Origin of the sequence: Micromonospora sp. DT178 (assembly GCF_049841695.1) — a bacterium.
Taxonomy (GTDB): domain Bacteria; phylum Actinomycetota; class Actinomycetes; order Mycobacteriales; family Micromonosporaceae; genus Micromonospora.
In genome coordinates, this window is the sequence record NZ_JBNCKV010000004.1 from 325,085 (window position 1) to 382,480 (window position 57,396).

At 73.9% G+C, this 57,396-nt stretch carries 47 protein-coding genes, 1 tRNA gene and 2 pseudogenes (2 of these 50 only partly in view); 23 read left to right on the forward strand and 27 right to left on the reverse strand.

Going from position 1 to position 57,396, the window contains the following annotated elements:
• Window positions 1–470 (forward strand): annotated as a pseudogene (locus tag ACLQ22_RS10130) (site-specific DNA-methyltransferase) (its annotated part extends 194 nt beyond the left edge of the window); the annotation flags it as partial.
• A gap of 16 nt (window positions 471–486) precedes the next feature.
• Here the strand turns inward: ACLQ22_RS10130 and ACLQ22_RS10135 are convergent.
• Window positions 487–858 carry a hypothetical protein gene (locus tag ACLQ22_RS10135; protein WP_425692040.1) on the reverse strand — a complete coding sequence of 124 codons (372 nt, stop codon included), beginning with the start codon at window positions 856–858 and terminating at the stop codon, window positions 487–489.
• Between the two features lie 122 nt (window positions 859–980).
• Here ACLQ22_RS10135 and ACLQ22_RS10140 point away from each other — a divergent pair, with 122 nt between their 5' ends.
• Window positions 981–1,295, forward strand: a complete 315-nt coding sequence (locus tag ACLQ22_RS10140) for a hypothetical protein (protein ID WP_425692041.1) — start codon at window positions 981–983, stop codon at window positions 1,293–1,295.
• Between the two features lie 168 nt (window positions 1,296–1,463).
• Entirely contained in the window at window positions 1,464–2,624 is a 1,161-nt protein-coding gene (locus ACLQ22_RS10145; protein WP_425692042.1) for an ATP-dependent DNA ligase, read from the forward strand.
• Window positions 2,625–2,892: 268 nt separating this feature from the next.
• Here the strand turns inward: ACLQ22_RS10145 and ACLQ22_RS10150 are convergent, their stop codons facing one another.
• Window positions 2,893–3,243: a hypothetical protein gene (locus tag ACLQ22_RS10150; RefSeq protein WP_425692043.1), complete on the reverse strand. Its 351-nt coding sequence runs from the start codon at window positions 3,241–3,243 to the stop codon at window positions 2,893–2,895.
• Between the two features lie 535 nt (window positions 3,244–3,778).
• A complete protein-coding gene (locus ACLQ22_RS10155) occupies window positions 3,779–4,090 on the reverse strand; it encodes a hypothetical protein (protein ID WP_425692158.1) in 312 nt (103 codons plus the stop codon).
• A 212-nt stretch (window positions 4,091–4,302) separates the two neighbouring features.
• On the opposite strand from ACLQ22_RS10155, the gene ACLQ22_RS10160 reads away from it, so the two are divergent.
• A complete protein-coding gene (locus ACLQ22_RS10160; protein WP_425692151.1) occupies window positions 4,303–5,376 on the forward strand; it encodes a recombinase family protein in 1,074 nt (357 codons plus the stop codon).
• Here ACLQ22_RS10160 and ACLQ22_RS10165 read toward each other — a convergent pair.
• Window positions 5,358–5,441 (reverse strand) — tRNA-Leu (locus ACLQ22_RS10165). The two genes, ACLQ22_RS10160 and ACLQ22_RS10165, sit on opposite strands and share 19 nt — an antisense overlap.
• Window positions 5,442–5,662: 221 nt before the next feature.
• On the opposite strand from ACLQ22_RS10165, the gene ACLQ22_RS10170 reads away from it, so the two are divergent.
• The 7 genes from ACLQ22_RS10170 to ACLQ22_RS10200 all read left to right on the forward strand — a co-directional run bounded on the left by ACLQ22_RS10170 (window position 5,663) and on the right by ACLQ22_RS10200 (window position 19,582).
• Window positions 5,663–8,779, forward strand: a complete 3,117-nt coding sequence (locus tag ACLQ22_RS10170; protein WP_425692044.1) for a tetratricopeptide repeat protein — start codon at window positions 5,663–5,665, stop codon at window positions 8,777–8,779.
• A gap of 156 nt (window positions 8,780–8,935) precedes the next feature.
• Window positions 8,936–11,569, forward strand: a complete 2,634-nt coding sequence (locus ACLQ22_RS10175; RefSeq protein WP_425692045.1) for a fibronectin type III domain-containing protein — start codon at window positions 8,936–8,938, stop codon at window positions 11,567–11,569.
• Window positions 11,570–11,596: 27 nt separating this feature from the next.
• The gene (locus ACLQ22_RS10180) at window positions 11,597–12,592 is read left to right on the forward strand and encodes an AAA family ATPase (protein WP_425692046.1); all 996 of its coding nucleotides are present in this window, start codon (window positions 11,597–11,599) and stop codon (window positions 12,590–12,592) included.
• Window positions 12,593–12,604: 12 nt separating this feature from the next.
• Window positions 12,605–13,774: a DUF58 domain-containing protein gene (locus ACLQ22_RS10185; protein WP_425692047.1), complete on the forward strand. Its 1,170-nt coding sequence runs from the start codon at window positions 12,605–12,607 to the stop codon at window positions 13,772–13,774.
• Between the two features lie 2 nt (window positions 13,775–13,776).
• Window positions 13,777–16,155, forward strand: a complete 2,379-nt coding sequence (locus tag ACLQ22_RS10190; RefSeq protein ID WP_425692152.1) for a DUF3488 and transglutaminase-like domain-containing protein — start codon at window positions 13,777–13,779, stop codon at window positions 16,153–16,155.
• Window positions 16,156–16,332: 177 nt separating this feature from the next.
• The gene (locus tag ACLQ22_RS10195; protein WP_425692048.1) at window positions 16,333–17,400 is read left to right on the forward strand and encodes a DUF2855 family protein; all 1,068 of its coding nucleotides are present in this window, start codon (window positions 16,333–16,335) and stop codon (window positions 17,398–17,400) included.
• Between the two features lie 475 nt (window positions 17,401–17,875).
• Complete coding sequence (locus tag ACLQ22_RS10200) at window positions 17,876–19,582, forward strand: substrate-binding and vWA domain-containing protein (protein ID WP_425692049.1); 1,707 nt, start codon at window positions 17,876–17,878, stop codon at window positions 19,580–19,582.
• Between the two features lie 59 nt (window positions 19,583–19,641).
• Here ACLQ22_RS10200 and ACLQ22_RS10205 read toward each other — a convergent pair.
• Window positions 19,642–19,920 (reverse strand): annotated as a pseudogene (locus ACLQ22_RS10205) (dehydrogenase); the annotation flags it as partial.
• 209 nt (window positions 19,921–20,129) lie between these two features.
• Window positions 20,130–20,558 carry a hypothetical protein gene (locus ACLQ22_RS10210; protein WP_425692050.1) on the reverse strand — a complete coding sequence of 143 codons (429 nt, stop codon included), beginning with the start codon at window positions 20,556–20,558 and terminating at the stop codon, window positions 20,130–20,132.
• 205 nt (window positions 20,559–20,763) lie between these two features.
• Here ACLQ22_RS10210 and ACLQ22_RS10215 point away from each other — a divergent pair, with 205 nt between their 5' ends.
• Window positions 20,764–22,011: a sensor histidine kinase gene (locus ACLQ22_RS10215; protein WP_425692051.1), complete on the forward strand. Its 1,248-nt coding sequence runs from the start codon at window positions 20,764–20,766 to the stop codon at window positions 22,009–22,011.
• Between the two features lie 185 nt (window positions 22,012–22,196).
• Here ACLQ22_RS10215 and ACLQ22_RS10220 read toward each other — a convergent pair whose 3' ends face one another.
• From ACLQ22_RS10220 to ACLQ22_RS10230, 3 genes are all read right to left on the reverse strand, one after another.
• A complete protein-coding gene (locus tag ACLQ22_RS10220; RefSeq protein WP_425692052.1) occupies window positions 22,197–22,898 on the reverse strand; it encodes a response regulator in 702 nt (233 codons plus the stop codon).
• A gap of 177 nt (window positions 22,899–23,075) precedes the next feature.
• The gene (locus tag ACLQ22_RS10225; protein ID WP_425692053.1) at window positions 23,076–23,867 is read right to left on the reverse strand and encodes an SDR family oxidoreductase; all 792 of its coding nucleotides are present in this window, start codon (window positions 23,865–23,867) and stop codon (window positions 23,076–23,078) included.
• The gene (locus ACLQ22_RS10230) at window positions 23,864–24,838 is read right to left on the reverse strand and encodes an LLM class F420-dependent oxidoreductase (protein WP_425692153.1); all 975 of its coding nucleotides are present in this window, start codon (window positions 24,836–24,838) and stop codon (window positions 23,864–23,866) included. The genes ACLQ22_RS10225 and ACLQ22_RS10230 overlap by 4 nt, the downstream gene beginning before the upstream one ends.
• A 126-nt stretch (window positions 24,839–24,964) precedes the next feature.
• Between ACLQ22_RS10230 and ACLQ22_RS10235 the strand changes: the two genes are divergently transcribed.
• Entirely contained in the window at window positions 24,965–25,849 is an 885-nt protein-coding gene (locus ACLQ22_RS10235) for a DUF1028 domain-containing protein (protein ID WP_425692054.1), read from the forward strand.
• A 192-nt stretch (window positions 25,850–26,041) separates the two neighbouring features.
• Here the strand turns inward: ACLQ22_RS10235 and ACLQ22_RS10240 are convergent, their stop codons facing one another.
• The gene (locus ACLQ22_RS10240) at window positions 26,042–26,716 is read right to left on the reverse strand and encodes a maleylpyruvate isomerase N-terminal domain-containing protein (protein WP_425692055.1); all 675 of its coding nucleotides are present in this window, start codon (window positions 26,714–26,716) and stop codon (window positions 26,042–26,044) included.
• A 107-nt stretch (window positions 26,717–26,823) separates the two neighbouring features.
• Here ACLQ22_RS10240 and ACLQ22_RS10245 point away from each other — a divergent pair, with 107 nt between their 5' ends.
• On the forward strand, window positions 26,824–27,276 hold the full coding sequence (locus tag ACLQ22_RS10245) for a YbhB/YbcL family Raf kinase inhibitor-like protein (RefSeq protein ID WP_425692056.1): 453 nt from the start codon (window positions 26,824–26,826) through the stop codon (window positions 27,274–27,276).
• A gap of 5 nt (window positions 27,277–27,281) precedes the next feature.
• Here ACLQ22_RS10245 and ACLQ22_RS10250 read toward each other — a convergent pair whose 3' ends face one another.
• Window positions 27,282–28,169: a phosphatase PAP2 family protein gene (locus tag ACLQ22_RS10250; protein WP_425692057.1), complete on the reverse strand. Its 888-nt coding sequence runs from the start codon at window positions 28,167–28,169 to the stop codon at window positions 27,282–27,284.
• An 84-nt stretch (window positions 28,170–28,253) separates the two neighbouring features.
• Here ACLQ22_RS10250 and ACLQ22_RS10255 point away from each other — a divergent pair, with 84 nt between their 5' ends.
• Window positions 28,254–28,946, forward strand: a complete 693-nt coding sequence (locus tag ACLQ22_RS10255; RefSeq protein ID WP_425692058.1) for a DUF3159 domain-containing protein — start codon at window positions 28,254–28,256, stop codon at window positions 28,944–28,946.
• A 286-nt stretch (window positions 28,947–29,232) separates the two neighbouring features.
• On the opposite strand, the gene ACLQ22_RS10260 is transcribed toward ACLQ22_RS10255, so the two are convergent.
• Window positions 29,233–32,124: a glycoside hydrolase family 48 protein gene (locus ACLQ22_RS10260; protein ID WP_425692154.1), complete on the reverse strand. Its 2,892-nt coding sequence runs from the start codon at window positions 32,122–32,124 to the stop codon at window positions 29,233–29,235.
• A 960-nt stretch (window positions 32,125–33,084) separates the two neighbouring features.
• On the opposite strand from ACLQ22_RS10260, the gene ACLQ22_RS10265 reads away from it, so the two are divergent.
• The gene (locus tag ACLQ22_RS10265) at window positions 33,085–34,554 is read left to right on the forward strand and encodes a GH1 family beta-glucosidase (RefSeq protein ID WP_425692059.1); all 1,470 of its coding nucleotides are present in this window, start codon (window positions 33,085–33,087) and stop codon (window positions 34,552–34,554) included.
• 127 nt (window positions 34,555–34,681) lie between these two features.
• On the opposite strand, the gene ACLQ22_RS10270 is transcribed toward ACLQ22_RS10265, so the two are convergent.
• From ACLQ22_RS10270 to ACLQ22_RS10280, 3 genes are all read right to left on the reverse strand, one after another.
• Entirely contained in the window at window positions 34,682–35,104 is a 423-nt protein-coding gene (locus ACLQ22_RS10270) for a roadblock/LC7 domain-containing protein (protein ID WP_425692060.1), read from the reverse strand.
• Complete coding sequence (locus tag ACLQ22_RS10275) at window positions 35,101–37,518, reverse strand: nitrate- and nitrite sensing domain-containing protein (RefSeq protein WP_425692061.1); 2,418 nt, start codon at window positions 37,516–37,518, stop codon at window positions 35,101–35,103. The genes ACLQ22_RS10270 and ACLQ22_RS10275 overlap by 4 nt, the downstream gene beginning before the upstream one ends.
• Window positions 37,519–37,734: 216 nt before the next feature.
• On the reverse strand, window positions 37,735–39,114 hold the full coding sequence (locus ACLQ22_RS10280; protein ID WP_425692062.1) for an FGGY family carbohydrate kinase: 1,380 nt from the start codon (window positions 39,112–39,114) through the stop codon (window positions 37,735–37,737).
• 255 nt (window positions 39,115–39,369) lie between these two features.
• Here ACLQ22_RS10280 and ACLQ22_RS10285 point away from each other — a divergent pair, with 255 nt between their 5' ends.
• Window positions 39,370–41,310: an anthranilate synthase family protein gene (locus tag ACLQ22_RS10285; RefSeq protein ID WP_425692063.1), complete on the forward strand. Its 1,941-nt coding sequence runs from the start codon at window positions 39,370–39,372 to the stop codon at window positions 41,308–41,310.
• Window positions 41,311–41,419: 109 nt separating this feature from the next.
• On the opposite strand, the gene wrbA is transcribed toward ACLQ22_RS10285, so the two are convergent.
• On the reverse strand, window positions 41,420–42,037 hold the full coding sequence (wrbA, locus tag ACLQ22_RS10290; RefSeq protein ID WP_121400808.1) for an NAD(P)H:quinone oxidoreductase: 618 nt from the start codon (window positions 42,035–42,037) through the stop codon (window positions 41,420–41,422).
• Window positions 42,038–42,154: 117 nt separating this feature from the next.
• On the opposite strand from wrbA, the gene ACLQ22_RS10295 reads away from it, so the two are divergent.
• Window positions 42,155–42,643, forward strand: coding sequence for a GNAT family N-acetyltransferase (locus ACLQ22_RS10295; protein ID WP_425692064.1), 489 nt, complete (start codon window positions 42,155–42,157; stop codon window positions 42,641–42,643).
• A gap of 212 nt (window positions 42,644–42,855) precedes the next feature.
• Here ACLQ22_RS10295 and ACLQ22_RS10300 read toward each other — a convergent pair whose 3' ends face one another.
• From ACLQ22_RS10300 to ACLQ22_RS10310, 3 genes are all read right to left on the reverse strand, one after another.
• On the reverse strand, window positions 42,856–43,224 hold the full coding sequence (locus ACLQ22_RS10300; protein WP_416608995.1) for a DUF3037 domain-containing protein: 369 nt from the start codon (window positions 43,222–43,224) through the stop codon (window positions 42,856–42,858).
• Complete coding sequence (locus ACLQ22_RS10305) at window positions 43,221–43,979, reverse strand: HipA family kinase (protein WP_425692065.1); 759 nt, start codon at window positions 43,977–43,979, stop codon at window positions 43,221–43,223. The genes ACLQ22_RS10300 and ACLQ22_RS10305 overlap by 4 nt, the downstream gene beginning before the upstream one ends.
• A gap of 71 nt (window positions 43,980–44,050) precedes the next feature.
• Window positions 44,051–44,440, reverse strand: coding sequence for a hypothetical protein (locus ACLQ22_RS10310; protein ID WP_425692066.1), 390 nt, complete (start codon window positions 44,438–44,440; stop codon window positions 44,051–44,053).
• Between the two features lie 125 nt (window positions 44,441–44,565).
• Between ACLQ22_RS10310 and ACLQ22_RS10315 the strand changes: the two genes are divergently transcribed.
• Both ACLQ22_RS10315 and ACLQ22_RS10320 read left to right on the forward strand, forming a co-directional pair.
• On the forward strand, window positions 44,566–45,675 hold the full coding sequence (locus ACLQ22_RS10315; RefSeq protein ID WP_425692067.1) for a winged helix DNA-binding domain-containing protein: 1,110 nt from the start codon (window positions 44,566–44,568) through the stop codon (window positions 45,673–45,675).
• Window positions 45,676–45,852: 177 nt separating this feature from the next.
• Window positions 45,853–46,605 (forward strand): YsnF/AvaK domain-containing protein, encoded by a 753-nt coding sequence (locus tag ACLQ22_RS10320; RefSeq protein WP_425692068.1) that lies wholly within the window; start codon window positions 45,853–45,855, stop codon window positions 46,603–46,605.
• Between the two features lie 60 nt (window positions 46,606–46,665).
• Here the strand turns inward: ACLQ22_RS10320 and ACLQ22_RS10325 are convergent, their stop codons facing one another.
• Genes ACLQ22_RS10325 through ACLQ22_RS10340 form a run of 4 tightly spaced genes read right to left on the reverse strand, consistent with a single transcriptional unit; the run spans window position 46,666 to window position 51,050 of the window.
• Window positions 46,666–47,871 (reverse strand): ABC transporter ATP-binding protein, encoded by a 1,206-nt coding sequence (locus ACLQ22_RS10325; protein ID WP_425692069.1) that lies wholly within the window; start codon window positions 47,869–47,871, stop codon window positions 46,666–46,668.
• Between the two features lie 9 nt (window positions 47,872–47,880).
• Complete coding sequence (locus tag ACLQ22_RS10330; RefSeq protein ID WP_334606538.1) at window positions 47,881–48,714, reverse strand: carbohydrate ABC transporter permease; 834 nt, start codon at window positions 48,712–48,714, stop codon at window positions 47,881–47,883.
• Between the two features lies 1 nt (window position 48,715).
• Entirely contained in the window at window positions 48,716–49,714 is a 999-nt protein-coding gene (locus tag ACLQ22_RS10335) for a carbohydrate ABC transporter permease (protein WP_425692070.1), read from the reverse strand.
• Between the two features lie 46 nt (window positions 49,715–49,760).
• Entirely contained in the window at window positions 49,761–51,050 is a 1,290-nt protein-coding gene (locus ACLQ22_RS10340; protein ID WP_425692071.1) for an ABC transporter substrate-binding protein, read from the reverse strand.
• 233 nt (window positions 51,051–51,283) lie between these two features.
• Here ACLQ22_RS10340 and ACLQ22_RS10345 point away from each other — a divergent pair, with 233 nt between their 5' ends.
• Complete coding sequence (locus ACLQ22_RS10345) at window positions 51,284–51,862, forward strand: DsbA family protein (protein ID WP_425692072.1); 579 nt, start codon at window positions 51,284–51,286, stop codon at window positions 51,860–51,862.
• A gap of 43 nt (window positions 51,863–51,905) precedes the next feature.
• Here ACLQ22_RS10345 and ACLQ22_RS10350 read toward each other — a convergent pair whose 3' ends face one another.
• Complete coding sequence (locus ACLQ22_RS10350) at window positions 51,906–52,382, reverse strand: hypothetical protein (RefSeq protein ID WP_425692073.1); 477 nt, start codon at window positions 52,380–52,382, stop codon at window positions 51,906–51,908.
• A 219-nt stretch (window positions 52,383–52,601) separates the two neighbouring features.
• On the opposite strand from ACLQ22_RS10350, the gene ACLQ22_RS10355 reads away from it, so the two are divergent.
• Complete coding sequence (locus tag ACLQ22_RS10355; protein WP_425692074.1) at window positions 52,602–53,033, forward strand: hypothetical protein; 432 nt, start codon at window positions 52,602–52,604, stop codon at window positions 53,031–53,033.
• 47 nt (window positions 53,034–53,080) lie between these two features.
• Entirely contained in the window at window positions 53,081–53,356 is a 276-nt protein-coding gene (locus tag ACLQ22_RS10360) for a hypothetical protein (RefSeq protein WP_358082131.1), read from the forward strand.
• 482 nt (window positions 53,357–53,838) lie between these two features.
• On the opposite strand, the gene ACLQ22_RS10365 is transcribed toward ACLQ22_RS10360, so the two are convergent.
• The 3 genes from ACLQ22_RS10365 to ACLQ22_RS10375 form a co-directional block, all read right to left on the reverse strand.
• On the reverse strand, window positions 53,839–54,546 hold the full coding sequence (locus ACLQ22_RS10365) for an HAD family hydrolase (protein WP_425692075.1): 708 nt from the start codon (window positions 54,544–54,546) through the stop codon (window positions 53,839–53,841).
• Window positions 54,547–54,680: 134 nt separating this feature from the next.
• Window positions 54,681–55,259 carry a TetR/AcrR family transcriptional regulator gene (locus tag ACLQ22_RS10370; RefSeq protein ID WP_425692076.1) on the reverse strand — a complete coding sequence of 193 codons (579 nt, stop codon included), beginning with the start codon at window positions 55,257–55,259 and terminating at the stop codon, window positions 54,681–54,683.
• Between the two features lie 184 nt (window positions 55,260–55,443).
• Window positions 55,444–57,396, reverse strand: the 3' portion of a protein-coding gene (locus ACLQ22_RS10375; protein ID WP_425692077.1) for an MGH1-like glycoside hydrolase domain-containing protein. The gene runs 756 nt beyond the window's last position; 1,953 of the gene's 2,709 nt are visible here — the last part of the coding sequence; its start codon lies off the right edge, out of view — the gene reads right to left on this strand; the stop codon is at window positions 55,444–55,446.

Sequence of the window (57,396 nt, forward strand, 5' to 3'; positions counted from 1 at the left end):
CACCTCGCCGCCGTACGGGCCCACCGTCCACGGCCTCGTCCGCCCCGGCGCGGACGGCGTCGTCAAGTACGACGACCGGTACGGCGAGGACAAGGGCAACCTCGCCTACCGCGACCTGACCGGTCTCGCCGACGGCTTCGCCCAGATCCTGGCCGGCTGCGCCACCCTGCTGCGACCCGACGGCGTCGTCGTGGTCACCGCCAGGCCGTGGCGCAAGCGCGGCGAGCTGGTCGACCTGCCCAGCGCCGTCATCGCCGCCGGCCTGCGCGCAGGCCTCGTTCCGACCGAGCGGTGCGTCGCCCTGCTCGCCGCCGTCCGCGACGGGCAGCTCGTCGCCCGCCCGTCGTTCTTCCAACTCCAGCAGGTCCGCAAGGCCAGGGCCGGCAGGGGGGCCGATGCACCTCATCGCACACGAGGACGTCCTCATCTTCGCCCTGTCGCCGCAGGACGGAACCGGGGTGGTCGCGTGAGCGCACCTACCCACCGCTACCTCTCGCTGGGTGCCGGCGTGCAGAGTTCCACGCTCCTACTGCTCGCCGCCCAGGGCAAGATTCCTGGTTCGACGCTGCGATCTTCGCCGACACCGCCTGGAAGCCGGCCGCGGTCTACCGGCATCTGGACCGCCTGACTGGTGTCGCGCAGCGGACCGGCATCGAGGTCGTGCGCGTCGGTACCGGTGACATCCGGGCCGACGCGCTCGACCCGGACCACCGCTTCGCCTCCATGCCCCTGTTCACCCTCGGCCCGAACGGTGAGCGGGGTATGGCACGGCGGCAATGCACCGGCGAGTACAAGATCAAACCCATCAAAGACGTCAATCAGCTCGCGAATCCTACTGAGGTCGATGTGGCTCGCCATTGAGGGATTCTGGCAGAGCGGCGCCCCACCCCTCCGCACTCGGCACGGTACGGTGCGGACCGCGCCGTCAGGCGCAGCCGTCCGTATCACCCTGTCCTGGCTGCTGCGTGAGAGGTCCGACCATGCCTATCCCTCCAATCCTTTTCTATCTTGCTGCTGGCGCAGTCGGTGGCGTAGGCGTCGTCGGCGGCTTCGCCGGCGCGAGGTTCCTCTACCAGCGTGGCCAGCAAGAGGCCGCCGTCCAACTGCAGGCCCGAGACACCGCTGCGGTCGCCCAAGCCCTGCGAGACGAGATCGACCTGGCCGCGCTGCGCGAGGAGGCACGCGCTGCTGGAGTTGATCCGGACCAAGTCGAGCAGGGCTATTACAACCTGCGAGACGGACTCGTCACGATCGATGAGGCCGAGGCTTATCTGCGCACGCTCGACAACCCGTGACGCCAACACCGGACTTTGCCTATGGTCCTCGTCCACGGGCGCGATCCCTCACCGGCCAGCCCCCGACCTGCCAGCCCTCGGGCATCGGCTTCTGCGGATCTTCGCCCCTACCGGGTCACCCCTCCCCCACGATGCGAAGGTGAGGACCGTTCAGACGCGGCGGGGACGGTGAGCCCGGCGCGGCGCCGGGCTGAAGCGGCCGCCGGGGTGCTGCGGCGGCCGGTCGCGCCGATGCTCGCAGTGTCGGTCAACGCCGTGCCGGACGGCCCGGACCTGGTATACGAGCCGAAGTGGGACGGCTGGAGGGCGATCGCCTTCCGGGAGGCCGACGGCGTGTATCTGCAGTCCCGCGCCGGCCGGAACCTCACCCCCTACTTCCCGGACATCACCCGCGCCGTCCGGGCCCTGCCGCCAGGAGGGGTACTCGACGGGGAGCTGGTGGCGTGGCAACGCGGGCGTACGGACTTCGCGCTGCTTCAGCGGCGGGTCACCGCCGGCCGCGGGACCCTGCAGTTGACGGCTCGGCACCCAGCGCACTACGTGCTGTTCGATCTCCTCGCCGACGCCAGCGGGCAACTGCTACTGGACACCCCGCTCGTCGAGCGGCGAGCCCAGCTGGCGTGCCTGCTCGCCGACGCGCCAGCGCAGCTCACCCTCACCCCGCAGACCGACGACATGGCCGAGGTCGGCCAGTGGCTGACCACGTGGACGGCAGCGGGCATCGAGGGCATCGTGATCAAGCGGCGCGGAGGCCGGTATACGCCCGGCCGCCGCGGCTGGGGCAAGTTCCGCACCCGGGTCACCACCGAGGCGATCGTCGGCGGCGTGACCGGCAGCATCAGCAACCCCGACACGGTGCTCCTCGGCCGTTTCGACCGGCGCGGCCGGCTGCGGTACACCGGCCGCACGCACCCGCTCGGCACGCCGCAGCGCCTAGAGCTGGCGACGCTGCTCTCGCCGCCGATCCTCCCGCACCGGCACGCAGTCGGGCACCCGTGGCCCGATCCGCTACCCGCGTCATGCCGGGCAGTTCGACCGGCCGGAGCCGCTGCGATACGTGCAGGTGCAGCCAACCGTGGTGACGGACATCAAGGTCGACACGTCATTCGAACACCAACGATGGCGACACCGCGTCCAGTACGCCCGACCCAGACCAGACCTGTCGGTGCACGACGTGCCGCTGCTCCTCGGCGAGGAAGAGAACCCGTTCACCATGCCGTAGCGCCCAGGACGCGACCTCCGTGCGGCGGCCTACCGGCTGGGCCTCGCCGTAGCTTCCGGACCAAAAACAACCTCAACCCTGCTCAAGGGCCCTGCACGAACGCCTGAGCCGGGGGATAGCTATCCCGTCTTTGACCAGCACTGGAGTTGTTTCTGGCCCGGAAGCTACCGGCAGGCCTACCTCGGCGTCGCGTACGCCAGCACCTACGAGCCGCGCTGCCCGTACGGACCGCGACGACATCGGCCACTGAGGGCCGGCGGAGCGCATTCAGGGTCGGCAGATTGGGGCGGCGGCGCCGGAGGGCCCCGACCCGACGTACGCGGCGGCCCGACCCGCGGTCCCCGCAGTGGCCGACGGGCCGGGCCGCCGCGCGGCTCACGCCGCGCGCAGGGCGTTTCGCCGCATCCAGCCGATGTTGTCGCTGGCGCAGCTGCAAGTCACCGACACGTACCACTCCAGCTCGCTGGTGTTGTAGTGCTCCATGCAGTAACCGCCACCGACCCGGTCACCGGCGTTCTTGACCTTCAGGGCCGGATCCATCCGGGTCGGCAGCTCGTACACGCCCGCCGACGGCCAGGTGACCACCCACTCGCAGGTGGCCGCGGCCCGGAAGCCGCCCCGCTGCTCCGCGTCGCCCCCGGTCGGGGCGGCGCTGGCGGGGGTGGCGACCGCCAGCAGTCCCGTGAGGACTCCGGCGAACCCGAGCATGGCGATTCCCTTACGCATCCTTCGTATCCCCTCGTCGACGAATTCGTGCCGGTCGATAGCTTATCGTGTCGACGCCGTATGCGCTGGGTGAGATCCGGCGCGGCATGGCTCCGGCTGCGCTGGACCTGGTCCTACGACGACGGCCCCTGGGCGACCGGCTACGCCGGTCCCCGCGCCTCCGAGGCGGTGGCCCGATGACTCGCCGCCTCTTCGCCACCTACGTCACCGGCGCCACCGACGAGTACCGCCTCGATGTTGTCACCGACCCCAAGCCCGACAACCCCCAGGGCCTCGCCGTAGCTTCCGGACCAAAAACAACCTCAGCCCTGCTCAAGGGCCCTGCACGAACGCCTGAGCCGGGGGATAGCTATCCCGTCTTTGACCAGCACTGGAGTTGTTTCTGGCCCGGAAGCTACCGGCAGACCTTACGGGCCAAAGAAGCCAGAGAAGGTGCTGCCGCGCCGCTTCCGGTCCTCGCGCCGTGGCCGGCGCTGCGGTCCGTGTCGGCTTGCCACCGGTCTGGCCCTGACCATGTCCGTACCTGTCGGTGGACCTACCGACTGGGCGAGTCCAGACCCATCTCCACAGCTTTCACCGCAGGCGCTTGCCCGGCTGCGTCGGTGCTCGGCTTCGCCGCCGCCACAGCGTCGCGGGTCGAGACGGGAAACGCCCGGGCGGCCGTCACCGCCGGGTCACTGCTGGCCGCGGTGGTCTCCGCTGGCGTTCGAACTCCTGCCCGCTCGGCGTCTGCCAGAACCTCCGGGCCGAACGGATCGGTGTGGGCCGCCTGGTTCTCGGCGGTCTCCTGACTGCGGTCTCGACGTACCGTGCCGAGGTCGATGCGTCCGTCGAGCTGGTCCTGCACCACCCGACACGCGAACGCCCCTGGGGTCCGGGCCCGGTCAACAAAGCTGGGCACACCGCGAAGAAGCTGCTGCACATCCTCAGCGCGGCGCTCACCGCGGACGCCCACCCTACGGCTACACCCTCCGCGACCTCGGCCCCCACCCCAACCCCGCCAAGGCCGCCGACGGCAAACGCCTCAAGGGCCTCACTCCCGACGACCACACTGCGCCGATCGTCCTGCGGATCTTCGCCGAGTTCCTCGCCGGCATCGGCCTCTTCGCTATCGCCGAAGGACTCACCGCCAACCACATACCGTGCCCGTCCGCACACGACCGCGCCCGCAACCCCCACCGCAGCGGCATCGCCTGGTCCAAGAGCGCCGTCCGCGTCATCCTTACCAACCCCCGTTACACCGGGCGACAGGTATGGAACAAACAACGCACCGACGAGGTACTGCTCGACGTCGACGACGTAGCAATGGGCCACACCGGCATCATGCGCTGGCACGCCCGCGACAAGTGGGTGGTCTCCAAGGAGATCAGCCACGAACCACTCATCGACGACGCGACCTTCGAACAGGCCCAAGCAATCCTTGAAAAGCGCGGACGGGGCACTGGAGGTCAACACGTCAAGCAGCGCACCCGCAACCCGTACGTCTTCCGCGGCCTGATCTACTGCGCAGCCTGCGACCGACGCATGCAGGGCCAGTACAACCACGGCAACGCCTACTACCGCTGCCGCTTCCCCCAGGAGTACGCCCTCGCCAACCAGATCGACCATCCCCGCAACGTGTACCTGCGCGAGGACGCCCTCACCGACCCGCTCGACACCTGGCTGGCCTCCGCCTTCACACCCCACCGCATCGAGCAGACGATCACCGCGATGGCCGACGCCCAACCCCTGGATCATCCGCCCGGTCACGGCAAGGCAGCCCAGGCAATCATCACCGAATGCGACGCCAAGCTGGAGCGCTACCGAGCAGCCCTCGACGCCGGCGCCGACCCGGCGGTGGTCACCAAATGGATCACCCAAACCCAGACCGAACGCGCCCGCGCCGAAGCCGACCTGCACGCGAAGGCGGGCAACAGCCCACGCCGCATGAGCCAAGCAGAGATTACGAGCCTGGTGACGGCGCTCGGCGACATCGCCACCGTGCTCCGCGACGCCGACCCTGCCGACAAGTCCGAGGTCTACCGGCAACTTGGGCTCCGGCTCACCTACCAGCCGGAAACACAAACGGTGCGCGCCGCAGTGAATCTCAGCGCGCACCGTGGGGTAATGGTTCGTGTCCGAGGGGGGACTTGAACCCCCACGCCCTATACGGGCACTAGCACCTCAAGCTAGCGCGTCTGCCATTCCGCCACCCGGACCTGCCCGTCCAGCCTACCGTGTCGACCGAGGTGACCTTCCACCCGCCGGCCGCCCTGGTGGGCCGCACGGGGAGTTACTGTACACGCCCCGGGTGGATCATGCACATCGGCTTCCGGCCGATGGACCGCCGCAGGTCGGAAGGCATCTCGCCCCGGGCGAACCGTGGCAAACGGGAGGGGCTGGGTAGCGTCCGACGGGCCTCACGCGGCAGCATGGCCACGTGTCCCATCCCTCTCCCCTGGCCGCCGTGCAGCACCGGGCCCTCGCCCTGCGCGCCGCGGGCGATCTCTATTCCGCCCGTCGGCTGCTCAACGACGCCGTCGGCTCCGCCCGGCCGCCGTACGGCAAGGACCACCCGGATGTGCTGAGCACCGCGCACCTGTTGGCCCGCCTGCACCGGGAGGCGGGCGACCCGGGTGCCGCCCGCCGGGTGCTGGAGGAGGCGTCCGCCGCCGGCGAGCGCCTCTGGCCACCGTCCGATCCGCTGATGCTGGCGCTCTGCTTCGAGCTGGCCGCGGTGGCGGACGAGTTGGGCAACCGGCACGAGGCCCGCCGCAACTACACCCGCGTCGCCGCCCTCGGGCCCGCCGTGCTCGGCGTCGACCACCCTGCGGTACGCACGGCACGGCAGTATCTCGGCGACGCCGCTCCCGCCCCTCAGCCCGCGCCGCCGGCCGCGCGGCCCGACATGTCCGTGCTCTCCGAGCCGACGATGTCGCTGGCGGTGCTCTCCACCACCTGGCGGCCGCACGAGCCCGCCGCGGTCGGCCCGCCGCAGCCGCCGGCCGCGCACCCGACGCCGCACGTCGCGAGCGGCCCGCCGGCCGCACCGGCGTCCCCGCACACCCCGCCGGTCCCGCCGCCGCCACCCGTTCCCGGCGTACGTGGGGTGGGACGGGCCGCTCCCGTCGCCCCGGCGCCGCACCCTGCGGCGGGCCCGCAGCGGCCCCGCTCGGTCGGCCACGCGCCGCAGATGCCGCCCGCGCCGCCGCAGGCGTACCCGGCCCCGCCGCAGGGTGCCCGGGTTCCGCCCCCACCGGTGGTGCCCGCACCGCCCCGGCAGGCGTGGGCCCCGCCGACGCCACCGCACGTGCCGGCCCCGCCGCAGGCACCGCATGCCCCCGGGCGGGGACAAGCGACCCCGTACGCCCCTCCGCCGCAGCGGATCCCGCCACCACCGACGATCCCGCCGCCGCCGGTCGTGCCCGCGCCACCGGGGCCGGCCCGTGCCGCCGTACCCCCGCCTCCGGCCGTGCCGTCCTCGGCGCAGCCGCCGTACGCCCCGGCGGTGCCCATCCCGCCGCCCCCGGTCGTGCCGTCGGCGCCCACCGCCGCCCCGGCGCACCCTCAGGTGCCGTCGGCGCCCGTGCCGCCGCCCCCGGTAGTCCCGGCGCAACGCCCCGCACCGGCGTCGCCGCGGTCTCCCTGGGCGCCTCCTCCCGGACCGGCCCAACCACCGGCGACGCCGGGTCCCGCCACACCTGCGCCGCGCCCCGCTCCGCCGGCGGCGGCCGGGGTGGCCTCGGTCGTTCCGGCCCCAAGGACGGCGCAGCCGCCGGCGACGGCGGCCCCGGTGTCGTCGCCCCCTGCCGCGACGCCACCCCTCCCGCCGCCCCTGCGCCACGCGGCCGCCGCTCCCGTCGTCGCCGCGCCGGAGCCGCCCGCCCCACCCGTGCCGGCCGCGCCGAAGCCACCCGTTCCTCCGCTGGCCGGCGCCGAGCCGCCCGCGCAGGCGAGGGCCACGGTGCCCCCGACGGGACCCGCCGTTGCGCCGCGACACCGGGCCGCCGACGAGGCGTCCCCGACCGTCGGCGCGTCGGCCGGGACGGCGGCGTCCGAAGCCGTGTCGCCGTCGAGCACCACGACGCCCGGAACGACAGCGGGGCCCGCCGCCGAACCACCCTCCAGCACGGGTACGACGAGCGCCGCGTCGCCCCGACCCGGTACGCCGGATGCCGAGCCTGCCGCGCCGGACATCCCGTCCTCGCCGCTGGCCAAGTCCGTCGGCGAGGCCCCGCGCGCGTCGGCGCCGGAGGCGACCGCCCCGGCGTCGGAAGCGCCGGAGCGCCCGGCCGGGGCTGCACCCGGATGGGCGAAGCCGACCATCCAGGTCAAGCAGATCGAGCCGCTGCTCGCCGAGGAGATCGCTCGCGCCGCCGGCACTACCGCCGCACCGGATGCTCCGGTCAGCCCCGCCCGATCGTCCGAGACGCCGCCGTCCGACACGTCACCGGCAGCGGCGCACGCCGCCCCGGTCAGCGCCCCGCCGGTCAGCGCACCACCGACGCCCCCGGTCAGCGCACCGCCCGCGTACCCGACGGGCAGCCCACCCGTCAGCGCACCGCCCGCGCCCCCCGTCAGCGCACCGCCCGCGTACCCGACGAGCAGCCCACCGGTCAGCGCACCGCCGCGGGGTGTCAGTACGCCGCCGGTTCCCCCCTTGCCGCTAATCCCGCCCCCACCGTCGGTGATGCCACCGCCGGTCAGCGCGCCGCCCGGGGTTCAACCGCCGGTGAGCGCGCCGCCCGGGGGCCAGCCGCCGGTGAGCGCGCCACCGTGGAGCATGTCCGCGCCGCCGTGGAGCAGCACGGCTCCCCCACAGGCGCTCACGGGAGCGACGACCGACGCCGACGCCGACGCCGACCAGCCGGACGTCGAGGAGGAGCTGGAACGGGCCGAGTGGGAACGGGAACGGGAGGAGGTGGAGCAGGCGGAGCCGGAGCGGGAGAAGGTCGACGACCTGCCGCCGGCGTACCTCGACATCGACGAGACGTTCCCGATGAAGGCGCAGCCCGTGCGGGCCCGGCCGACGGCCCCGCAACCCGCGCAGCAACAGGCGCCGGCCTTCCCGCCGCCGCCGGCGTACCCGATGATGCCGGAGCCCGAGGAGGGCGGCCGGAACCGCACGGCGGTCATCGTCGCGGTGGTCGTCGCGGTCCTGGCCGTCGCGGCGCTCGTCGGCGTGGGCGTGCTGGTGCTCAACCGCGACGCGGCGCCGCCGGCGGGACCCGGCTCGCCGTCGGCCGCCGCGCCGTCCGCGTCGGCGGCCGGCCCGCCGCCGGGCGGGCTGAGGCTGAAGGACGACTCGGCGACGATCACCCTGAACTGGACGGACCCGGCGGGTGGCGGGGTGCCGTTCATGGTGGCCGGCGGCCGGACCGGTCAGGCGCTGGGTGTGATGGCCACGGTGGACCCGGGGCAGACCAGCTACACGGTCAACGGGCTGAACTCGCGGGTGGACTACTGCTTTACCGTGCTGGCGGTCTACTCGACGGACTCGTTCGCCACCTCCGGGCAGGTCTGCACGGAACGGGAGGGCGACACGCCGTCGAGCTGACCGTCCACTGCGGCGTGGCGCACACGCACGGTGTCCACAGGAGGACGGTGCGGGTTCCCACGCCCCCGACCCGGCCATATGATGGCACCCGGCTCAGGGGAGGGTCGCCGGACATGGCGCGCCACCTGCCAGGGACGACACGGGAGGCAGCCGGTAGTGGCCACCATCGATGACGCCGGGCACGCCGGCACCGGTCCGCCGCGTCGCCGGCCCCGCCGGATGCGCGGCGGGGTCGTCACCATCGCGACGGTGGCCGCGCTGCTGGCCGCCATGGGGCTCACCATCCACGGCCTCGGCGCGGCGGACAACGCGGTGGCGAGCCACGACGCGAGTTCCTGGCTGTGGAGCGCCGCGCGCAGCGAGCTGGCCCGCGTCAACGGCATCACCGCGCGGGTCGACACCCGGGTCGGGATCCCGGGCGCCCGCCGGCACCCGATGCAGGTCACCCAGACCGACCGGCTGCTGGTCCTGCGGGACCTGAACACCGGTCAGGTCAGCTCGCTGGACCTGGCCACCCTCCAGATCACCGCGACCACCCGGACGACCCCGGGGCTCGGCGTCAACGTGGCCCTGCACGAGGACGCGGCGTTCGTCGTCGACGCCGTGCAGGGCGTCGTCCGGCAGCTCGACCCGCGGTCGCTGACCCCGATCGGCGAGCCGGTGCGCTACCCGCCGGGCATCACCGGCGGGTCCTTCGACGGCGAGGGGCGCCTGTGGATCGCGGTGCCCAGCGAGGGCACCGTCTCGGCGGTGACCGCCGCGCCGCTGCCCTCCGCGCCCGCGTCGGCGGCCCCCGCCGGGGCCGGGCTCAGCCCGAAGAAGGTCGAGACGTACGACGTCGCGGACGCCAGCCACGAGCTGGTGGTCTCCACCCTGGACGACGGTGTAGCGGTGCTCGACCGCACCGCCAGCGCCCTGGTGACCGTGCAGCGCGGCGAGGTGCGGACCACGCCGCTGACGATGACCGCGCCGGGCGCGCTGCCGGCGCGCACCAGCGGGCCGCACGTGCCCGTGACGGTGCCCGGCGAGCGGCGGGTGCACGTGGTCGACGACGCGGGCGCGGTGCGGGCGTTCACCGTGCCGGGCGCGGGCGACAAGATCAGCCCGGCCGTGGCGTGGGCCGGCCGCTACTACTGCGCCGACGAGGCGTCCGGCACCGTCTACGCCTTCGACTCCGGCGGGCAGCTCGTCGACACCATCCGGGGCCGGGGCACCGGGCCGCTGGAGCTGGAGGTGCGGGAGAACCACCTGTTCATCAACGCCCCCGACTCGGCCACCGCGCAGGTGGTGGACGACAAGCACCAGGTCCGCGAGGTCGACAAGTACGCCAACGACGTCCTCGGCGGCGACCCGCCGCCCGCTCCCCCGCCGCCGCCCCCGCCGAAGAAGCCCAAGGTGGGCAAGCCGGGCGCCCCGCGCGGCGTCACCGCCGCCGCCGGCAACGCGCAGGCCCGGGTGAGCTGGCGGCCGGCCCCGGCCAACGGGGCGGAGATCACCCGGTACGTGGTGCAGGGCGCCGACCAGCGCGTGGAGGTGGGCGCCAACCAGCGGGCGGTCGAGATCAAGGGCCTGACCAACGGCGAGACGTACCGGTTCTCGGTGCACGCGGTCAACGCGAAGGGCGACGGTCCCGCGCGTACCAGCAACCCGGTGACGCCCACGGCCGCGGTGCCGGACCCCCCGGCCGGCGTCACCGCCCGGGAGCGCCCGGACGGCACGGTGCTGGTGAAGTGGCCGGCCGCCGACGGGCAGGGCAACACGATCGCGAAGTACGTGGTCACGGCCACGTCGGCGGGCACCAACGCCCCGGCCGGCGAGTCCCGCAGGACCGAGCTGGTGGTGCCGGCGGGCGAACTGGAGTACGGCACGCAGTACGCGTTCACGGTGGTGGCGGTCAACGACCGGGGCGCCGGCTCGGCGGCCTCGCCGGTGAGCAACACCGTCGTGCCGTACGCGCCGCCGGAGCGGCCGTCCGAGCTGCGATCGACCACGGTGGCCGATCGGCCGGGCGCCGTCGCGGTGCAGTGGTCCCCGGCGGCGGCGAACGGCCGGCCGGTGACGAAGTACCTCGTGGACGTGGGCGGGCGCAGCAGCGAGGTGACCGACACCCGGGCCACGGTGGACGGGCTGGGCAACGGCCAGAACGTCACCGTGAAGGTGCGGGCGGTCAACGAGGCCGGGCCCGGCCCGGAGGCCACCACCACGGCCCGCACGGTGGCCGAGCCCCGCGTCACCGTGACCGGTTCCTCGGCCACCGCCACCTCGGCGACGGTGACGTTCACCGTGGACGCCGGTGGCGGCAAGGCGACCTGCTCGCTGAGCACGGCCGGTGAGCCGGCGAAGCCCGGGAGCTGCTCCAGCATCACGATGACGGGCCTGACGCCGGGCACGAAATACACGTTCACCGTGACGGCGCGCAACGCCGCCGGCGACGGCACCGCCACCCGCGCCCAGGCCACGGGCGCCCTCTACGGGATCGCGACCTGCCGCAACGGGCCCGAGGACGACCAGCGGACGTACTGCGACAAGGATGTCGACGGCCGCAACGGCAACGAGATCTTCTCGGTGCCCCGGCAGGACAACGACCGGCAGGTCGGCTGGGCGAAGCCGGGCACCCGGCTCAAGGCGTACTGCAGGAAGTCGGGCGAGAACGTCGACTCCTGGATCTACAACGACCAGAAGCAGAGCACCTGGTGGGTGCAGGTCGACTACAAGGGACGCAACTACATCCCCTGGGCCTGGCTCAACCTGGAGGGCGGCGACGACATCAAGGTCCTGCCCACCTGCTGACCCACCCAGGCAAGGAGCACCACCGCCGTGAACACCCCAGAACCGCTCACCCAGCCGGAGGTGCAGGGCTTCGCCGCCCTCGCCGCCCGGCTGGCCGAGAACGTCAACGCGGTGGTGCTGGGCAAGCCGCAGGTGGTCCGGCTGGCGCTGACCGCCCTCTTCGCCCAGGGGCACGTGCTGCTGGAGGACGTGCCGGGGGTCGGCAAGACCACCCTTGCCCGGGCCATCGCGGCGACGGTGAAGGGGCAGTGGCGGCGCATCCAGTTCACCCCCGACCTGCTCCCCTCCGACGTGTCCGGGGTGACGATCTTCAACCAGGCCACCCGGGGCTTCGAGTTCCACCCGGGGCCGGTGTTCGCCAACATCGTCATCGCCGACGAGATCAACCGGGCGTCGCCGAAGACCCAGTCGGCGCTGCTGGAGGTGATGGAGGAACGCACCGTCACCGTGGACGGGGTCCGGCACCCGGTGCCGCAGCCGTTCCTGGTGGTGGCCACCCAGAACCCGGTGGAGATGGACGGCACGTACCGGCTGCCCGAGGCCCAGCTCGACCGGTTCCTGGTGAAGCTCTCCGTCGGCTATCCCGACGAGGCGGTCGAGGTGGAGGTGCTTCGCGGAGCGACGGTCCGCTCCCCGGAGGCGCTGACCGCGGTCACCGACACGGCCACCGTCGGGGAGATGGTCCGCATGGCCCGCCGGGTGCACATCGCCGAGCCGCTCTACGCGTACGCGGTGCGGCTGGCCGCGGCCACCCGCACCCACCCGCAGGTACGCGTCGGGGTCAGTCCCCGGGGCGTGATCGCGCTGACGAGGGCGGCGTGCGCGTACGCGCTGATCGACGGGCGGGGCTGGATCATGCCGGAGGACCTGAAGACCCTGGCCGAGCCGGTCTTCGCACACCGGCTGCTGCTCACCCCCGACGCGCAGGTGCGCGGGGTCACCGCCGCCGAGGTGCTGCGCCAGGCGATCGCCTCGGTCCCGGTGCCGCTCCCCTCGGGCCAGCCGGCCCCGGTCCAGGGCTGACCGGCGACGCCGGTGTCCGCGTTCACCGCCCGGTGTGTCGGGCTGCTCGTCGCCGCCGTCGTGCTGCTCGGCGTCGGCTTCCGCTTCGCGTACCCGGAGTTGACGCTACTCGGGGCGGCGGCCGGCATCGCCGTGGGCTACGCCGTGCTGAGCGCGGCGTGGCGGCCCCGCCTGGAGGTGACCCGCAGCGCCGACCCGGACCGGGTGGCGCGGGGCGAGCCGGCCACCATGACCCTGACCGTGCGCAACGCGGGGCGGCTGCGGGCGGCGAGCCTGGTGGCCGAGGACCGGTGCGGCGACCGGGCGGTCCCGGTGCCGCTGCTGCGGCTGCGACCGGGCCGCGACACCACGGTCCGCTACGAGGTGCCGACCGCCCGCCGGGGCGTGGTGCCGGTGGGGCCGCTGCGGCTGACCCGGCGCGACCCCCTGGGCCTGGTGTCGCTGGCCCGCCCGTACGGCGGCACGGTGCCGGTCTGGGTGCACCCGCGCGTGCACCCGCTGAACGCGGTGCCCACGGGGGCGGGGCGCAGCCTGGACGGCCGGGTGGACAAGGTGCCGCACGGGTCGATCACCTTCGACTCGCTGCGCGAGTACGTGGTCGGTGACGAGCTGCGCCGGGTGCACTGGCGTACCAGCGCCCGGGTGGGCGAGCTGATGGTGCGGGAGAACGTGGACACCAGCCTGCCGCGGATCGTGCTGCTGCTGGACAACCGGACGGCCGCCCACCCGCAGCGCCTCGACGGGGTGGCCGAGTCGTTCGAGTCGGCGTGCGAGGCCGCCGCCTCGGTGCTGGTCGCCGCGTACCGCGAGGGTCTGCCGGTGGTGCTGCTGCTGGTCGCGCCGGAGCCGGCCGGCCTCGCGGCGGCCGGTGGCGACGCGGCGGCGCACGGGCCGCTGGACCGGCTCGCGGCGGCGGGACTCGCCGACGACGGCGACCTTCAGCCCGCCACCACCCGGCTGCGGCGGGAGCGGCTCGGCGACACGCTGGTCTTCCTCACCGGGCCGGGGGGCCGCGACGACCTGGGGACGGTGGGCGCGCTGCGGGCCGCGTACCCGTCGGTGGTGGTGGGGGTCTTCGGGGCGACGGAGCCGGCGCCGTCGGGCGCGGCCGGCCTGGTGGTGATCGACGCCGCGGACGGGGCGGCGTTCGCCGCCGAGTGGGACGGGGTGCGCAGGTGGTGACGGTGGCCGGCGGCGCCGCGGCGGGGCGGCCGGCCGACGGGGGCGGCACGACGGCGACCACCGGCCCGACCGGGGCCGGCGGTGGTGACGGCCGTGGCCGCGCCGAGGGCGGCGGGATTGCCCGGCTGGGACGGGCGCTGCGGGCGGTCCCGGTGCCGCTGGCACTGATCGCGATGATCGGCCTGGCGGGCGCGGTGCTCGGCCGGGTCTACGCCGGCCCGCTGCTGACCTGGCTGGTGCTCGGGGCGGCGGTGGGCTCGGTGCTGGTCAGCGTGGCCGCCCGCCGGTTGCCCTCGTGGTTGGTCGCACCCGTCTCGGTGCTCGCGATGGCCGGCTGGACGGCCTGGTCGCTGCGCCTCACCGCGACCCGCGCCGAACTGCCCGGCGGTCTGGCCCAGGTGACCGCGGACGCCGCCGCGAACGGCATTCCCCGGCTGCTGACGGCGATGATCCCCGTGGAGCCGACCCCCGACACGGTGCTGGTGCCGCTGGTCGCCGCGTGGCTGGCCGGCCTCGCCGGGGCGGAGGTGGCGATGCGGGCGGGCCGGGTGCTGCTCGGCTACCTGCCGCCGGTGCTGCTCTACGCCGCCGCGCTCTACGTGGTCGGCCCGAACGCCAATCCCGCGATCGGGCCGACGCTGGCCCTCGTGGCCGTGGCGGTGCTCGGCCTGGCGATCCCGGCGGGCGGCGGGGCCACGGCCGGCGTCGACCCGGCCGCCGGCCTGGCGCCGGCGGTCCGCGCCGCCGTCCGGGCCCGGCTCGCCGCCGCCTCCGCCGCCGGCCTCGCGGTGGTGGTCGGGCTGGTCGCGCTGCTCGGTCCGCTGCTCGCCGGCCAGGTCGACGGTCGGCCGGTGGACCCTCGACGGTACGTCGAGCCGCCGCAGGTGGAGACGCTGGACGAGAACCCGCTCATCCGGATCTCCGGCTGGGCGCTGAACCCGGGCCAGCAGCTGCTCGACGTGCGTACGCGACGCTCGGACCCACCGGGTTCCGGGCCGGCCGAGCAGCCGGGGGCCTCCCCCGGGCCGGATGCCGGCCGCCCCGTGCCGATCCGGCTGGCGGTGCTCAGCGACTACGACGGGGTGACCTGGCGGGTCGGCGCGACGTACCGCAACGCGGGGCGGATCCTGCCCGCCACGGCGCCGGCCCCCGACAGCACCGTGGAGACGGTACGGCAGGAGATCACCGTCGCCGGGCTGAGCGGCCGGCTGCTGCCCGCCGTCGCCACCCCGCGCGAGGTCACCGGCGCGCGGGTGGCGTACGACCCGACGACCGGGACGCTGATCCGCCCGGAGGGCCTGACCCCGGGGCTGCGCTACAGCGTGACGTCGGCGCTGGAGACGCCGGACGCCAACCTGCTCGGCACGGCGGACGTGCCGGCCGGCGAGGAGGTGGCCCGGGTGCTGCGGGTCGCCGACGGGGTGCCGGACCCGTTGCGCCGGCTCGCCGCCCAGCTCGCCGAGTCCAACGGCGCCCCGTACGCGCGGGCCGCCGCCGTGGAGCAGTTCCTCGCCGAGCACTACCGCCTCGTCGCGGACGCGCCGAGCGGGCATGCATATCCGAACCTGAACTTCTTCCTCTTCGGACCCCGCAACGCGGGCGGCCAGCGGGGCACCTCCGAGCAGTTCGCGGCGGCGTTCGCCGTGCTGGGCCGGCTGACGGGGCTGCCGACCCGGGTGGTGGTGGGCTTCCGCGCCGCCGGCGACGGCCCGGTCCGGGCCGGCGACGCGTACGCCTGGCCGGAGGTGCTCTTCGAGGGTCTGGGCTGGGTGCCCTTCGACCCGTTGCCCCGGCCCGACGAGGAGCCGCGACCGGTGGAGGAGGACTTCCGCCCCGCACCGGAGGAGCCGCCCCCGTCGGAGGTGCCGGAGCCCACGGTCGAGCCGACCGCGACCCCGCAGCCGGCGGCGGCGCCGGGCCGGCCGGCCGGCTCCGGCGGGCCGTCGACGGCTCTGCTGGTCGGCGGCGGGACGGGCGGCGTGCTGCTGCTGGTCGTGGCCGCGCTGCTCGCCCTGCTGCTGATGCGCCGGGCACTGACCCGGGCGCGGCTGGAACGGGGCGACCCCGGCAAACGGATCGCCGGCGCCTGGCGGGAGGTCACCGACGCGCTGCGGCTGGCCGGTCACCCGGTCGGTGGGGACCTCTCCGCCTCCGAGGTCGCCGCCCACGCCCGTGCCGTCCTCCCCTTCGGGGCGGACGTCGAGGAGTTGGCGGGGCTGCTCAACCAGACGGCGTTCGCTCCTGCCACCGCGACGGCGGAGCAGGCGGCGCGGGCCGCCACGACGGCCGGCGACTACGTCGCCGCGCTGCGCGCCGCCCGCCCCTGGTGGCGGCGCCTCCTCTGGTCCGTGCGCCCCGGCCCCCTCCGCTGGCACCGCTGAGCCCCTCCGCGAGGCTCGGCGATCCGGCCACCCCCACCGGGTCGCGCGGCACGCAGCGCGACCCACGGCCGTCGCTGCCGCCGGCTCCGGGTTGTGGTTCCGTCAACCGGACCGCGAGTGGGATTTTGCACTCGCAGTGCACTTGTCTCGGCCTCCGGGGCTGCCTAGCGTCGCATCATGCCTGCTTCCTGGACCTTCGCCGTGGCCCGTGACGACCTGAGCCGGACCACCCTCGTCGAAGGCACGACGCCCGCCCTCGCCGACGGCGAGGCACTGTTGCGAGTGGACCGCGTCGGCCTCACCGCCAACAACGTCACCTACGCGGTGCTCGGCGACTCGATGCGGTACTGGGAGTTCTTCCCGCCCGGCCCCCGTGGGCTCGGCCCGCAGTGGGGACTCCCGCCGCTGTGGGGCTTCGCCGAGGTGGTCGAGTCAACGGTCGAGGGGGTCGCGGCGGGGCAGCGGGTCTACGGCTACCTCCCGCCGGCGGGTCACTTGGTGGTGCGGCCGGACCGGGTGGACGCCTCCGGGTTCCGCGACGCGAGCGCGCACCGGGCCGACCTGCCCTCGCCGTACAACGTGTACCGGGCGACCACCGGCGACCCGGCGTACCGGGAAGACCAGGAGGACCTGCTGGTCCTGTTCCGGCCGCTGTTCTTCACCTCCTTCATGCTGGCCGACCAGGTCGTCGACAACGACTTCTACGGGGCGCGGTCGCTGGTGCTGTCGTCGGCGTCGAGCAAGACCGCGTACGCCGCCGCCTTCGAGCTGCACGGCCGGGGCCCGCGCCTGGTCGGGCTCACCTCACCCGGCAACCTCGCGTTCACCCGGTCACTTGGGTGCTACGACGACGTCGTCTCCTACGACGACATCCACGCCCTCGACGCCGTACCGACCGCCTATCTCGACCTGTCCGGCGCGCCCGCCACCCGGGCCGCGCTGCGGGAGCACCTCGGCGACCGGCTCGTGCGGGACGTCGCGGTCGGACTCACCACCCAGATCCCGAACGCCGACGCCGCGGGAGAGGTGTTCTTCGCCCCGGTGCAGATGCGCAAGCGCCGCCAGGACTGGGGCCGCGACGGGCTCGACCAGCGGTTCACCGACGCCTGGCAACGGTTCACCGGGGTCGTGGGCGAATGGCTCGACGTCCGGGTCGGATCCGGGCCCGACGCCCTGGAGCGTGCCTGGCCGGAGGTCCTCGCCGGCCGGACGCCACCGCGCGTGGGTCAGATCGTCCGCCTGTGAGCGGCGCTGCGGCGCGAGCCCCGCGGCCGGCTGCTGGCGGACGAACCACTCACCGCCCTCTCGCGCGAGGGATCCACCGCCATCGTCACTTCCGCTCGAACCGCGAGACGGCACGACACGCCGGAGGCGAGTGGCTTTCGGGCTGGCGGGCCGTGACACCATACCTCTGTCGTCCGTCGCCCCGGCGCGGCTCGTCAAGGTTCCGGTGGAGTCACAATGGCCGGGCTGGCAGGGGCAGCGATGCCAACGCCGCCGGGTTCGGGTGATCCGCGCACGGCGGGGCCCTGCCAGCTCATCGGGCGGCCGGGGGTGGGCGGCCGGGGCGCCGTCCACCCGGGCAGGGACGGACATGGCCACCGGGTAGCGGTCAACCCGGCAGGCCATCGCCGACGCCACCGCCGCACACCCCTGGAGGGAACCGATGGTTTCAGGTCGACCGACTGCCCGGCCGTGGCTGCCGTACACCGCGGCCATCGTGGCCGGAGCCGCGGTCATCGCGGCGACCTACCTGATCGTCCGGCCGGCGGCGGACGTCGGATGCACGCCGCTGGAGGTCAGCGCGTCGATCGAGAAGGACGTGCTGCTCGGCGAGCTGGCGGAACGCTACAACAAGAGCGATCGGCGAGTCGGCGACCGGTGCGCCGTGGTGACCGTGCACGGCCTCGCCTCCGGTGCCTCGACGGACGCGCTGGCCGGCGACTGGGCGGCCAAGCAGCCCAACCTGCCACGGCCGCAGGTGTGGTTGCCGACGTCGAGCCTGTGGACCGGGCAGTTGAAGTTGCTGGACGAGGCCGCCGGACGCCCGGCGCAGACCCCGGGCCAGTACCCGTCGATCGCGAACAGCCCGCTGGTGATCGCCATGCCGCAGTCGAAGGGTGAGCACCTCCAGCAACAGGGCCCACTCGGCTGGGGTGAGGTCCTGGGCTCGTCCGGGCGCACGGGCTGGGCCACCTTCGGTCGCCCCGACTGGGGGCGGTTCAGCTTCGGCAAGGTCAACCCGAACCTGTCCACCTCCGGGCTGGCGGCCACGATCGCGAGCTACTACGCGGCCATCAACCGGGCCAGCGACCTGACCGAGAGCGACGTCGCGAATCCGGCGGTGACCCAGTTCGTCCGCCGCATCGAGGCCAACGTGTCCCACTACAGCGACGACATCGTGGACCTGTTGAAGGACCGCGCCGAGGCGGACCTGTCCAGCGCCGACACGGCGGCCCCGACGGACATGAGCGCGGTGGTGACGCAGGAGGAGCTGGTCTACCAGTACAACGAGGGGAAGCTGAGCCCGACCCCGGGCAAGAAGCCGAGGGTCCCGCTGGTAGCGCTGTATCCCAAGGAAGGCACGTTCAACCTCGACCACCCGTACGTGGTGCTCCCCTCGGCCAGCCCGGAGCAGCGTGACGCCGCCGCCGACTTCCTGAAGTTCCTCCAGGAGCCGCCGCAGCAGCAGAGCTTCAGCCGGCACGGCTTCCGCGACCACGAGCGGAACGCGGCCGGCCCGCTGATCGCCGCCGTCGGCGGGCGGGGGGCCGAGAACCTCACCTATTTCGACCCGCCGGATCCCGCCGTGGTCAAGGCGATCCTCACCGGCTGGGGCACGCTGCGGAAGAAGGCCAACATCCTCGTGGCCGTCGACACGTCCGGTTCGATGAACCTGAAGATCGGTGACCAGACCAGGTTCCAGGTGGCGACCAGGGCCGCCGCCAAGGGCTTCGGCCTGCTGAACTCCGAGGACAAGGTCGCGCTCTGGTCGTTCTCGTCCGAGACCCCACAGCGGCCGAAGTCGCCGTACAGCGAGGAGGTCCGGCTGTCACCCTTCAACCAGAAGGCGCTCACCAAGGAGCTCAACAATCTGCACGTCGAGGGCGGCACCGCGCTGTACGCCACCGTACGGGCGGCACACCGGCACATGCTCGATCACTACGACCAGTCCCGGATCAACGCGGTGGTCGTGCTGACCGACGGCACGAACGAGTACACCAAGGACAACAACCTTGACCGGCTGCTGAAGGATGTCGCGTTGGATCCGGATCGACCGATCAAGATCTTCTGCATCGCCTTCGACGAGAAGTCCGACTTCGGGAAGCTGGACCAGATCGCCAAGGCGTCCGCGGGCAAGGCGTTCGACGCCCGCGACCCGGCGAAGATCGACGACGCGTTCGTCAAGCTCGTCAGCAGCTTCTAGCGCCGCGCAACCAGGCCCGGCACGCGGTGCGCGGCGAGGCGGATCCGCGCGGCCGGGTTTCAGGCCCGCAGGCGGCGGACGAGTTTGCGCAGGCCGGACTGCCAGCCGTCCGGGTCCTCCGCCTTGCGGCGGGCGTACCCGGCGACCTCGGGATGCGGCAGGATCAGGAAGCGCTCCTCGGCGAGGCCGGCGACCACCGCGTCCGCCACCTGGTCCGCGGTGAGCACCGCACCGGAGGCGGCCACGACCCGCGCGCCCAGATGACCGGCGGCCAGCCCGTCGGCGAGCATCGGCGTGTCCACGCCCTGCGGGCACAGCGCGCTGATCCTGGCGCGGGCGTGCGCGGCGTCCTCGGTCGGGCAGACGAAGATCCGCGCGACCACCTCGAAGCCGGGGCGCCGCTCGCCGAGTCGCCCCGGTCCCGGCTGCGGCCGGGACCGGGGTTTGGCCCGCGCGGTCAGGCGCACCACGGCTCGGTGACAGTGGCCGGGCCCGCCACCTGTCGCCTCGCCGGATCCGTGCGGGTGCCGCCGTCTGCGCCGGTCGTTCAGGAACGATAGAAGATCGTGCTGTACCTTCCACAGATGTTGGCGCTCAGGGAATTGTCGGTGCACTCGTTGATCTCGACCCGCGTGACATTCGAGGCAAAGTTGTAGGTCCTGGTGACCGTCGAGTTCGTGCCGTTGTCGTTGGCGAGTTCCTCGTAGCGCGTTCCGCCGTCACGGTAGTAGGCCATGAGCCGCGCCTTTGCGTTGCGGTCGTTCGCCACGGTGTCCTTGACCTGCACCTTGACGTACAGTCGGCCGTTGTCGCCCCACCACCAACTACCGTGCACCCAGGCGCCGGAGACATCCGCGCTCGTGCTGCTCATCGACCATTCGGTGGCCGCCTGGGCCGGGGCCGGAGAAACCACGACCGTACCGAACAGAGTGGAAATTCCCAAGAGGGCGGCGACGGCGGAACGACGCTTCTTCAATTCGTACTCCCTTTAGCGGTTGGCTTGCACCGAAGACGTTAATTTGCACGGCGTCCGTCCACATCGTCCCGCTGGTTGATCCCCTACCGCGACCGCTGCGGTATCCGAATCGGCTGCCTACCGCAGCGGTTGTACGGCACCACCCGCGGGACACCGGCCCTCATCGCCACCGCTCGACCTCGCACCGACCACTTAGGATCTACCGGTGCCACACCGCGAGCGGCTCCGGCAACGACTGCACGACGTGCCCGCGACGGTCGTCGACGCGGCGGTCGCCACCGGCATCGTGGCGGTCACGGCCTGGATGGGGCGCGACTACCAACTGCCCGGCTTCCGCGAGTTCGACGGCACGGCGCTGGTCCTGACCTGCCTGGCCAACATCCCGCTCGCGGCACGCCGCCGCGCCCCGGTGACCGTCCTGCTGACCTGCTGCGCCGTGGTGGCGTGGTTCCTCACCCTCGGCTACGTGCCCAGCCTGAACCTGTTCGGGCCGCTGCTCGCGATGTACACCGTGGCCGCGACGCGTCCCACCCGCACCGCCCTGCCGGGGGCCGCGGCCACGGCCGGGGTGGTCTTCTACAGCGGCATGGTGGTCGAGGTCTACACGCCGTGGACGGCGCTCGCCCAGGCGCTGGTGGCGACTCTGGTGGCCTGGCTGTTCGGGGCCGGGGCCCGACGGCTGGCCGACCGCAACCGGCGACTGCTCGCCCTGGCCGAGGAACTGCGCCGGGAGCGGGAGGCCCGGGCCCGCAGCGCGGTCATGGCGGAACGGATACGTATCGCCCGCGAGCTGCACGACGTGGTCGCCCACCACATGTCGGTGATCTCGGTGCAGGCCGGCCTGGCCCGGTACGTCCTCGCCACCGATCCGGCGACGGTGGGCGCGGCGCTGGACACCATCGCCGACAGCAGTCACGAAGCGCTGGAGGAGATGCGCCGGATGCTCGCCCTGCTCCGGGTGTCCGACACCGATCCGCGAAGCGAGGGCGACGGCCGCGACCCCGCACCGGGGCTGGGTCGGCTCGACGAACTCCTTGAACGGATCAGGGCCGCCGGCGTCCAGGTCGCGGTGGTGGTCGTGGGCTCGCCCCGCCCACTGCCACCGGGGGCGGACCTCTGCGCGTACCGGGTGGTGCAGGAGTCGTTGACGAACGTCCTGAAGCACGCGCGCGGGGCCCGGGCGAACGTCACGCTCGACTACGGCCAGCCGGAGCGGCTGACCATCCGGGTCGCCGACGACGGCCCCGGCGCTCCTGACGGGCCAGCGCACGGCCACGGTCTCGCCGGCATGCGCGAGCGGGCACGACTGTACGGCGGAAGCCTGCACGCCGGCACCGCCCCGGGCGGCGGCTTCACCGTCACCCTCAGTCTGCCCGTCGGAGTCGTTCCACCCGACAGGCACGAGCCGGGGGTCACCGGTCGGTGGCCGTCGCCTCCGGCCCGGCCCGCCTAGCCTGCCCGTGTCGAGGTGTCGACGCCGTTTCCAATGGCCCGTGATCTTGCCGGCTGCGTCGGCACGAGCTCCGGGCCGGGGCTGGCATTCGCCGCGGGCGGGTGAAGACGAGGGCCCCGATCCTGAAGGCAACGAGTTCTGCCTGCTGTCACGTCCGGTCCAGGAACTCCAGGACACCCGTGCATCTATGGCGGATTGCTGAACCCCCTCTCACCTGGCCGGACCAGACCGGCCTCGTACGCCAGGACCACCGCCTGCGCCCGGCTGGCCAGGTCGAGCTTGGCCATGGTCCGGTTCAGATGGGTCTTGACGGTCGCCTCCGCGATCACCAGGCGCCCGGCGATCTCCGTGTTGTCGAGGCCCGTGCCGACCAGCCGCAGCACCTCCCGCTCCCGTCCGGTGAGGACGTCGAGCGCCGGCAGCGCACCGGGCCGCGGCGCGGCGGAGGCGGCAAGTGACTCGACGAGGCGGTGGACCACGCGGGGTGTGAAGAGCATGTCCCCGCGCGCCACGGTGGCGACGGCGGCCAGCAGCCGCTCCGGGGGCGTGTCCTTGAGCAGGAAACCGCTGGCCCCGGCCCGCAGCGCGTCGTAGACGTACTCGTCGGTGTCGAACGTGGTCAGCACGAGGACGCGGGGCGGGTCGTCGCCGGCCGCGGCGATGATCTCACGGGTGGCCGCGATCCCGCCGACGCCAGGCATCCGGAGGTCCATCAGGACCACGTGGGGCCGGGTGGCGGCGGCCACGGCCACCGCCTCGGCGCCGTCGGCGGCCTCACCCACCACCCGCATCCCCGGGGCGGCCCGAAGCAGGGCGGCCAGACCGGCGCGAATCAGCACCTGGTCGTCGACGACGAGAACCCCCACCGACCTACTGCTGCGGGACATGAGCCTCCTGGTCCTTGCGGTTCGACGCCAACAGCGGGCAGGTTTGGTCCGAACCGCGGGCGGACGCGGCCCGAGCCCACGCCCACGCGCGCCACGAGCTTCGGTCACACGCGCCGCCGGGAACCGGCCCGGTCGGACCTCTGCTGTCGCCGGTCGACCTCCGCCCGACGACAGCGGCTACGCCCTCAGGCGGCGGACGAGTTTGCGCAGGCCGGACTGCCAGCCGTCCGGGTCCTCCGCCTTGCGGCGGGCGTACCCGGCGACCTCGGGATGCGGCAGGATCAGGAAGCGCTCCTCGGCGAGGCCGGCGACCACCGCGTCCGCCACCTGGTCCGCGGTGAGCACCGCGCCGGAGGCGGCCACGACCCGCGCGCCCAGGTGACCGGCGGCCAGCCCGTCGGCGAGCATCGGCGTGTCCACGCCCTGCGGGCACAGCGCGCTGATCCGGACGCCCTGGTCGCGGTAGGTGACGGAGAGCCACTCGGCGAAGCCGACGGCGGCGTGCTTGGTCGTGGCGTACGGGGCGTCGCCGACCGAGGTCAGCACGCCCGCCGCCGAGCAGGTGTGCAGCAGGTAGCCGCCGCCCCGGGCGAGCATCGCCGGCAGCACCGCGCGGGCCGCGTAGACGTGGGAGAGCACGTTGACCCGCCAGGCGCGGTCCCAGCCGGCGTCGTCGACCTCCATCCCGCCGCCGGAGGTGACGCCCGCGTTGGCGCAGAACAGGTCGATGCGCCCGTACCGCCGCTCGGTGTCGACGACCAGCGCGCGGACCTGCTCCTCGTCGGTCACGTCCAGCCCGACGGCGTGGGCGACCGGGCCGAGGCCGTCGGCCACCGCGCGGGCCGCGTCGGCGTCCAGGTCGGCCACCACCACGGCGGCGGCGCCCTCGGCGGCGAAGCGGCGGGCCAGGGCGGAGCCGATGCCACCGGCCCCACCGGTGATCACGACCACCCGGTCGGTGAGGTTCACCGCGACCCACCCCCACCCAGGCGCGCGATCAGGTCCGCCAGCGCCGCCGCGCCACCGGCGGCGAGCTCGGGGGTGGGCAGCAGGGCCAGCACCGGCACGTCCACGCCGGCGTCGGCGTAGCGGCGGACCTGCTCGCGGCAGTGCTCCGGCGAGCCGTGCAGCACCAACGCGTCGACCACGTCGTCGGGCACCGCCGCGCCCGCGCCGCGCCGGTCCCCGGCGGCCCAGGCCCGCCACATCGGCCCGAGCACCCCCTCCCGGCCCAGCCAGCGGTGGAACTCGGCGTACGCCGGGACGGTGAGGTAGCTGGTGATCAGCCGGCGGCCCAGGGCGCGGGCGTGCGCGGCGTCCTCGGTCGGGCAGACGAAGATCCGCGCGACCACCTCGTAGCCGGGGCGCCGCTCGCCGACCTCGGCGAGCGCCCGGGGCACGTCGGCGGCGGCCAGCCAGTTGAGGATGACGCCGTCGGCCTCGGCGCCGGCCAGCCGCAGCATCCCCGGGCGCAGCGCGGCGAGCAGCACCGGCGGCGGCACGGCTGGCTTGCGGTCCAGGGTGAAGCGGCGCACGGCGAAGGTGTCGTACTCCTCGTCGACGGTCGCCCCGGAGAGCGCCGCGCGCAGGAACCGCAGCACGTCGCGGGTGCGCCGGAACGGTTCGTCGAACGGCACGGCGTTCCAGTTGCGGACGACGACCGGCGAGGACGCGCCGATGCCGAGCGCGAACCGGCCGGGGGCGGCGTCGGCCAGCGCCGCCGCGCTCATCGCCAGCAGGCCCGGGCCCCGGGTGAAGACCGGTGTGATCGCGGTGCCCAGGCGCAGCCGGGGCTGCCAGGCGGCGGCGAGCGCCAGCGGGGTGAACGCGTCCGCCCCGTTGACCTCGGAGGACCAGACGTCGGTGAATCCGGCCCGGTCGAGGGCCGCGTAGACCGCGGCGTGCTCGGCGAGCGGGATGCCGTCCAGCGGTACGGTCATGCCCCAACGCGTCGTCATCGGTCGATCGTGCCCGCTCGGCGTGGCGCAGAGCAAGATCCCGTCGGGGATCCCACACGCATCGAAGCTGAGGGATATGCACGCAGCGGGGCGCGCTAACCTCCAAGCGTGACCTTCTCGCTCGTCGCCCACTCCGACGACGGCCGCCGGCACGGCGTGGTCGTGGCCAGCCGGTTCCTGGCCGCCGGCGCGCTGGTGCCGGCCGCCGAGGCCGAGGTCGGCGCGCTCGCCACCCAGGCCCACGTCAACCTCGCCTACCGACCGCAGGGGCTGACGCTGCTGCGCACCGGGGTGGCGGCGGCCGACGTGGTGACCGGGCTGGTCGCCGCCGACCCGGACCGGGACCACCGTCAGCTCGGCGTGGTCGCCGCCACCGGCGTCGGCGCGACCTGGACCGGGCCGAGCTGCCACCCCTGGGCCGGCGGCCAGGCCGGGGACGGCTGGGCGGCGCAGGGCAACATCCTGGTCGGCCCGCAGGTGATCGACGCGGTCCGGGACGCCTGGCTGGGCGGGACGGCGCTGCCGTTCCCCGACCGGCTGCTGGCCGCGCTGCGCGCCGGGGACCAGGCCGGCGGCGACCGGCGCGGCCGGCAGAGCGCCGGGCTGCTGGTGGTCGAGCGCGGCGGCGGATACGACGGCACCGGCGACGTGCTGGTCGACCTGCGGGTCGACGACCACCCCGATCCGGTGACCGAGCTGGGCCGGCTGCTCGCCGTGCACACCCTGCTCTTCAGCCGACCCGACCCGGCCACCCTGCTCGACCTGACGGGCGCGGTCGCCGCCGAGGTCGGCGCGCTGCTGGGCGCGCTCGGCCACCCGGTCGACCCGGCACGGCCGGAGGAGGCGCTCTTCTCCTGGGCCGGCCTGGAGAACCTGGAGGAGCGCCTGGTGCCCGGCCGGATCGACCCGATGGTGCTGGAGCACCTGCGCAAGGCCGCCCCGCACGTGCCCGCCCCGCGCCCGGAGACGGACCCGCTCGGCGCCGACGCCTGATCCGCTCGCCGGGCCGTCCCCGAGGCGGGCCGCGCGGCGCGGCAGGCACGGACCGCACGGGGCGGCGGGCACGGACCGCGCGGGACGGCGGGCACGGACCGCGCGGCGCGGCGGGCACGGGCCCTGCGGGGCGGCGGGACGGGCCCTGCGGCGGGGACGGGCCCGGGGCCAGACCCGGGGGCCCTGCCCGGATCAGCCGCCGAAGGAGAGCCAGCGGAAGCCGGCGGCCTCGACGACGGCCCGCTCGCCGTTGGTGAGCCCGGCCCGGCCGGTCGCCTTGCGGATCAGCGTGAGCCGGTCCCAGCCCAGCCCGGGCGGGACCGCCCGCCCGCCGGTGAGCAGGTCGGCGACGACCTCCGCTGCGGTGGGCGTCAGCCACGGCCGCCGGTCGAGCGCCGCCGCCAGGTCCAGGCCGTGCACGCCGACCTCCACCACGCGGGTACGCAGGAACTCGCCGAGCGCCATCGCGTCGCCGTGGCGGGTGCGTACCACCCGACCCGGCGGTGCGGCGTCGACGGTGTCGAGGGCGGCCCGCCAGGCTCGGTCGAAGTCGGCCACCAGGGCCGGACCGTCGAGTTCCCGGCCCTCCCGCCGGCCGGCGTCGACGCGGGCGGCGTCCACGGGCGGGGTGAACTTGGCGGCGCCGTAGTAGGCGGCGGCGTCGACCTCGGCGCGGGGCGGGGCCGGCGCGGCGAGCATGTCGACCAGCCGGCCCGCGCCGGTGCGTACGTGGGCCAGCAGTTCGCGTACGGTCCACGGCCGGCAGTCGGTCGGCCGGTCGAGATCCGCCTCGTCGACGCCGCGCAGCACCTCGCCGAGCCGCTCGCACTCGTCCCGGAACGCCGCCCGTACGCTCTCCACCGTCATCCCCCGTCCCGCACCTTCCGCCGTCGACCCTCTCACACCGGGATTCGCCCGTTTCGGCGTCGCCCCGGCGGGTACGCGCGGCCGGGCCGACGAGAGGAGCGCCAGGGATGGCCGGGATCATGCTGCGCAGCACCGCGTTCAACGACCACGACATGCTGCCGAGCCGCTTCTCGAAGGAGGGTGGCAACGTGTCGCCGCCGCTGGAGTGGGAGCGGGTGCCGGAGTCCGCGGCCGAGCTGGTCCTCTTCGTCGAGGACCCGGACGCGGGGAAGACGCCGTTCCTGCACTGGCTGGTCACCGGGATCGCGCCGAGCGCCGCCGAGTCACCGGAGGGCGGCGTGCCCCTGGGTGGCCGCGAGTGGCCCAACGACTTCGGCACCACCGGGTGGGGCGGCCCGCACCCGCCCCAGGGCGACGATCCCCACCGGTACTTCTTCCGGCTATACGCCCTGGACCGGCCGCTGGAGCTGCCCGGGACGCCGCGGGCGGACGAGGTGCACCGCCTGCTCGTCGAGCGGGACCTCGCGAGCGGGACGATGGTCGGCACCTACTCCCGCTGAGCGGGTCAGCCCTTGACCCGGGGCACCAGCCGGTGCACGGCGGCGAGCACCAGCGCCATCACCACACCCATTGTGCCGACGATCCCGGCGGCAGTGCCGGCGTAGCCGACGAGCAGGGGCCGGCGGGCCAGCTCGCTGGGCGCGGTGCCGCGCAGGTCGACCAGCCAGGCGAGGGCCAACCCGCAGGCCACCACCGCCAGTACGCCGCTGACGCCGAGCACCGTCGCGGCGACCCGATGGGCGTCGGCCGACTCCACCTGCGCCTGTTCCCGCTGGGTGATCAGCAGCACCAGCCCGGCCAGCGCCGCCCAGACCCCGACCACCAGGAACGCGGCCACCGCGTCGCTGGGCCGGTGCCAGCCGGCGGAGAGGGTGGCCACCCCGGCGATCGCGGCGTAACCGGCGCCGAGGAACGCGCCGAAGACCCGGACCGTGCGCGGCAGGACGAGCACCAGGGCCACCGCGACCGAGGCGGCGACCGTGGCGTGCCCGCTGGGCAGGCTGTTGCCGGCGTAGATCCGCTCGGGGTCGATGCCGAAGTCGGGTCGGGTCAGGCCGTACTTGAGCAACTGGGTGGTGGCGTTGGCGCCGGCGATCAGCAGGGTGGCCGTGACGGCCAGGGCGATCCGGCCCCGGATCAGGGCGATGAAGCCGATCACCGCGGTCGCCGCCAGCAGCGAGACGACCGACATGGCGTTGAGGATCCGGTCCACCGGACCGTCGATGCGGTCCTGCCCGATCCGGTTGCCGGTCAGGGCGACGGTGTCGACCCACTGGCCGATCTCGACGTGCACGGCGACCCGCCACACCGCGAGGAAGGCCGCCGCCTGGACGATCGCCAGAACGACCAACCAGACTGCGGTCCAACCCCTCGCCGTCGCTCGCACCCGCACACCGTAGCGGCAGGCGCAGCCCGGTCGGCGGGTGGCCTGTCGCTCGGGTACGGCTAGGTTGGTGGCGGACGTGAGGAGGGTGCGGTGACGCGTACACCGGAGCGTGCGGCGGCCCCGACGGACCGGCCGGAGACGCTCGCGGACCTGCTCGGCGGGCGCCGGGGCGCGGTCGACGCCACCCTGCCGCCGGTGGCGTTCGCCCTCGGCTGGCTGCTCGGCGGGCACTCGCTGTGGGGCGGGGTGGGCGCGGCGGTGGTCACCGGCGCCGCGCTGGCCGGCTGGCGGCTGCACCGGGGCGACCGACCGCGTTCGGTGCTGATCGGGCTGCTGGCCGTCTGCGTGGCCGCGCTTGTCGCGTTGCGCACCGGCCGCGCCGAGGACTTCTTCCTCGTCCAACTGCTGTCCAACGCGGCGAGCACCCTCGCCTGGGTGGTCAGCATCGTGGTCCGCTGGCCGCTGCTCGGGGTGGTGGTGGGCGTCGCGCTCGGCCAGCGGACCCGGTGGCGGCGGGATGCGGCGCTGCTGCGCGCGTACGGCCGGGGCAGTTGGGTCTGGGCGGCGTCCTACGTGCTGCGGGTGGCGGTGTTCCTGCCGCTGTGGCTCGGCGGTCAGGTGGTCGCGCTGACGGTGGCCCGGGTCGCGCTGTCCTGGCCGCTGGTGGCGGCGGTGCTCGCGGCGAGCTGGGTGGTGGTGCGCCGGTCGTTGCCGGCCGGCCACCCGGGGCTGCGCCACCCGGTCGTGCCGGCCGCTGCGCCGGTGGAGCCGGCGGGGAAATAAGGGAGAGGCCGCCACGGGGGGAGCGGCCTCTCCGGTGACGTACGTTACTCCGTCGCGGCCCCGCGCGTGATCCCGTGGTGGCCGGTTTTTCGGGCGTTTTCGCACCGGGTGCATATCCGGGTGCGGTGGGGTGGGCCGGTTGCCCCGCTGCGTCGGCCGGTTGACCGGCCCACCCCGGCCTGACCGTGGGAGTCAGGCCGTCCGCCGACCGGGCGTCTCCGTTCCCCCAGGCCCGCCCGGCCGGCCTCCGGGCGGGCGGGCCGCGCCACCCACCCGGAGGAGTCGGTCAGCCGTTGGGGAACAGCTTTCCGTAGTCGGCGTACGCCATGGCGACGTCCGCCTGGGCCCAGAACCGGTGGTACTTGAACTCCGGCTCGGGACCGCCGTCCAGGTACGCCTGGACCTTCGGCCAGGCCGGGTCGTTCTTGTAGAAGGAGCGGATGTCGAGGAAGCTCTTGCCCGCGGCGATGGGGTCACCGTTGGCCATGGTCCCCGTCCAGCCCGGCGGCACGTAGAGGCCCTGCCCGGTGCTGGCGTCGTAGACGTCGTCGAAGCGACGGTAGTCGCCGCGCTTCTCCACCGTGGACACGCCCTGGGCGTCGCTGGCCGCGTGCAGCGCGTCCAGCAGCCCCTTGGCGGTGTTCTTCGCCGCCGCGTTGCCCGACTTCGCCGCGTACGCGATGAGGGTGCGGGCGTAGGCGGCGGCGATGCCGACGTCCTGGCCCTTCACCGTGACCTCGACGTGCAGGTTGGTGTTGGGCTGCGGGTTGGCCGGGTTCCAGGTGGTCGGCTGGCCGGTCCACTTCATGTCCGACGGGATCGACCAGTTGGTGCCCAGCGTGGTGTTGGCGATCGCCCACGGCACCCACTTGTCCAGCAGCGCCTTGGCCTTGGCGTTGCCGGTCTCCAGGTACAGCTCGGCGATGCGCTGCATCGACCAGGCCTGCATGCCGAACCACTGGTTCGACGGCGGGTCGTTGTAGACCGGGTCGACGTCGTAGTACATGCCGTAGAAGGTCGACGTGCCGGCCGGGGGCTGGCCGTAGTGGCCGCCCCAGCTGTTGGTCGCGCCGCCGGCGATGCCGCCCTCGGCGGACTGGAGCCAGGTGTAGAACTCCAGCTGCCGCTCCAGGCTCTTGGTCCAGTCGGTGACCGCGGTCGGCGACTTCGGCTTGAGCTCGTTGACGTTGGTCAGCGCCCAGGCCGCGAACGGGTTCTGGTAGCCGAAGTGGTTGTGGCTGGAGCCGATCCGCCACGACCAGTTCTGGTTCGGCTCGTACGCGCCGCCCCAGGCGTAGTACCAGGACATCAGGTAGTGCGCCGAGTCCTTGCCGGTGCCGGCCGGGCAGGTGGCGGCCCCGACGCAGTTGCCGATCTTCTTGAAGTACTTGTCGAACATGGCGTAGCGCAGGTAGTCACCCATCTTCGCGGCCTTGGCCACGGTGGCCGCCACGTCGGCCTCCTTGCCCTGCTCCTTGGCCCAGGTCAGGGCCCAGTACGCGGCCTGCACGGCGCGGGCGTCGGCGTCGGGGGCGTTGGTGTACTTCCACTGCTTCGCCGGTGCGTTCGCCTCCTTCACGAACAGGTCGAGGTAGCCGTTGCGGCCGCCGTGGGCGAAGGTGTCGCAGGACGGCTGCGGCACGGTCTCCCACACCGACTCCTGGGTGCCCCGCTGGAAGGTGTTGATGTACGCCGGCCGGGTGGTGCCGTCGCCGCAGCGGCCGTAGCCGTAGGTGTTGTCCACGTCGAGCAGCCAGTGCATGCCGTAGATGTCACCGGTGCCGTAGGTGTTCTGCAGCTCCGAGCGCAGCGGGTCCTGGCCGACCGGCACGGACGGCTCCAGCGCCGACGGGTACTGGCTGGGCAGGTCGTGCTCGGCGGCGTACTGCGCGGTGCCGGCCGCGCCCGCGGTGGGCTGGTCGGCGTGCGACGGGATGATGTACTTCTCCATGACGTTCCAGGCGTTGTTGAACGGCGCCCAGTTCTGGGTCACCCGCCCGTACTGGGCCTCCAGCCAGAGCCAGAAGCTGAACGCCTCGGAGGTCGTCTCGTGGCCGTGGTCGGGCGCCTCGACGATCAGCGTCTCGATCGAGTGGTACGGCACGCCCTCGGGGCTGAAGTAGCCCGAGTTCTTGATCTTGCCGTACTGGTCGAGGAACCGCTTGACGTAGGTGTTGTCCCCGCCGCCGTTGTCGTTGTCGATCTCGGTGGCGGTGATCGCCAGCGGCGCGTAGCCGGTGGCCGAGGCGGTGACGGTGGCGGTGCCGCCGAGCGTGTCGGCGTCCTCCGCCGCCGCGACGGTCACGTTCACCCCGGTGTTCCAGTTGCTCGGGGTCAGCGTCACCGAGGCCGGCGAGACGGTGATGTCGGTGTCGCCGGCGCGGGCGAGGGAGACCGGCACGTTGGCCGTCGGCGCGGCGCTGAGCTTGAGGTTGACCGTCGAGCTGGCGCCCTCGGTCACGCTCACCGCCGACGGGGTGGCGACCAGCACCGGCCCGGACGCCGCCGTGACGGTGAAGGACTTCTCCGCGGTGGCGCTCAGGTTCGCGTTGTCGTACGCCTTGGCCTGCACCGTGTACGCGCCGGCGGGCAGGTCTTCGAGCGTGTAGCCGTACGGCGCGGTGGTGTCGGTGTTGACCAGCAGGCCGTTGCGGTAGAACTCGACCTTGCTGATCGTCCCGTCCGGGTCGCTGGCGGTGGCGCTCAGCGGCACGTCGGCGGGGGCCTCGAAAGGGCCGGCCGGCACGGTCAGCCCGACCGTCGGCGGCTGCTGCTGGGTGCCGCCGCAGGTCACGCCGTTGACCGAGAAGGACGTCGGCTTCGGGTTGGTGCCGCCGTGCGTGCCGTTGAAGCCGATGCTGGTGGAGGCGCCGGTGCCGAGGTTGCCGTTGTAGGACTCGTTGGTGGCCGTGACCTGGTTGCCGGTCTGGCTCCACTTGGCCGACCAGCCCTGGGTCACCCGCTGGTCGCCGGGGAAGGCGAACTTCAACGTCCAGCCGTTGATCGGGTCGCCGAGGTTCTTGATGGTGACGTTGGCGGTGAAGCCGTTGTTCCAGTCGCTGGTCGCGTAGACCACGTCGCAGGCGGGGGCGGCCTGGGCGGCGCCGGCCGGCAGGGTCACCCCGCCGACGGCGAGCGCGGCGGCGGCGACCATCGCCAGGCGGCGACGTCTTGCCAGATTTCTCATGTGCGCGGTGTCTCCTCGGACCTGGCCGGGGACGAAGGGCCCCGGCGGGGCGCCCTCCCGAGAACGGGGATGCGGGGCGCCCGGGGATGGTGGTCGCCCCGGCCCGAGGCCGGGGTACGGCGGGCGGCGCCCCCTGCGGGGCGGCTGCTCCACCGACTGCGTCGGATGCCGTGCCGGAGACGACCGGCTGCCCTCGGCGACCCACGCTTGCGCGATCTGGCTCCGCGTCGCGGTGGCGACAGTGTGCCACGCATGGAAGCGCTCCCACAATGGCCGGGGGCGCATCGGAGCAGCAACATGTTTCGATCTCGTTTTGGGGCTTTCACAAAGCCGTGACGGGCGTTACAGTCGCAGCATCGGTCGATGGGAGCGCTTCCATCGACGGAGATGCAATTAGAAGATCACCCGGGACCCGTCGACGACGAATCCCGGGGAGTCAGCCCGAGGGCTGACGGCGGGCCAGCCCGGACACCGCCGTCAGCCGTTCCCACCGACACGGAGGGAGGTGGATCCTCTAGCCACTCGCGTGGCCCGGCTCCCGCGCGACACGCACGACAGGACGCCAATTCCGCCCGTGCGTGTGCAGCAATGGTGGGGACGGGGGTTGCCCTCCCCCGTCCCCACACACTAAACCCCTCGCCACGATGGGAAAAGAGGCCGACGGGACTGGCCGTGTCGCCGTTCCGACCGGCCTCGTCCGCTGTCCGCCCGTACCGCCCGGTCGACGCCCCGCGCCCCGGCGCCCCGCGTCCCGCGGCCGGCCACCCGAGCGCCGGCGCCACCGCGCGCCCCCGCTCCCGCACCGCCGCCACGGGCGCACGACACACCCCTCCGCCGCCCCCGATCGCCTTCGCCCGACCGGCCGGGCGGAGGCGACCGGCCGGCGGCTCCTGCCCTATGCTGGGAGCGCTCCCGGCCCGGCGGTGGCCACGCAGACCATGAGGAGAACCGATGTCGATGCCCACCCCGCGCCCGCCCCACGGCGCCGCGCTCTCCGCCACCGCCCCCGCCACCACGACCGGCGCCGCGACACACGCCGCCGCCGTGGCGGGCGACGGGCACCGGACCGCCGGCCCCGCGCCACGCCCCGACGAGACGCCGGCGACCGGCCTGCGCTTTCCTCCGGGCTTCGGCTGGGGGGCGGCCACCTCCGCCTACCAGATCGAGGGCGCGGCCAAGGAGGACGGCCGGGGCGAGTCGATCTGGGACACCTTCAGCCGCACGCCGGGCCGCACCCGCAACGGCGACACCGGCGACGTCGCCGCCGACCACTACCACCGGTACGCCGAGGACCTGGACCTGATGCGCGACATCGGGCTGGACAGCTACCGGTTCTCCATCTCCTGGCCGCGCGTACAGGCCGACGGCACCGGCGCGCCCAACCAGCGCGGGCTCGACTTCTACCGCCGCCTCGTCGACGGGCTGCACGAGCGGGGCATCGCGCCGATGGCGACGCTGTTCCACTGGGACCTGCCGCAGGCCCTGCAGGACGCCGGCGGCTGGGAGTCGCGCGACGTCGCCCACCGGTTCGCCGACTACGCCGAGATCGTCTTCCGCGCGCTCGGCGACCGGGTGCCGGTCTGGCTCACCGTCAACGAGCCGAAGACGGTCGTGCAGAACGGCTACCTCGAAGGGCACCACGCCCCCGGCCGGCAGGACCCGGACGCCGCGTACCTGGTCGCCCACCATCTCCAGCTGGCCCACGGGCTCGCCGTCGCGGCGCACCGCGCCACCGGCTCCGGCCGGATCGGCCCGGCGCTCAACCTGCACCCCTGCTACCCGGCCGACGACTCGCCCGAGGCCGCCCGGGCCGCCCGGCTCTACGACGGCTACGAGAACCGCCTCTACCTCGACCCGATCCTCACCGGCCGCTATCCGCAGGACGTGCTGGACGACCTCGGCCCCGACAGCCGGCTGGTCCGCGGCATCCGCGACGGCGACCTCGCGACCATCTCCGCGCCGGTCGACCTGCTCGCCGTGCAGTACTACACGCCGTACTACGTCACCGGCGACGGCACGACCACCGGGCGCTGGCCCACCTCCCAGGCATCCTGGCAGCAGATCCACCCCGACGGGATGTACGACATCCTGACCCGGGTAACCCGCGACTACGGCCCGATCCCGCTGACCGTCACCGAGAACGGGCTGCCCACCCCGGACGTCCTCGACACCGACGGCACGGTCGACGACGCCGGGCGGGTCACCTTCCTGCGCGACCACCTCGCCGCGGTCCACCGGGCCATGGCCGCCGGCGTGCCGCTGGAGAGCTACCACGTCTGGTCCCTGCTCGACAACTTCGAGTGGGACGCGGGCTACGACGAGCGCTGGGGCCTGGTCTACGTGGACTACCAGACCCAGCGACGCGTGCTCAAGCGCAGCGCGCACTGGTACCGCCAGGTCATCGCCGCCAACGGCCTCTGACCCCCGGACGACCGCCGCCCCGGCGCCGCTCGGCGGCACCGGGGCGGATCCCGTGGGCGAGCCCGCCGGGGCGGACCCTCGTGGGCGAGCCCGCCGGGGTGGACGCCGGGCGGGCGCGCCGGCCCGCTCAGCGGGGCAGCGCCTGCTGGAGTTCCGCCCGCAGCGCCGGGGTGAGCATCTCCCCCGCCTGCTTGGCCAGCCGCGCCATCTCGTAGCCGACCACACCGATGTCGGCCTCCGACCCGGCCAGCGTGGCCAGGATGGACCCGTCCCGCACCTGCATCACCAGGAAGTAGCCGCGCCCCATCTCGACGACCGTCTGCTTGACGATGTCCCCGTCGAACATCTGCGCCGCGCCCGCGGTGATGCTCATCAGCCCCGAGGTCACGGCGGCGAGCTTGTCGGCGTGGTCGCGGGGCAGGTGGTCGGAGATCGCGACCAGCAGGCCGTCGGAGGAGACCACGATGGCGTGCACCACCCCCGGCACCCGCTCCGCGAATCCGCTGACCAGCCAGCTCAGGTCGCGGGCCTCCCGGCTCAACGTCGTCATCGCTGTCCCCCTTCGCTGTGTACGCCGCCCGGCGGCATGGAAATCTCCGTGGTGTCCTCGGCCTCGGCCCGCCGTACCCCGCTGTAGAGCCGGGACAGCATTCCCCCGACCGCCTCCGGGTCCGGGTCGTGGCGTACCGCCGGCTGCTCCGGCCGCGTGACGGCGGAGAGCTGCGCCATCGGCACCCGGACGGGCAGGCCGCGCTCGTTGGTCCCGCCGGTGACCGGGACGGCCGGCGGCGTGGGCGAGGTCCCCGGCACCGGACCGGGCGACGGCCCCTCCCGGGACCACCAGCCCCCGCCGGTCGACGCGGGCGGCCGGGCCGCCGGGGCGAGCACGTCCTCGGCCCGCACCGGCACCGACCGGGCCTGCCGGGGCGGGACCGCGGGCCGGCGCCCGGCCACCGGCAGCTCGCCCGCGGGCCGCGCACCGCCCCACACCGGCGGCCGCCCGGCCACCGGCACCCCGTCCCAGCTCGGGCCGGCCGCCGAGGCGGTCAGCATCCGGGCCGGGGCGGGCGCCTCCCGCTCGGGCGCCGGCGCCAGCAGGTCACCGGGCAGCCGCACCCGGGCGACGAGGCCGTCCTCGCCGCCGTCCAGGCGCACCTCGACGCGCAGCCGGGCGGCCAGGTGGCTCACCACGAACAGGCCCATCCGCTCGACCGTCGCCACGTCGGCCGCCGGCGGGGTGGCGAGGACGGCGTTCGCCTCGGCCAGCGCGCCCGGGCTCATGCCGAGCCCCCGGTCGACGATCTCGATGAGCGCGCCGGCGCCCTCGGTCCGGGCGGTGACCGCCACGACCGTGTCGGGACGGGAGAAGGAGGTGGCGTTCTCCAGCAGCTCGGCCAGGACGTGGACCAGCTCACCGACGGCGTGGCCGACGACGTGCAGGTCGGCGACCGCGCCGTGCCGCACCCGCTGGTACTGCTCGATCTCGGCGCTGGCGGCGAGCAGCATCGCGCCGAGCCCCACCGGCCGGTTCCACCGGCGGGTCGACTCGGTCCCGGCGAGCACCAGCAGGCTGTCGTCGTTGCGCCGCATGCGGGCGGCCAGGTGGTCGAGCTTGAAGAGGTTCTCCAACTGGTCCGGATCGCTCTCCTCGCGCTCCAGGTCGTCGAGCAGCTCCAACTGGCGCTCCACGAGCACCTGGCTGCGCCGGGCGAGGTTGACGAACATCGCGTTGACGTTGCGCCGGGTGGTTGCCTGTTCGACGGCGACGTTGACCGCGCTGCGGTGCACCGCGACGAACGCCTCCGCCAGCTCGCCGATCTCGTCGAGCGAACGGACCACCGCCGGCGGGACCTCGATGGTCGGGACACCCCCGGTCACCGTACGCAGCCGGTCCAGGGCGTCCGGCAGCTCCAGCTGGGCGATCCGCAGCGCCTGGCCGCGCAGCAGCCGCATCGACCGGGCGATGGAACGGCCGACGAGCACGGAGATGAGCAGGGCCACCAGCAGCACCGAGAGGATGCTGCCGACGACGAGCAGCGTGGTCCGCAGCTGCGTCGCGCTCACCTCGTCGGCCTGCCGTACGGCGTCGTCGAGCACCGACGCCTCGACGCGACGGAGCAGCTCCTGACGCTGCTCGCTGGCCGCCCACCACTGTGGCGCCGGCAGCACGCTCGGCGTGGCGGCCCCGGTCGCCAGGCTCTGCTCCTCCAGCCGGGTCGCCGCCTGGAACGCCGGATCCGAAGAGGTCTCGTCGTAGCGGCGGACCTGCTCGGCGGTGGCGGCGACCCGGAACGCGCCCAGGGCGGTCAACTGCTGGGCGCGCAGGTCGGTCAGGACCACCTGGTCCTCCACGCCGTACCGGCCGGCGCGGGCGGCCTCGTAGAGCTGGGCCCGGACCCGGGAGGAGAGTTCCTTGACCCGGGCGAGCTGCACGTAGCGCAGCACCGCGTCGCTGAGCGCCGGCCGGTCCTCGCCCGGCGTGGGCTCGGCGAGCAGGCGCAGCAGCGCGTCGACGGCCCGGTGGTAGTTGCTCAGGATGGTGTCGCTGCCCAGCACCGCCGGGGGAATCGCGGCCCGGATGTAGGCGACCTGTTCGTAGGCCTCCAGCACCTCGGAGTAGGCGACCCGCCAGGAGGCGTCGGCGTCGGCCAGCGGCCCGGCGGCCCGGCGCAGGTCGCGCAACGCCTGGTCGGTGGCCGCCTGCAGGGGCTTCAGCACGACGATCGCCGCGTCCCGGTCGGCCCCCGCGCCACCTCGGCGCAGCTCGCCCAGCTCACCGGCCGCCCGGTCGCGTTCCTGCTGGAGCTGGTGCACCAGCGCGACGACCTCCCGGCCGATGCCGACCTGCTGGGCGAAGTCGCCGAGCGCGGTCGTCCGCCCCACCAGGGTGTGGGTCTGCACGCCGGCCAGCACCAGGAACGCGACCGACGGGATGACCAGCACGGTGACGAGCTTCGTGCGCATCCGCCAGTCCCGCAGCCGGAACGGGGAACGGCGACGGTGCGGTACCACCCGGACGTCGAACCGGCGCCGGCGATGCGCCGACGCCGTGTCGTCGGGCGGTTCCGGACCTGCCCCCACACGTACCCCCTCCCAGTCCCGCGTCCGCCGCGAGCCGGGGAGCGGAGTCCATCCAACCAGGCCCGCGAGCCGTGTCAACGGGGCGGGCTGAGGTGCCAATCAGGAGGGTGAGGCGGTCTCGTCCGTCCGGACGATGGCGGCGAGCCGGGAGGCGTCACCGACGCGGCCCAGGGCCACCAGCGCCGCGCCGCTCGCCCCGACCTCCGGGTTGCTCCCGTACCACACCGGCCGGGGCGCGAGCGCCGCCGCGAACGTCGTACGCCACCAGCGGGAGGCGGCCATCGCGCCCCCGCCGAGCACCACCTCGACCGACTCGTCGACGGTGGACTCCAGCACGACGAGGTCGTCAGCGACCAGGTCGCACAGACCCCGCATCAGCCCGGCCAGGATCTCCACCGCGCTGGTGCCGAAGCTCAGGCCACCCAGCGCGCCCGAGCCGGCCGGGGCCATCCCGGGCGGCCGGTCCCCGCCGAAGCGGACGTTCACCGGGAGGCCGCCCCCGTGCGGCACCCGGGCCAGGGCGGCCTCCAGCTCGCTGCCCCCGGGCAGCCGCAGCTCCCGGTCGGCCCAGGCGAAGAGGTTCCCGCCGGAGGAATACGCGGCGCCGGTCACCACGTGGTCGTGGTCGACCCGGTAGCGCCAGAGCTCCCCGGGCAGCGGCGGCATCGCCTGCCCCGCCGGGACGCGCTGCACCAGCCGGACCGCCGCCGACGTGCCGACCGTCACCGCGGCCCGGTCCGGCTCGACGCAGCCCGAGCCGACGTTCGACGCCGCGCCGTCGCCCACCGGGCCGGCCCAGGGCACGTCGGCGAGCTGCGGCCAGCGCCGCGCGTACGCCGGCCGCAGCCGACCCCGCCACCCGTTCGGCGCCAGCTCGGGCAGTTCGTCGACGCGGCTGCCGGCCAGCTCGCACGCCTCGGCGTCCCAGTCCAGCGTCCGCAGGTCCAGCAGGCCCGTGCCGGAGGCCTGGGAGATCGACATGGGTGCCGAGTCGAGCAGCTCGCCCAGCACGTACTCGGCCAGGCCCGCGAAGCGGGCGATCCGCCCACCCGTGTGCTCGCGCAACCAGGGCAGCCGGATCGACCAGTAGCAGCGGTGCCACCACGTGCCGGTGCGTTGGTGGAAGTCGTCCGGGTCGGCCGGGCCGGCCGCCCCGGCGAGGGCCTCGGGGCGGGTGTCCAACCAGGTCAGCACCGACCCGAGGGGCGCGCCGTCGGCGCCGATCGGGACCACCGAGTGCCACTGCGCGGACGTCGCCACCAGCGACACGTCGCGCAGGTGCCCGGCGGCGGCCAGCTCGTCCAGGCACGCCGCCAGGCAGGCCAGGTAGCCGGGGCCGTCCAGCGTGCCGGTGCCGTCGTCGTGCACGACGAGGCTCACCTTGCGTCGGGCCAGCGCGCCGGGCAGCGGACGGGCGTCCCTGTCCAGCACGAGTCCGCGTACCGAGGAGGTGCCCAGGTCGAGCGCGAGAATGTTCATCGCGGGTCAAGTTACCCGGTGCGCCGCGCCGCGGCGTCCCAGCGGGTGGGCCGTACGCCCGATCGGCTTTCCGGTGCCCGCGCGGGGCCGTAGGGTGATCGCATGCTCGCGCACCTGTCCTGCTGGTGGCCCGCCGACCCGGCGGCCATCCCCCGCGCGTAGCTTCCCACGCGGCCGCCCGACGAGGCGGCCGCCGGTCTCTCCCCGGCCCTCCCGGTCGCCCCGCCGGGCGCCGCCCGGCCCGAGGAGACCCCAATGACCGACCTGACCGAGCTGCTCGCCACCGCCGTCGGCGGCGGCGACCCCGGCCCGTTCGCGCTCGTCCGCCGCGAGGGCGCCGCGCACCTGGAGCTGTTCACCGGCGCGGTACGCACGGCGGACCGGCTCGCCGACGTCCCCCTGCCCGACGGGACGCCCGGCCCCCGGACGCTGGCGCTGGTGCCCTACCGGCAGATCACCGAACGGGGCTTCGCCTGCGTCGACGACGGTGTCCCGCTGGAGTTCCTCGAGATCGCCCGGCACGAGCGGGTCGGGCTGGCCGAGGCGCTCGCCGCGCTGCCCGACGTGCCCGTACGCACCGCCGACGCCGGCTTCGACGTCACCGACGACGAGTACGCCGCCACCGTCGGCCGGGTGCTCACCGAGGAGATCGGGCGCGGCGAGGGCGCCAACTTCGTCATCCACCGCTGCCTGCGCGCCACCGTGCAGGGCCCGCCGCTGGTCGCCGCGCTGGCCGCGTTGCGCCGGCTGCTGCGGGGCGAGCGGGGGGCGTACTGGACCTTCCTGGTGCACACCGGCACCCGGATCCTGGTCGGGGCCAGCCCGGAACGGCACGTCAGCGTCGACGACGGCCTGGTCATGATGAACCCGATCAGCGGCACCTTCCGGCACACCGGCGCGGGCGCCGACCGGGCCGCGCTGCTGCGCTTCCTCGCCGACCCCAAGGAGGTCGAGGAGCTGTACATGGTGCTCGACGAGGAGCTGAAGATGATGGCCACGGTCGCCGAGCACGGCGGCCAGGTGGTCGGGCCCTACCTCAAGGAGATGTCCCACCTGGCCCACACCGAGTACCTGCTCGCCGGCCGGGGCACGAGGGACGTACGCGAGGTGCTGCGGGAGACCATGTTCGCGCCGACCGTCACCGGCAGCCCGATGGAGAACGCCTGCCGGGTCATCGCCCGGCACGAGCGCACCGGGCGGCGCTACTACGCCGGGGTGCTGGCGTTGCTCGGCCGCGACGACGCCGGCCGGCAGACCCTGGACGCGCCGATCCTGATCCGTACCGCCGAGATCTCCCCCGCCGGCGAGCTGCGGGTGCCGGTCGGAGCCACCCTGGTGCGGCACTCGACGGCCGAGGGCGAGGTGGCCGAGACGCACGCCAAGGCGGCCGGCGTGCTCGCCGCGCTGGGCCTCGGCCCGCAGGCGCCCGCGGGCGGCCCGGAGCCCGCCGTACGGCTCGCCGACGACCCGGAGGTACGGGCCGCGCTGGCCGCGCGCAACGCGCCGCTGGCCCGGTTCTGGCTGGACCAGCGTTCGCCGGGCGCCGGTGGCCTGCCCGGGCTGGCCGGCCGGCGGGCGCTGATCGTCGACGGCGAGGACACCTTCACCGGCATGCTGGCCCACCAGTTGGGCGCGCTCGGCCTGGCCGTGACGCTGCGGCCGTGGCACGCCGCCGGCCCGATGGACGGCCACGACCTGGTGGTGGTCGGCCCCGGCCCGGGCGACCCGGGCAGCGCCACCGAGCCGAAGATGCGCACGATGCGCGGGCTGCTCGCCGGGCTGCTCGCCGAGGGCCGCCCGACCCTGGCCGTCTGCCTGGGCCACCAGTTGCTCGCCGGCCTGCTCGGGCTGGCGCCGCACCGCCGGGACGCGCCCTACCAGGGGCTCCAGCGGGAGGTGGACGTCTTCGGCACACGCCGCCGGGTCGGCTTCTACTCCACCTTCACCGCGCGCGCCGGGGCCGACCGGCTGGCCACCCCGTACGGCCCGGTGGAGCTGGCCCGGGACCCGGCGGACGGCGCGGTGCACGCGCTGCGCGGGCGGGGGTTCGCGGGGGTGCAGTTCCATCCGGAGTCGGTGCTCAGTCCCGACGGCGTGGCCGTCCTCGCCGACCTGCTGAGCGGGCTGCTGCCCGCGCCGGCGGGACATCCGTCGACGGCGGCCGGGAGGGTGTCGGGTGCGACAGAGCGCGCATAGCCGACCCGATCGGGGGTAGGGGTGCTGCGACCGGCGGCCCGGACGGGTCGAGAGCCCCCGCCCGAGCCGCCGGTCGCGCCGGCTCAGCCGGCCGATCGGCAGCGCCGGCTCAGCCGGCCAGGCCCGCCTTGAGCGCCGCGCCGATCTGCACCGCGCGCCTGGCGGTCAACGCGCAGGCGCCGAGCGCGATGTCGTCCGGCGCCGTCTCACCGTTGTTGCTGGTGTGCGAGGCGCCGTAGGGGTTGCCGGCGACGAACTGGCTCGGGTCGGTGTAGCCGGGGGTCACCACCACCCCGCCCCAGTGGTAGAAGACGTTGAACATCGACAGCAGGGTGGCCTCCTGCCCGCCGTGCGAGGTGGCCGTCGAGCAGAACGCGGAATAGACCTTGTTCGCCAGCGCGCCCTGCGACCACAGCGGCCCGGTGGTGTCCATGAACTGCTTGAGCTGGGCGGCCATCACGCCGTACCGGGTCGGGGTCCCGAAGATCACCACATCGGCCCACGACAGGTCGTCCAGCTGCACCTCGGGGACGTCCTGGGTCTCCATGTGGTGCGCGTGCCAACCCGAGTTGGAACGGATCGCCTCGTCGGGCGCCAGCTCGCGCACCTTGCGCAGCCGCACCTCGGCGCCCGCCTCGCCGGCGGCTTCGCACGCCGCCTGCGCCATCTGGTACGTGATGCCGGTGGCGCTGTAGTAGATCACCGCGACCTTGGTCTGGGCAGCCATCGGGTGTTCCCTCCTCATGTCCGGGTCAGCTCCGGCGACTACCCGATGTTTGCGCCGTCAAACGGTCATCCGGGGATCGCGGGCCCCGGCCCGCTCGCCGCGGGCGATGCTGGGGACATGGAGATCAGAGCCGCGACCACCGACGACTGGCCGCTGATCTGGCCCTTCCTGCGGGAGATCGTGGCGGCCGGCGAGACGTACACCTGGCCCCGGGACGTCGACGAGGAGCGGGCCCGGGCGATGTGGCTGGTGCCGCCGCCGGGCCGCACGGTCGTCGCGGTCGACCCGGACGGCACGGTGCTCGGCTCGGCCAAGCTGGCGCCCAACCAGCTCGGACCGGGCGACCACGTCGCCAACGCCAGCTTCATGGTCGCCCCGGCCGCCGCTGGGCGCAGGGTGGGGCGGGCCCTCGGCGAGCACGTGCTGGCGCTCGCCCGCGCCGAGGGCTACCGGGCCATGCAGTTCAACGCCGTCGTGGCGACCAACACCCGCGCTCTGGCGCTCTGGCAGTCCCTCGGCTTCGAGGTGGTCGGGCGGGTGCCGGAGGCGTTCCGGCACCCCGTCCGGGGCTTCGTGGACCTGCTCGTCATGCACCGCCGACTGTGACGTCCGCTGCCCCGACGGTGACGGTCCCGTCGCCGGCGGTAGCTCAAGATGTCCGCAAGTTTCGATGCGTTCCGGTGCCGGCCGACCCTCGGCACGGGGATGCTGGTCCCACGGCGCCGGCGGACCGGCAACCGCCCGGCACCGGACACCCTGAACGGGGGATCGCGCTGCGCCGGCAGCGTCGCCGGCGAAGCGCGATCAGGAGAGCCGGATCAGCGCACCAGCGCGTCCATCAGCCGCTCCAGCTCGGCCGGCGGATCGGCGGTCAGCCCGGTGTGCACCGGCCCGGTCTGGATCATCGTGCTGCGCGGAGCGGCCAGCCAGCGGAACCGCTCCCCCAGTCGCATACCGCCCGACGGGCCGTCGCCGGCGCAGGTCCGGTCCCAGGAATCCAGCACGGCCGCCACCGCGGCCAGGTCGACCTGCGGGGCCAGCGCCCGCACCCGGCCGGCGTCCAGATGGGTACGCACACCGAGGAAGTCCCGCCGCTGGCAGTAGAGCAGCACGCCGACGTTGACCTGCTCGCCGCGTTCCACCCGGGGCACCAGCCGCACGACGGCGTACTCGAAGGGTTCCCTCACGCCGCGCTCCCCTGCGGCAGCCAGTCGTCCCTGCGCGCGACCCGGCGGGCCAGATGGTCCACGTACGCCGCGCGGGCCGCGTCGGCGGAGTCGAAGTCGGCGCCGGCCAGCCAGCCGTCGGGCACCAGCGCCAGCACCTCGCCCAGCAGGTCCCGGGTCACCCGCGGGGCCAACTCGGCATCCGCCTCGGCCACCCGGGTCGCGTAGGACGCCAGCACGTGGTCGTCGGCCCGGTACGGCCGGTGCACCGCCGCCTCGGCGCGGGGCCAGTTGTGGTGGAAGTACAGGCAGGCGCCGTGGTCGATCAGCCAGAGTTCGCGGTGCCAGACGAGCAGGTTGGGGTTGCGCCAGCTGCGGTCGACGTTCTCCACGTACGCGTCGAACCAGAGCACCCGGGAGGCGAGCGCCGGCTCGACGGGGTGCGCGACCGGGTCGTAGCCCAGCGCCCCGGGCAGGAAGTCCATGCCCAGGTTGGCGCCGCCACTGTTGCGCAGCAGCTCCTGCACCTCCTGGTCGGGCTCCGCGCGCCCGATCACCGGGTCGATGTCGAGCACCACCAGCGGCGGCACCGCCAGGCCCAGCCGACGGGCCAGCTCGCCGCAGACCACCTCGGCGACCAGCGCCTTGGGCCCCTGCCCGGCGCCCCGGAACTTCGCCACGTACGTGCCGAGGTCGTCGGCCTCCACCACGCCGGGCAGCGAGCCGCCCTCGCGCAGCGGGGTGACGTACCGGATCCCGCAGACCTCTCGGAGCACGGGACCACCCTAGTCGGGCGCACGTGCCCGCACCGCGCGCCCCGGCGCCTGCCGCGGCAGGGGCCGCCGGGTCAGTTGTCGAGGCGGTCGCGCAGGTCGTCGACCTCCTGCTGGATCCGGTTCACGCCGCCCTCGTCGTTGAGGAAGGTGGTGACCCCGGCGGCGAAGGCCAGCCCGATCAGCACCGCCAGGGCGCTGAGCACGAGGCCGCCGATCGCCACGCCCCGGCCGGTCACCCCGGGCCGACCGGCCATCTTCAGCCCGGCGATGCCCAGGATCACGCCGATGATGCCGAGCAGCAGGCCGATCCAGGACAGGATCACGGTCAGCACGCTGATCAGCGCGGCCACCCCGAAGACCAGGGCGAAGGCGGCGGCGGCGCTGGTCTTGGCGGCCGGGCCGCCCCGGCCGGCACGGGTCGGTACGCCGGCGCCCCGGGCCGGCTCGCTGGACGCGGTCATGTCGCTCCCTCCGGGCGCGCGGACGGCGCGCCTGCTGGCCGGCCGCTTTCCCGCTGCGACGGCGGTCATGCGTCGGCTGTCGGGGGTGGGCCTAGGCTGGTGCCCCACCCGAGCGGAGGAGCCTGATGCCAGCGGAGCTGACCGGGCGCGAGGCGCTCGCGCTGCGGATGACCGGCCTGCTGCTGCGCCCGCATCCCACGGTGCGCCCCGCCGGGGTGGCCGGCGTGGTGGAGTGGTTCGGGGCCATGCAGGCGCAGGACCTGGCCAGCGGCATGTGGTCGCTCGGGGTGCGGCTGCCCACGCTCGGCCACGCCGACGTGCACGCCGCACTGGAGCGCCGGGAGGCGCTGCGCACCTGGCCGATGCGGGGCACCGTGCACCTCGTGCCGCCCCGCGACGCCCGCTGGATGCTGGAGCTGACCGGCGTACGCTCGCTGGCCGGCGCCGCCACCCGCCGCGCGCAGCTCGGGCTGACCGAGACCGACGCGGACCGCGCGCTCGACGTGCTCGGCGCCGCGCTGGCCGGCGGCGGCCGGCTCACCCGGGCCCGGTGCCTGGCCGCGCTGGGGGCGGCCGGCATCGACACCGGCGAGCAGCGCGGCTACCACCTGCTCTGGTACGCCAGCGTCCGCGGCGTCACCTGCCTCGCGCCGAACGTGGGCACCGAGCAGACCTTCGCCCTGCTCGACGAGTGGGCGCCCGACGCGCGCCGGCCGGAGCGCGACGAGGCCCTCGCGATCCTCGCCCGCCGTTACGTGCGTGGGCACGGGCCGGTCACCGCCCGGGAGTTCGCCGGCTGGACGGGGCTCACGCTCACCGACGCGCGCCGCGGTTTCGCGGCGGCCGGCGACGCCCTCACGACGGTGCGGGTCGACGGGCAGGATGCGCTGGTCGACGCCGCCCTGCTCGACGCGCCCCGCGCGCCGGTCGACGACCTGCTGGTGCTGCCCGGCTTCGACGAGTACCTGCTGGGCTTCAAGGACCGCTCGCTGATGCTGGATCCCGCCCACGCCGACGCGATCGTGCCGGGGCGCAACGGCGTCTTCCAGCCCACGGTCGTCCGCGACGGGCGGGTCGTGGGCACGTGGAAGCGCGCGGTCGGCAGGACCCGGGTGACGGCCACGGTGTTCCCGCTGGTGCCCCTCGACGAGCCGGCCCGGGCCCGCGTGGCGGGCGCGCTGGGCCGTTACGCCGACTTCCTGGGCCTGCCGCTGCGCGTCGACTGGCCCGGCTGACCGGCGGGCCGCCGGGCGTAGACGCCGGCCCAGGGGCCCCACCGGTCCCGCTGGCCCCAGTCGTCCCGCCGCGCTCGCCCCGCCTCCCGGCGCTGCTCCTATCCGTCCGGTCGTCGACGAATCCGGGCCGGCCGGCCGGGTATCCGGGCCGTGAACCGAGAGGGAGGAATGACGACCATGAGGCTCAACGAACAGCAGGCCAACTCGCTGTACGGGCAGGACGTCAAGGACCGCTCGGGGTCGAAGATCGGGAGCGTGGGCCAGATCTGGGCCGACGCCGCCGGTGAGCCGACCTGGGTCAGTGTGAAGACCGGCCTGATGGGCCACAAGGAGTCGATGGCTCCGCTGGAGAAGGCCCGGATCACCGACAGCGGGCTCGCGGTCGACTACGACAAGTCCACCGTGAAGGACGCCCCGGCCGTGGACGCCGGCACCGACCAGCCGCTGGACACGGATCAGATCGAGCAGCTCTACGCCCACTACCGTCTGACGCCGCAGGCCCCGCGGGCTCCGCAGCCCCCGCCGGCCGCCGGTCGGGGACGGGCGCCGGCGGCGGGCGAGGACCTGATCCGGTCCGAGGAGCGGCTGCGGGTCGGCACGGAGAGCCAGCCCGCCGGTGCCGCCCGACTGCGCAAGTACGTGGTCACCGAGGACGTGCACACCACCGTGCCCGTCGAGCACGACGAGGTGCGCGTGGAGCGGGAGCCCATCGCCGCCCGCGACGCGCGTGGCATGCGCGCCGACATCGGCGAGGCCGAGCAGGAGATGACCCTGCGGGCCGAGCGGCCGGTGGTCGGCAAGGAGACGGTGCCCGTCGAGCGGGTCCACCTGGCCAAGGAGGAGGTCGTCGAGGAGCAGCCCATCGACGACCAGATCCGCCGGGAGCGGGTGGACGCGGACATCCCGGAGCGCAGCCGGCGACGCCGCTGACCGCTGGCACGACAGCGGGCGGGTGGGTCGGTTCGACCCACCCGCCCGTCGCGGCGTACGTCAGTCGGCGAGCGCGCCGGCCGCCCGTCCCTCGTGCAGGGTCAGGTTGCGCCCGTTGGACGGGTCGAACAGGTGGATCTTCTCCAGGTTGAACCAGACGCGCCGGGTCTGCCCCTCCTCGACCGGGGACTCGGCCGACAGCCGGGTCACCAGGCTGGTCCCCCCGCCGCTGAAGTCGGCGCCCGCGTCGGCCGCCAGCTCCTCCAGTTCGGCGGCGCTGGCCCGCTCCCCCTCGACGCTGAAGTAGACGTACTTGTCGGAGCCCATGGACTCGACGATGTCGACCGGCGCCTCGAACTCCGTGCCCCGGCGGCGGGTGTCGTCGTCGACCAGCGCGGCGTCCTCGAAGTGCTCCGGCCGGATGCCGAGGATCAGCTCGCGCGGGGCGTCCGCGCTCTCCAGCTCGCGGCGGATCCGCTCGCCGATCGGCACGTCGCCCAGCGCCGTACGCAGCTTGCCGTCCTCGACGGCGGCGTGCAGGAAGTTCATCGAAGGCGAGCCGATGAAGCCGGCGACGAAGAGGTTGCGCGGGTGGTCGTACAGCTCCTGCGGCGGGCCGACCTGCTGCACCGCACCGCCCCGCATGATCACCACGCGGTCGCCGAGGGTCATCGCCTCGGTCTGGTCGTGGGTCACGTAGACCGTGGTGGTGCCCAGCTTCTTCTGCAGGCGCGACACGACGGTGCGCATCTGCACCCGGAGCTTGGCGTCCAGGTTGGACAGCGGCTCGTCCATCAGGAACGCCTTGGGCTGCCGGACGATCGCGCGGCCCATCGCGACCCGCTGACGCTGGCCGCCGGAGAGGTTGGCCGGCTTGCGGTCCAGCAGGGCGGACAGCTCCAGGACCTTGGCCGCCTCCTCGACCTTCCGGTTGATCGTCTCCTTGTCCAGTTTCGCCAGCCGCAGCGGGAACGCCATGTTCTCCCGGACGGTCATGTTCGGGTAGAGGGCGTAGGACTGGAACACCATCGCGATGTCGCGGTCGCGGGGGGCCTTGTCGTTGACCCGCTGGCCGCCGATGCGCAGCTCGCCGGAGCTGATGTCCTCCAGGCCCGCGATCATGTTGAGGGTGGTGGACTTCCCGCAGCCGGACGGGCCGACCAGGATGACGAACTCGCCGTCGGCGATCTCCAGGTCGACGTCGGCCACCGCGACGGTCCCGTCCGGGAACTTCTTGCTCACCTTGTCGAGCACGATGTCAGCCATGAGTACCACCTATCCCTTGACTGCGCCGGAGGTCAGGCCGGAGACGATGCGGCGCTGGAAGAAGAGGACGAACAGGATGATCGGAATGGTGATCACCACGGCGGCGGCACAGATCGCCCCGGTGGGGTCCTCGAACTGCGACTCGCCGGTGAAGAACGACAGCGCCACCGGCACCGTACGCGCCCGCTCGGTGGAGGTCAGCGTGATGGCGAAGAGGAAGTCGTTCCAGCAGAAGATGAAGACCAGGATCGCCGTGGTGAACAGCCCCGGCGCGGCGAGCGGGGCGATGACCCGCCGGAACGCCTGGGCCTGCGTCGCGCCGTCCATCTTCGCCGCCTTCTCCAGGTCCCACGGGATCTGCTTGAAGAACGCCGACAGCGTGTAGATCGCCAGCGGCAGCGCGAAGGTGATGTACGGCAGGATCAGGCCCGGCCAGGTGTCGAAGAGGCCGAGCTGCCGCTCGATCTCGAACAGCGGCGACACCAGGGACACCTGCGGGAACATCGCGATCAGCAGGGAGACCCCGACCAGCAGCCGCTTGCCGGGGAAGTCCAGCCGGGAGATCGCGTACGCGGCCATGGCGCCGAGCACCACGGCGATCACGGTGGCGATCAGCGCGATGCCGATCGAGTTGACCAGGGCCCGGACGAACTGGTCGGTCTGGAAGATCGTCCGGTAGTTGTCCAGCGTCCACTCCTGCGGGATGAACTTCCCGTCGGTCAGGGTCGCCGGCGTCTTGAACGACAGCGACATGATCCAGAGCACCGGCACCAGCGCGAAGACGACCACGATGGCGTCCAGCAGGCCCCAGCGCAGCTTGGCCCGGGTGGTGGTGTCAGCCATCTCAACGCCTCTCCCCGTCGTCGCTGCCGGGGGCAGCGGTACCGAACAGCTTCACGAAGACGAAGGCGATGATCGCCACGGTGAGGAAGATCAGCACCGACATCGTCGACCCGATGCCGAGGTTCAGGCCCCGGATCAGGTTGTTGTAGGCGAGCATCGACACCGACGAGGTCTCGTTGCCCCCCGCGGTCAGCACGAAGATGTTGTCGAACACCCGGAACGCGTCCAGGGTGCGGAACAGCAGCGCGACCAGGATCGCCGGCTTCATCACCGGCAGCATCACCTTCGTGAACCGCTGCCAGGAGGTGGCGCCGTCGGTGGAGGCCGCCTTGAGCAGGTCCTCCGGCACCAGGGCGAGGCCGGCCATGAGCAGCAGCGCCATGAACGGCGTGGTCTTCCAGATCTCGGCCAGCATGATGATCGCCAGCGAGCTGGCCCGCTCGGTCAGCGGCGCGCCGTCACTGAAGAGGTTGGCCAGGTAGCCGGTGCCGGGCGTCCACGCGTACCGCCAGGAGAAGGCGGCCACGACCGTGACGATGCCGTACGGGATCAGCGCGGCGGTCCGCACGATGCCCCGGCCGACCAGCGTGCGGTGCATGATCAGCGCCAGTCCCATGCCGAGCACCAGCTCGACGGCGACGGTGACCACCGTGATCAGCGCGGTGACCCCGAACGCCGTCCACCAGAACTCGTTGGTCAGCACGGTGGCGTAGTTCTCCAGCCCGACGAACTCGCGCTCGGCGGGGAAGCGCAGGTCGTAGCGCTGCAGCGACAGCCAGACCGAGTAGATGATCGGGTACGCGGTCACCAGCACCATGACCAGCGCGGCGGGCGCGCAGAGCAGCCAGCCCAGCCGGCGCTCGGCCTTCTTGTTCTCGCTCAGCGGGGACTTGCGGCCCCGACCGGCGCGCTGGGCCGGCACCTTGGCGTCCCGGCCGGGCCGGGCGGCCGTCTCGTCGGCGGCCACGTCGGCGCCCGCCGGCGTGGCGTTGACGCTCATGCCGCCACCTCCGGGCGGTCGGCGTCGAGTCGCCGGATGCGCTCGATCACGGCAGGACCCCCTTCGATTCGAGGGCGTCGGCGATGGCGTCGCGCAGCTCGTCGGCGGTCTGCTCGGGCCGGATCGCCGACGGCGGCGACAGGATCGCCGACATGACGGTGGAGATGCTCTGGTACGCCGGGGTCAGCGGCCGGACCGCCGGCTCCTTGAGCTCTTCGAGGATGGTGTCCCGCATCGGGTACGCCTCGGCCATCTCCGGGTCGTCGTAGACCTTCTCGATGGTCGGCGGCACGCCGTCGTTGACGGCGGAGAACTTCTGGTTCTTCTCGTTGCGGATGCAGCGGGCCGCCTCGAAGGACTCCTCGGGGTGCTTCGAGTAGGCGCTGACGGCCATGTTGATCCCGCCGATGGTGACCTTGCTCGGCGTGTTCTCGTCGACGCCCGGGATCCGGGCCCAGCCGACCTGCTTGGCCAGCTCCGGGTTGGCCTCCTGCAGGGCCGGGTAGACGAACGGCCAGTTGACCTGGAAGGCGCCGTCGCCGGCCTGGAACTCCAGCCGGACCGGGTCCTCGGTGGCGTTGCTGAACGACGGCGACGTCACGCCCGACGTGGCGAAGCGCTGGAGCTGCTCCAGCGCCCGGACGGTGCCCTCGTCCATCACGGCCTGCTTGCCGTCGTCGCTGAGGATCTTGCCGCCGGCGCTCTCGGCGAGGGTGTTGTAGAGGACGACGAGGCCCTCGTACTGCGCGCCCATGGTGAGCACCTGGTAGGGCTTGCCCTGCTGCTTCAGCTCCTGGGCGGTGGAGATCATCTGGTCCCACGTCTTCGGCGGCTGCGGCACCAGGTCCTTGCGGTACCAGAGCAGCTGGACGTTCGTGTTCTTCGGCGCGCCGTAGAGCTTGTCGGAGTAGCGGGCGGTCTCCAGCGGGCCGGCGAGGGTGCCCTGCTCGACCTCCGCCCGGTCCTGCCCGGTCCACTCCCTGATCCAGTCGGCGCTGGCGAACTCCTGGGTCCAGGTGACGTCGAGGCCGAGGACGTCCATCCCGCTGTCCTGCGCGGCCAGCCGGCGGACCAGCTGCACCCGCTGGTCGTCGGCCTGCCGGGGCAGCACCCGGTAGACGATCTTGTAGCGCCCCTGGGCCTGCGCGTTGCAGTCGTCGACGACCTTCTGCAGGTTCTGCTCCGGCGGGTAGTACAGGTTGATCGTGGGCGTACCGCCGTCCCCGTCGGAACCGCAGGCGGCCGCCATCGGCGCCACCAGCGTCAACGCCGCGGCGGCAGCCACCGCGCGCACGCGTGGCCGCCGTCGGCGGCGGGCCTTGTCAGGGTCGCTCATCACCCCTCCCCTCGTGTCGGCCAAAGGCCGGGGTGAGGCTCCGCGCCCCGGCGCGCGGCGAGCCGTTCGGGCCGTCTGACCAGCGGTTCCGTCGTCCCGGACGTTTCGTGGCCCCAACACTGCCCGACCTGCGAAGTTGCGAAACCTGACGCTGATGGGACGGCGCCGACATCACGGGGTGTGGCGCGGATCACCGCTGTGCGGACCGGCCCGGTCACCCGTAGGCTCGGCCGATGGACGCCACCTTCTTCCTCGACCCCGCCTGCCCGTGGACCTGGCGCACCTCCCGCTGGCTCGTCGCCGTCGCCGACGCCCGGGGCCTGCACATCGAGTGGCGGGCGTTCAGCCTGGCCATCCTGAACTCGGGGCGGGTGCCGCCGGAGTACGCCGACGCCATGACCGCCTCCAGCCGCGCGCTGCGGTTGGTGGAGGCGCTGCGCGCCGAGGGCCGCCACGACGACGCCGCCCGGTTCTACGCCGAGATCGGTGCCCGCAGCCACGACGCGGGCAACCCGCTGTCGGCGAAGATCGTGGACGCGGCCGTCGAGGCGGCGGGCCTTGACGCCGCCGCGCCGGCGCTCGACGACGACCGCTGGGACGAGGCGGTACGCGAGTCGCACGCCCTGGCGTACGCCTCGGCCGGCCCGGACATCGGCGCGCCGGTGCTCATGGTCCCGGGCGCCGAGCGGGGCATCCACGGCCCGATCCTGACCGAGGTCCCCGGCACCGACGACGCCCTGACGATCTGGGACTCGCTGCTACCCCTGATCCGGATGCCCGCCTTCCACGAGGTCAAGCGCGCCCGCCACTGACCCTTCGCCGGCACCGTCATGGCCATCCCCGGTCGGGGGCGCCTCACCCGCGTGAAACGGGGTGACCGGCTGCCCCTGGCCCGGGCGTGATCCGGCGCCGGTTGGTCATCGCGCGCACCAGCAGGACCACCCAGCCGATCGGGGCGAGCACGCCGGCCGCCGCGAGCCCGGTGAAGAGCAACCAGGTGTCGCCGCCCCGCGCGGCGAAGACGCCCCTGCGGGCGCCGGTGTCGCGGGCCGCGACGGTGGCCCCCTGGGTCAGCCTGTCCGGCCCGTCGTAGACGACGACGTCGTGCCGCGGCGTCCCGCCCCCGTCCGGGACGAAGTCGCCGTGCCAGACGCAGTTGCGGCTGCACCTCTCGTGCAGTGCGGTGAAGGTGCCCGCCGTGCCGCCACCGGACTTCGCCCGCCAGGCCGCGGCGACGTCGGGCACGCCGAGGCCCAGCCCGAGGAGGGCGAGGAGGGGAAGCCCCAGCCAGAGCAGGAACCTCATCCCCCAGCCGCCCACCCCGTCCGCCACGGCCCCACCGTAACAAGATCGCGCCCCACCTCGACGATCATGAGGTTGGCGGTGCGTCTCGTCCGTTTCGTCCCGGCCAACCTCATGATCGACAACGTGGTGGGGCGGGCAGTCGCCCAGGGGTGGGCCGGTGCGCCCCGATCGGTGGGTTCTCGTGGGAATCACCCTTCGCCGTTGGGCCTCGTTGGGCAGGATCGGTCCCAACGAGGAGGTGCCGTCGTGCAGGACACCCGCGCTCTCGCCCTGACGCTCGAGGTGAGCGGCCTGCCACCGGTCAGGACCGAGGCGCTGTCCGTCTTCGCCGCCGGGCACCGGCAGGCGACGAGGGTCCGCGCCCTGCTCGATGCGGCCCGCGCCGCGGCCCAGCGCACCGGCTGGACCCCGCTGTCCGGGCCGATCGAGGTGGACCTCGTGCTGCGTTGCCCGCCGGGGCACCGCACCTCCGACGCCAGCACCCTGCTCGGCGGGGTGTGCGCGGTGCTCCAGGACAAGAAGCGGGTGGCCAGCATCGGCCTGGCGCACCTCGGCGTCCTGATGGACGTCGCCCTCTACGACGACGACCGGCAGATCCGGCGGCTGTCGTACGCGGAGAAGCCGGCGGAGGACTTCTCGTACCAGGTTCGGGTCGCCGCCGTACCGCACGTGGTTTGACCGACGACCGCGGTGGGGTACCGCGGACGCCGACGAAGGGAGCGCCGATGTCGGAGCCACATGTCACGCTGGACCCTCGCGGGCTCGATCCCGTGCAGCAGAAGCTGCAGGGCCCGCTGGAGGACCAGCTGACCTCGGCGCTGCAGGCCGCCACGGAGCGGATCAGCGCCAGCTACGCCGGCGAGCCGGTGGAGCAGATCTGCCAGCGGCTGCTCGACGAGACGCGCTCGGGGCTGCACCCTGACATCGCCGCCGGCTTCAACCCGGACATGGACGAGTTCTGCCGGGTGGCCGTGGCGATCGTGCGCGGCGAGGTCTCCTGAGGCGGCGCCGCCACGGGTCCGTCGTCCCGGAAATTCGTCGTCCTGCGGGGTTCGTCGTCCCGCGCCGGGCGACGGCCGGAGCCGCCGCTCGCGGGGTGTCAGGACCGGGGCCGCAACTCCCCGGTCCTGTCCCCAGCCGTCCGGCGTGGTAGCGGACGCACCGGATGAGCGCGTGGGCGTGGCACGCCGCCCACGCCGGGCTCAACGCGGCGAGCCTGCCGCCTGCACTCAGCTCCATGGTGCCCACCTGCCGGACTTCGGCACGCCCCCGACTCACCCCGAAGAGCCGTGAGCGCCGAATCAGGCTAGGCGTGCCGCTGGGGCACGGACAAGGACGAAGCGGGGCCGAACCAGCGTGATTGATGCCAAGGTGAAAATGCGGCATGTCGACGTAACGCGGCCCCCCTGGCAAACGCTGTTTCCCGTCGAGGCGACAAGTGCGTCCGGCGCGTCGCCGCCGCTCCCCGTGGCCCGGGCCCGGCTCAGAAGTGGCGCAGCAGTTCGGGGAACGCGGACAGCCGTAGCACGCCCGGGTCGGCCGGGTCCAGCTCGTCGTGCTCCAGTACCCAGGTGTTCTCGTTGGGGATGAACACGGCGTTCAGCCCGGCGGCGCGGGCGGGCCGGATGTCGGACTTCGGCGAGTTGCCGATCATCCAGGTGACGGCGGGGTCGACGCCGTGCTCCCGGGTCAGCCACCGGTAGGTGTCGACGTCCTTCTCCCGCACGATGTGCGCGGCCCGGAAGTGGTGCAGCAGCCCGGAGGCGTCGAGCTTGCGCTGCTGCTCCTCGCGTTCGCCCTTGGTCAGCAGCAGCAGCTCGTGCCGGGCGGCCAGGGCGTCCAGCGCCTCGGCCACCCCCGGCATCAGCTCGACCCGGTGCGCGACCAGGGCGGCGGCCAACTCCTCGATCTCGCGCCGCTCCGCCTCGGTCGCGGGCCGCTGCCGAAGCCGCTCCAGGCACTCCCCCAGGCTGCGCAGGAACACCTTGCTGCCGTAGCCGTGCGCGACCGCGTTGGCCCGCTCGATGTCGTCCAGGATGGCCCGGGTCTCGGCCCGGTCGAGGGTGGGATGGTCCAGCCACTCCAGGAAGTCGTCGATCACCCGCTCGAACAGGACGTTGTTCTCCCAGAGCGTGTCGTCGGCGTCGAAGACGAGCACCTGCCCGTCGCGCCGGCGCGGCGTGTCCCCCATGCCTCCCCTCCCCGCGATGCGGCTCCGAGCCAAGCTGGCGGGGGCGCATCCATCTGATCTTGGACAGTTCCCGTGCGGTGCGCACCGTAACTGTCCAGGATTCCGAGCGGCAAGCGGGTTGTGAGGCCGCGCGGTCATGGGTTGGCGAGCAGCCTCGCCATGATCATTTCCTCGCGCTGTTCCTGCTTGTCCGGGCGCAGCCGCCCGCCCCGGGTGAGCATGACCGTGCCGTGCAGCAGCGCCCAGCCGAGCTCGGCGAGGGTGTCGGGGTCGCGGCCGGCAGCCAATGGCGTCAGGGCCGAGCGCAGCTCGGCGAAGGCCGCCCGGGGCGCCCCGGGCCCCGGGTCGCGGCCCAGGGTGAGGTCCGAGGTGTGGGCGAGCATCGCGTCGTAGACCTCGGGACTGGCGTACGCGAAGTCCAGGTAGGCCGTCACCACGGCCGGCCACTCCCCGCGTTCGCCCCCGGTGGCGGTGTCCCGGGCGGCGGCGAGCACGGCGGCCAGATCAGCGAAGCCGCGCACCGCCACGGCGGACATCAACGCGGCCGGGTCCGGGAACCGACGGTAGACGACCTCGATGTCGACCCCGATCCGCTCGGCCAGCCGGCGGTGGGTCACCGCCGGCCATCCCTCGGCCTCGGCCAACTGGCGAGCGGCCAGGACCACGCGCTCCCGCTCGCCCGGCGCGGCGTCTGCTCCCTCTGCTGGCGACACGCCGCCGATGCTAGCGACCGTCACCACCCGTAAGGGACTCGCGACGGATTGGCGACTCTGCGCCTGGCTGACCGCCGAGGATCGGGCCGGTCGAGCCGCGCCAGGACGAGCCGGGCGGGACGGGCGTGGCGGGACAGGACGAGCCGTGCGCGGCGGGACAGGACGAGGGCGGCGGGACGGGCCGTCAGCGGCGCAGGGTGAGGATCAGGTCAGCGACCAGGGCCGTCCAGCCGGTCTGGTGCCAGGCGCCCAGCCCGGCGCCGTTGTCGCCGTGGAAGTACTCGGGGAAGCAGATCAGGTCCCGCCAGTCCGGGTGGGTCTGGAAGAGCTGGGCGGCGCCGTAGATCGGCCGCCGGCCCCAGCCGTCGCGGGTGAACAGCGAGATCAGCCGCGCGGAGAGGTCGTCGGCGATCTCGTCGAGGGTCCGCTTCACCCCCGACCGCGTCGGATACTCCACCTGGAGGTCGTCGCCGAAGAAGGCGGCGTAGTCGCGCAGCGCGCTGATCAGCAGGAAGTTGGTCGGCATCCAGATCGGGCCGCGCCAGTTCGAGTTGCCCCCGAACAGGCCGCTGGTCGACTCGGCCGGTTCGTAGCCGACGCTGAACTCCTGGCCGCCGAGGGTCACCGAGAACGGCTTGTCGAGGTGCGCCCGCGACAGCGTGCGCAGGCCGTACTCGGAGAGGAACTCGTCGGTGTCGAGCATCCGGGCGAGCAGCCGGACGATCTGCTCCGGGCCGACCATGGACAGCAGCCGGTGCTGGCGGCCGTCGGGGCCGAGCCGCCGGGCGCCGATGACGTCGGCGTACTCGGGGCGGTTGGCGAGGAACCAGCGCAACCGGGCGTGCAGCTCGGGCAGCCGGTGCAGGGTGTGGGCGGTGAGCCGGGTCGTCGCGGCCAGGGGCAGCAGGCCGACGACCGAGCGGACCCTCAGGGGCACCTTCGAGCCGTCGGCGAGGCGCAGCACGTCGTAGAAGAACTCGTCCTCGGCGTCCCACAGGCCCTGCTCGTACGCGGCGGCGGCGATGTAGGCGAAGTGCTCGAAGAACTTGGTGGCGGTGTCGACCCACGTCCGGTCGTGCTCGGCCAGCACGACGGCGATGTCCAGCAGATTCAGCGCGTACATGGCCATCCAGGCCGTGCCGTCGGACTGCTCCAGCACGCCGGCCACCGGCAGCGCCGCCGAGCGGTCGAACGGGCCGACGTTGTCCAGCCCGAGGAAGCCGCCCTCGAAGACGTTGTTGCCGACGGTGTCCTTGCGGTTGACCCACCAGGTGAAGTTGAGCAGCAGCTTGTGCATCACCCGGGCCAGGAAGTCGTGGTCCCGGCTGCCGTCGATCTCGAAGACCTTCAGCGCCGCCCACGCGTGCACCGGCGGGTTCACGTCGCCGAACGCCCACTCGTACGCGGGGATCTGGCCGTTGGGGTGCAGGTACCACTCGCGGAGCAGGAGCAGCAGCTGCTCCTTGGCGAAGCCGGGGTCGACCCGGGCGATGCTGACGCAGTGGAAGGCCAGGTCCCAGGCCGCGTACCAGGGATACTCCCACGGGTCCGGCATGGAGATCACGTCGAAGCTCGTCATGTGCCACCAGGCGCTGTTGCGCCCGTGCCGGCGACCCGAGGGAGGCGGCGGGGAGCCAGGATCGCCCTCCAGCCAGCGCTTGACGTCGAAGTGGTAGAACTGCTTGCCCCACATCAGCCCGGCGATCGCCTGCCGGGCGATCAGGGCCTCGTCCGGTGTCGCGGCGGCCGGGATGACCCCGGCGAAGAACCGGTTCGCCTCGGCCCGCCGGGCCCACACCACCGCGTCGAAGCCGTCGCCGAGGTCTGCCGGCGGTGGCGGGGTGCCACCGGGCGGCGGGGCGGTACGGGTCAGCCGCAGCCGGATGCGCCGCTGCGCCCCGGCCGGCACGTCCAGCACGTAGTGCAGCGCGCCCTTGGTGCCCTCCCGGTCCGGGTTGACCGTCGGGGCGCCGTCGACCACGTGGTCGTTGATGCCGTCCTTCGGGTACGGGGAGCGGCCGGGCAGCCCCCAGAGCCGCTCGGCGTTGGTGTCGTTGTCGCAGAGCAGCGGCGTGGGCTCGCCGTCGCCCTCGAGCAGCAGCTGACCGAGCACCCGGTGCTCGCCGACGAGCCGCGA

Bases quoted from the DNA above. Each gene is read 5' to 3' on its own strand.
- ACLQ22_RS10135 (WP_425692040.1), bottom strand. From the start codon at position 858: ATGGCGAGCCACATCGACCTCAGTAGGATTCGCGAGCTGATTGACGTC.
- ACLQ22_RS10140 (WP_425692041.1), top strand. From the start codon at position 981: ATGCCTATCCCTCCAATCCTTTTCTATCTTGCTGCTGGCGCAGTCGGT.
- ACLQ22_RS10150 (WP_425692043.1), bottom strand. From the start codon at position 3,243: ATGCGTAAGGGAATCGCCATGCTCGGGTTCGCCGGAGTCCTCACGGGA.
- ACLQ22_RS10195 (WP_425692048.1), top strand. From the start codon at position 16,333: ATGCCTGCTTCCTGGACCTTCGCCGTGGCCCGTGACGACCTGAGCCGG.
- ACLQ22_RS10220 (WP_425692052.1), bottom strand. From the start codon at position 22,898: ATGTCCCGCAGCAGTAGGTCGGTGGGGGTTCTCGTCGTCGACGACCAG.
- ACLQ22_RS10230 (WP_425692153.1), bottom strand. From the start codon at position 24,838: ATGACCGTACCGCTGGACGGCATCCCGCTCGCCGAGCACGCCGCGGTC.
- ACLQ22_RS10240 (WP_425692055.1), bottom strand. From the start codon at position 26,716: ATGACGGTGGAGAGCGTACGGGCGGCGTTCCGGGACGAGTGCGAGCGG.
- ACLQ22_RS10245 (WP_425692056.1), top strand. From the start codon at position 26,824: ATGGCCGGGATCATGCTGCGCAGCACCGCGTTCAACGACCACGACATG.
- ACLQ22_RS10265 (WP_425692059.1), top strand. From the start codon at position 33,085: ATGTCGATGCCCACCCCGCGCCCGCCCCACGGCGCCGCGCTCTCCGCC.
- ACLQ22_RS10270 (WP_425692060.1), bottom strand. From the start codon at position 35,104: ATGACGACGTTGAGCCGGGAGGCCCGCGACCTGAGCTGGCTGGTCAGC.
- ACLQ22_RS10275 (WP_425692061.1), bottom strand. From the start codon at position 37,518: ATGCGCACGAAGCTCGTCACCGTGCTGGTCATCCCGTCGGTCGCGTTC.
- ACLQ22_RS10280 (WP_425692062.1), bottom strand. From the start codon at position 39,114: ATGAACATTCTCGCGCTCGACCTGGGCACCTCCTCGGTACGCGGACTC.
- ACLQ22_RS10285 (WP_425692063.1), top strand. From the start codon at position 39,370: ATGACCGACCTGACCGAGCTGCTCGCCACCGCCGTCGGCGGCGGCGAC.
- wrbA (WP_121400808.1), bottom strand. From the start codon at position 42,037: ATGGCTGCCCAGACCAAGGTCGCGGTGATCTACTACAGCGCCACCGGC.
- ACLQ22_RS10295 (WP_425692064.1), top strand. From the start codon at position 42,155: ATGGAGATCAGAGCCGCGACCACCGACGACTGGCCGCTGATCTGGCCC.
- ACLQ22_RS10310 (WP_425692066.1), bottom strand. From the start codon at position 44,440: ATGACCGCGTCCAGCGAGCCGGCCCGGGGCGCCGGCGTACCGACCCGT.
- ACLQ22_RS10315 (WP_425692067.1), top strand. From the start codon at position 44,566: ATGCCAGCGGAGCTGACCGGGCGCGAGGCGCTCGCGCTGCGGATGACC.
- ACLQ22_RS10320 (WP_425692068.1), top strand. From the start codon at position 45,853: ATGAGGCTCAACGAACAGCAGGCCAACTCGCTGTACGGGCAGGACGTC.
- ACLQ22_RS10325 (WP_425692069.1), bottom strand. From the start codon at position 47,871: ATGGCTGACATCGTGCTCGACAAGGTGAGCAAGAAGTTCCCGGACGGG.
- ACLQ22_RS10330 (WP_334606538.1), bottom strand. From the start codon at position 48,714: ATGGCTGACACCACCACCCGGGCCAAGCTGCGCTGGGGCCTGCTGGAC.
- ACLQ22_RS10335 (WP_425692070.1), bottom strand. From the start codon at position 49,714: ATGAGCGTCAACGCCACGCCGGCGGGCGCCGACGTGGCCGCCGACGAG.
- ACLQ22_RS10340 (WP_425692071.1), bottom strand. From the start codon at position 51,050: ATGAGCGACCCTGACAAGGCCCGCCGCCGACGGCGGCCACGCGTGCGC.
- ACLQ22_RS10345 (WP_425692072.1), top strand. From the start codon at position 51,284: ATGGACGCCACCTTCTTCCTCGACCCCGCCTGCCCGTGGACCTGGCGC.
- ACLQ22_RS10360 (WP_358082131.1), top strand. From the start codon at position 53,081: ATGTCGGAGCCACATGTCACGCTGGACCCTCGCGGGCTCGATCCCGTG.
- ACLQ22_RS10365 (WP_425692075.1), bottom strand. From the start codon at position 54,546: ATGGGGGACACGCCGCGCCGGCGCGACGGGCAGGTGCTCGTCTTCGAC.